The 57,671-nt window shown below is 48.3% G+C and carries 42 protein-coding genes, 1 tRNA gene and 6 pseudogenes (1 of these 49 running past the window's edge); 37 read left to right on the top strand and 12 right to left on the bottom strand.

The window, feature by feature from the left end; genetic code table 11:
* The 12 genes and pseudogenes from DW830_RS06500 to DW830_RS06445 form a co-directional block, all read left to right on the top strand.
* Window positions 1-115, top strand: partial view of a glycoside hydrolase family 43 protein gene (locus DW830_RS06500; protein WP_119249332.1) — the final stretch only. The gene continues 1,004 nt to the left of window position 1, outside the view; only the last 115 of its 1,119 coding nucleotides appear in the window; the start codon falls outside the window, past its left edge; its stop codon occupies window positions 113-115.
* A 120-nt stretch (window positions 116-235) separates the two neighbouring features.
* On the top strand, window positions 236-1,513 hold the full coding sequence (locus DW830_RS06495; RefSeq protein WP_119249331.1) for a DUF2264 domain-containing protein: 1,278 nt from the start codon (window positions 236-238) through the stop codon (window positions 1,511-1,513).
* A gap of 78 nt (window positions 1,514-1,591) precedes the next feature.
* Window positions 1,592-2,802, top strand: a pseudogene (locus DW830_RS06490) (glycoside hydrolase family 88 protein).
* Window positions 2,803-2,807: 5 nt separating this feature from the next.
* A pseudogene (locus DW830_RS17305) lies at window positions 2,808-6,043 on the top strand (glycoside hydrolase family 2 TIM barrel-domain containing protein).
* Window positions 6,044-6,217: 174 nt separating this feature from the next.
* Window positions 6,218-8,158 (top strand): alpha-L-arabinofuranosidase C-terminal domain-containing protein, encoded by a 1,941-nt coding sequence (locus DW830_RS06480; protein ID WP_119249330.1) that lies wholly within the window; start codon window positions 6,218-6,220, stop codon window positions 8,156-8,158.
* A 393-nt stretch (window positions 8,159-8,551) separates the two neighbouring features.
* A pseudogene (locus DW830_RS06475) lies at window positions 8,552-10,137 on the top strand (ATP-binding protein).
* Window positions 10,138-11,106: 969 nt separating this feature from the next.
* A complete protein-coding gene (locus DW830_RS06470) occupies window positions 11,107-13,140 on the top strand; it encodes a histidine kinase (RefSeq protein WP_119249329.1) in 2,034 nt (677 codons plus the stop codon).
* A 42-nt stretch (window positions 13,141-13,182) separates the two neighbouring features.
* Entirely contained in the window at window positions 13,183-13,992 is an 810-nt protein-coding gene (locus tag DW830_RS06465; RefSeq protein ID WP_119249328.1) for a LytR/AlgR family response regulator transcription factor, read from the top strand.
* A gap of 14 nt (window positions 13,993-14,006) precedes the next feature.
* Window positions 14,007-14,246, top strand: a complete 240-nt coding sequence (locus DW830_RS06460) for a hypothetical protein (RefSeq protein ID WP_119249327.1) — start codon at window positions 14,007-14,009, stop codon at window positions 14,244-14,246.
* Window positions 14,243-15,238 carry a toxin-antitoxin system YwqK family antitoxin gene (locus DW830_RS06455; protein WP_119249326.1) on the top strand — a complete coding sequence of 332 codons (996 nt, stop codon included), beginning with the start codon at window positions 14,243-14,245 and terminating at the stop codon, window positions 15,236-15,238. Before DW830_RS06460 ends, DW830_RS06455 begins: the two co-directional genes overlap by 4 nt.
* Before the next feature lie 43 nt (window positions 15,239-15,281).
* Window positions 15,282-16,085 carry a hypothetical protein gene (locus DW830_RS06450; protein ID WP_233544412.1) on the top strand — a complete coding sequence of 268 codons (804 nt, stop codon included), beginning with the start codon at window positions 15,282-15,284 and terminating at the stop codon, window positions 16,083-16,085.
* Between the two features lie 110 nt (window positions 16,086-16,195).
* Window positions 16,196-18,385 (top strand): glutamine synthetase III, encoded by a 2,190-nt coding sequence (locus DW830_RS06445; RefSeq protein ID WP_119249325.1) that lies wholly within the window; start codon window positions 16,196-16,198, stop codon window positions 18,383-18,385.
* Between the two features lie 239 nt (window positions 18,386-18,624).
* Here DW830_RS06445 and DW830_RS15815 read toward each other — a convergent pair whose 3' ends face one another.
* From DW830_RS15815 to DW830_RS06435, 5 genes and pseudogenes are all read right to left on the bottom strand, one after another.
* Window positions 18,625-18,720 (bottom strand): smalltalk protein, encoded by a 96-nt coding sequence (locus tag DW830_RS15815; protein WP_158573452.1) that lies wholly within the window; start codon window positions 18,718-18,720, stop codon window positions 18,625-18,627.
* 19 nt (window positions 18,721-18,739) lie between these two features.
* Entirely contained in the window at window positions 18,740-19,120 is a 381-nt protein-coding gene (locus DW830_RS06440; RefSeq protein ID WP_233544411.1) for a hypothetical protein, read from the bottom strand.
* A complete protein-coding gene (locus DW830_RS16405; protein ID WP_233544410.1) occupies window positions 19,120-19,302 on the bottom strand; it encodes a hypothetical protein in 183 nt (60 codons plus the stop codon). The genes DW830_RS06440 and DW830_RS16405 overlap by 1 nt, the downstream gene beginning before the upstream one ends.
* Before the next feature lie 596 nt (window positions 19,303-19,898).
* Window positions 19,899-20,099, bottom strand: a complete 201-nt coding sequence (locus DW830_RS16085) for a hypothetical protein (protein WP_199656074.1) — start codon at window positions 20,097-20,099, stop codon at window positions 19,899-19,901.
* Window positions 20,050-20,609 (bottom strand): annotated as a pseudogene (locus tag DW830_RS06435) (DNA-methyltransferase); the annotation flags it as partial. The pseudogene DW830_RS06435 and the gene DW830_RS16085, both read right to left, overlap by 50 nt.
* 227 nt (window positions 20,610-20,836) lie before the next feature.
* Here DW830_RS06435 and DW830_RS06430 point away from each other — a divergent pair.
* From DW830_RS06430 to DW830_RS06400, 8 genes are all read left to right on the top strand, one after another.
* Window positions 20,837-21,469, top strand: a complete 633-nt coding sequence (locus tag DW830_RS06430) for a hypothetical protein (protein ID WP_233544409.1) — start codon at window positions 20,837-20,839, stop codon at window positions 21,467-21,469.
* The gene (locus DW830_RS16400; RefSeq protein ID WP_233544408.1) at window positions 21,436-21,591 is read left to right on the top strand and encodes a hypothetical protein; all 156 of its coding nucleotides are present in this window, start codon (window positions 21,436-21,438) and stop codon (window positions 21,589-21,591) included. The genes DW830_RS06430 and DW830_RS16400 overlap by 34 nt, the downstream gene beginning before the upstream one ends.
* 247 nt (window positions 21,592-21,838) lie before the next feature.
* A complete protein-coding gene (locus DW830_RS06425) occupies window positions 21,839-23,314 on the top strand; it encodes an RNA-binding domain-containing protein (RefSeq protein ID WP_119249324.1) in 1,476 nt (491 codons plus the stop codon).
* A gap of 113 nt (window positions 23,315-23,427) precedes the next feature.
* Window positions 23,428-24,381 carry an Rpn family recombination-promoting nuclease/putative transposase gene (locus DW830_RS06420; RefSeq protein ID WP_119249323.1) on the top strand — a complete coding sequence of 318 codons (954 nt, stop codon included), beginning with the start codon at window positions 23,428-23,430 and terminating at the stop codon, window positions 24,379-24,381.
* Between the two features lie 130 nt (window positions 24,382-24,511).
* A complete protein-coding gene (locus DW830_RS06415) occupies window positions 24,512-25,192 on the top strand; it encodes a hypothetical protein (RefSeq protein ID WP_119249322.1) in 681 nt (226 codons plus the stop codon).
* Between the two features lie 317 nt (window positions 25,193-25,509).
* Complete coding sequence (locus DW830_RS06410; protein WP_119249321.1) at window positions 25,510-25,944, top strand: hypothetical protein; 435 nt, start codon at window positions 25,510-25,512, stop codon at window positions 25,942-25,944.
* A complete protein-coding gene (locus DW830_RS06405; protein ID WP_233544407.1) occupies window positions 25,926-28,415 on the top strand; it encodes a hypothetical protein in 2,490 nt (829 codons plus the stop codon). Before DW830_RS06410 ends, DW830_RS06405 begins: the two co-directional genes overlap by 19 nt.
* 52 nt (window positions 28,416-28,467) lie before the next feature.
* Window positions 28,468-29,028 (top strand): DUF5675 family protein, encoded by a 561-nt coding sequence (locus DW830_RS06400; RefSeq protein WP_119249338.1) that lies wholly within the window; start codon window positions 28,468-28,470, stop codon window positions 29,026-29,028.
* 98 nt (window positions 29,029-29,126) lie between these two features.
* On the opposite strand, the gene DW830_RS06395 is transcribed toward DW830_RS06400, so the two are convergent.
* Both DW830_RS06395 and DW830_RS06390 read right to left on the bottom strand, forming a co-directional pair.
* Window positions 29,127-29,954 carry a zinc ribbon domain-containing protein gene (locus DW830_RS06395; protein ID WP_119249320.1) on the bottom strand — a complete coding sequence of 276 codons (828 nt, stop codon included), beginning with the start codon at window positions 29,952-29,954 and terminating at the stop codon, window positions 29,127-29,129.
* Between the two features lie 119 nt (window positions 29,955-30,073).
* Window positions 30,074-30,931 (bottom strand): Nif3-like dinuclear metal center hexameric protein, encoded by an 858-nt coding sequence (locus DW830_RS06390; protein WP_119249319.1) that lies wholly within the window; start codon window positions 30,929-30,931, stop codon window positions 30,074-30,076.
* A gap of 154 nt (window positions 30,932-31,085) precedes the next feature.
* On the opposite strand from DW830_RS06390, the gene DW830_RS06385 reads away from it, so the two are divergent.
* The 3 genes from DW830_RS06385 (at window position 31,086) to DW830_RS06375 (ending at window position 34,993) form a co-directional block, all read left to right on the top strand.
* Window positions 31,086-32,192, top strand: a complete 1,107-nt coding sequence (locus DW830_RS06385) for an agmatine deiminase family protein (RefSeq protein ID WP_119249318.1) — start codon at window positions 31,086-31,088, stop codon at window positions 32,190-32,192.
* Between the two features lie 25 nt (window positions 32,193-32,217).
* A complete protein-coding gene (locus DW830_RS06380; protein ID WP_119249317.1) occupies window positions 32,218-33,093 on the top strand; it encodes a carbon-nitrogen hydrolase in 876 nt (291 codons plus the stop codon).
* 118 nt (window positions 33,094-33,211) lie between these two features.
* Window positions 33,212-34,993: a hypothetical protein gene (locus DW830_RS06375; protein ID WP_147487231.1), complete on the top strand. Its 1,782-nt coding sequence runs from the start codon at window positions 33,212-33,214 to the stop codon at window positions 34,991-34,993.
* Between the two features lie 470 nt (window positions 34,994-35,463).
* On the opposite strand, the gene asnA is transcribed toward DW830_RS06375, so the two are convergent.
* Window positions 35,464-36,501, bottom strand: coding sequence for an aspartate--ammonia ligase (gene asnA, locus DW830_RS06370; protein WP_119249315.1), 1,038 nt, complete (start codon window positions 36,499-36,501; stop codon window positions 35,464-35,466).
* Between the two features lie 298 nt (window positions 36,502-36,799).
* Here asnA and DW830_RS06365 point away from each other — a divergent pair.
* The 3 genes and pseudogenes from DW830_RS06365 (at window position 36,800) to DW830_RS06355 (ending at window position 40,476) form a co-directional block, all read left to right on the top strand.
* Window positions 36,800-36,873 (top strand) — tRNA-Arg (locus tag DW830_RS06365).
* 28 nt (window positions 36,874-36,901) lie between these two features.
* Window positions 36,902-38,122, top strand: a pseudogene (gene pepT / locus DW830_RS06360) (peptidase T).
* A 92-nt stretch (window positions 38,123-38,214) separates the two neighbouring features.
* Window positions 38,215-40,476, top strand: a complete 2,262-nt coding sequence (locus DW830_RS06355) for a cation:proton antiporter (protein WP_119249314.1) — start codon at window positions 38,215-38,217, stop codon at window positions 40,474-40,476.
* Window positions 40,477-40,832: 356 nt separating this feature from the next.
* On the opposite strand, the gene DW830_RS06350 is transcribed toward DW830_RS06355, so the two are convergent.
* Window positions 40,833-41,672, bottom strand: a complete 840-nt coding sequence (locus DW830_RS06350) for a DUF5715 family protein (RefSeq protein WP_199656072.1) — start codon at window positions 41,670-41,672, stop codon at window positions 40,833-40,835.
* 135 nt (window positions 41,673-41,807) lie between these two features.
* On the opposite strand from DW830_RS06350, the gene DW830_RS06345 reads away from it, so the two are divergent.
* The 11 genes and pseudogenes from DW830_RS06345 (at window position 41,808) to miaA (ending at window position 52,928) form a co-directional block, all read left to right on the top strand.
* Complete coding sequence (locus DW830_RS06345) at window positions 41,808-42,779, top strand: PhoH family protein (RefSeq protein WP_089543527.1); 972 nt, start codon at window positions 41,808-41,810, stop codon at window positions 42,777-42,779.
* Between the two features lie 16 nt (window positions 42,780-42,795).
* Complete coding sequence (locus DW830_RS06340) at window positions 42,796-43,746, top strand: phosphoribosylaminoimidazolesuccinocarboxamide synthase (RefSeq protein ID WP_119249312.1); 951 nt, start codon at window positions 42,796-42,798, stop codon at window positions 43,744-43,746.
* Window positions 43,747-43,793: 47 nt separating this feature from the next.
* On the top strand, window positions 43,794-44,528 hold the full coding sequence (ubiE, locus tag DW830_RS06335) for a bifunctional demethylmenaquinone methyltransferase/2-methoxy-6-polyprenyl-1,4-benzoquinol methylase UbiE (protein WP_119249311.1): 735 nt from the start codon (window positions 43,794-43,796) through the stop codon (window positions 44,526-44,528).
* 12 nt (window positions 44,529-44,540) lie between these two features.
* Complete coding sequence (locus DW830_RS06330) at window positions 44,541-45,287, top strand: shikimate dehydrogenase family protein (RefSeq protein ID WP_119249310.1); 747 nt, start codon at window positions 44,541-44,543, stop codon at window positions 45,285-45,287.
* Between the two features lie 134 nt (window positions 45,288-45,421).
* Window positions 45,422-46,570, top strand: coding sequence for an AIR synthase-related protein (locus DW830_RS06325; protein WP_119249337.1), 1,149 nt, complete (start codon window positions 45,422-45,424; stop codon window positions 46,568-46,570).
* An 18-nt stretch (window positions 46,571-46,588) separates the two neighbouring features.
* Complete coding sequence (gene prfA, locus DW830_RS06320; RefSeq protein ID WP_119249309.1) at window positions 46,589-47,698, top strand: peptide chain release factor 1; 1,110 nt, start codon at window positions 46,589-46,591, stop codon at window positions 47,696-47,698.
* Between the two features lie 55 nt (window positions 47,699-47,753).
* Complete coding sequence (gene pyrF / locus DW830_RS06315) at window positions 47,754-48,596, top strand: orotidine-5'-phosphate decarboxylase (protein WP_119249308.1); 843 nt, start codon at window positions 47,754-47,756, stop codon at window positions 48,594-48,596.
* A gap of 212 nt (window positions 48,597-48,808) precedes the next feature.
* Window positions 48,809-49,843, top strand: coding sequence for a UDP-3-O-(3-hydroxymyristoyl)glucosamine N-acyltransferase (lpxD, locus tag DW830_RS06310; RefSeq protein WP_119249307.1), 1,035 nt, complete (start codon window positions 48,809-48,811; stop codon window positions 49,841-49,843).
* A 12-nt stretch (window positions 49,844-49,855) separates the two neighbouring features.
* Window positions 49,856-51,237: pseudogene (locus DW830_RS06305) on the top strand (bifunctional UDP-3-O-[3-hydroxymyristoyl] N-acetylglucosamine deacetylase/3-hydroxyacyl-ACP dehydratase).
* A 15-nt stretch (window positions 51,238-51,252) separates the two neighbouring features.
* Window positions 51,253-52,023 carry an acyl-ACP--UDP-N-acetylglucosamine O-acyltransferase gene (gene lpxA, locus DW830_RS06300; protein ID WP_119249306.1) on the top strand — a complete coding sequence of 257 codons (771 nt, stop codon included), beginning with the start codon at window positions 51,253-51,255 and terminating at the stop codon, window positions 52,021-52,023.
* Window positions 52,023-52,928, top strand: coding sequence for a tRNA (adenosine(37)-N6)-dimethylallyltransferase MiaA (gene miaA, locus DW830_RS06295; protein WP_119249305.1), 906 nt, complete (start codon window positions 52,023-52,025; stop codon window positions 52,926-52,928). The genes lpxA and miaA overlap by 1 nt, the downstream gene beginning before the upstream one ends.
* Window positions 52,929-53,014: 86 nt before the next feature.
* Here miaA and DW830_RS06290 read toward each other — a convergent pair whose 3' ends face one another.
* The 3 genes from DW830_RS06290 to DW830_RS06280 form a co-directional block, all read right to left on the bottom strand.
* On the bottom strand, window positions 53,015-53,689 hold the full coding sequence (locus tag DW830_RS06290) for an ABC transporter ATP-binding protein (RefSeq protein WP_119249304.1): 675 nt from the start codon (window positions 53,687-53,689) through the stop codon (window positions 53,015-53,017).
* Window positions 53,690-53,746: 57 nt separating this feature from the next.
* On the bottom strand, window positions 53,747-56,143 hold the full coding sequence (locus DW830_RS06285; protein ID WP_119249303.1) for an ABC transporter permease: 2,397 nt from the start codon (window positions 56,141-56,143) through the stop codon (window positions 53,747-53,749).
* 91 nt (window positions 56,144-56,234) lie between these two features.
* Window positions 56,235-57,485, bottom strand: coding sequence for an efflux RND transporter periplasmic adaptor subunit (locus DW830_RS06280; protein ID WP_119249302.1), 1,251 nt, complete (start codon window positions 57,483-57,485; stop codon window positions 56,235-56,237).
* Between the last annotated feature and the right edge of the window lie 186 nt (window positions 57,486-57,671).

The raw sequence follows: 57,671 nt of genomic DNA, 5'->3' as shown, positions 1-57,671 counted from the left end.
TGGCGCCGACTATGTATTTATGGCAGATATGTGGAATCCGAAACATTTGCGCGACAGTCGTCATCTCTGGGTGCCTATTTCCTGGGAAAATGGTGCTCCAGTGTTGAAAAAATGATAAAAAACACGGTCGCTCTGCTCGTTTCTAAATTATTTTAATTACATTTGCAGCATGAAATGATAATACTGCAATCATCGTTTAACAGAATTCAACAAACTCATAAAATTGCAACTATCTATGATTCATATATATAAGAATATCATGATCACCCTTCTTCTGGCTTTGGTTCCGTTCGTGGGAATCAGCGCAGCAAAGAAGAAGGCACAGCAGCAGAGCGACCGCCAATATTGGTGCTCGCTTGCCTATAAGATGGCTCAGCCCGTGCTGGAGAATATGGCAAAGGGCGAGCTGCAGAAGAATATGTTGACGGAGTTCAGTCCAAGCTTCGACAACCGCAACAGAAAAGTGCTCTATATGGAGTGCTTCGGCAGATTGATGGCTGGCGTGGCTCCCTGGCTGACTCTCCCTGATGATGCTACTGCCGAAGGCAAGCAGCGCAAGCAGCTGCGTGAGTGGGCTTTGGCTTCCTACAGGAATGCCGTAGATCCTCAGAGTCCTGACTATCTCTGCTGGGGCATCGGCGGTCAGAACCTGGTAGATGCTGCCTATATCGCCGAGAGTTTCCTCCGAGCTTACGATACACTCTGGATGCCTTTGGATGAGGTGACCAAGCAGCGATACCTGAAGGAGTTTGCCAAGCTCCGCCACATCGATCCTCCTTATACCAACTGGCTTCTCTTCTCTTCTACCATCGAGAGCTTCATGGCAAAGGCGGGTGGCGATTTCGATGAATACCGTGTGAATTCGGCTTGCCGCAAGGTAGAGGAGTGGTATGTGGGTGATGGCTGGTATGCGGATGGTCCTTCGTTCGCATTCGATTACTACAGCAGCTATGTGTTCCATCCGATGTATCTGGAAACACTCCAGGCGATGGTGGATGCCAAGGTGAATTCCCGCCTCGACTATCAGAAGTACTACGACCGGGAGTTGAAGCGCTGCCAGAAGTACAGCATCATCCTCGAGAGATTCATCTCTCCGGAAGGAACCTTCCCGGCTTTCGGCAGAAGCATTCCTTACCGTATGGCAACCATGCAGCCGCTTGCCTTGATGGCATGGTATCAGAAGTTGCCTAAGGATTTGAGCAACGGACAGGTGCGTGCAGCCCTGACCAAGGTGCTCCATCGCATGTTCGACCAGGAGAACAACTTCAATGAGAAGGGGTATCTCTCTATCGGTTTCTGCGGAAATACCCAGAAGAACGTAGCCGACTGGTACACCAACAACGGTTCGCTCTATATGACCACCCTTGCCTTCATGCCTCTCGGCCTGCCTGCCGATCATCCGTTCTGGACCGATGCAGCACAACCTTGGACCCAGGTGAAGGCTTGGAACAATCAGCAGTTCCCTAAGGATCATCACTGGACGGACGAGATTGTCACCAAGGACAAGTGGTAATTTTCAGTTAAGAGTTTACTGTTTAGAGTTTACAATTAACAGTTTTGAGTTTACAGTTTATAGTTTAGAGTTAATATAATGCGCAAGATATTGATGATGTTGGTAGCAGCTGCAGCCCTGGCTTTGCCTTTGAGCGCAGCGCAGCCTGCCAAGAAGACCGCCAAGGTCAGGAAACAGAATAAGAAGGAGGTGAAGGCTTCCAGAAAGTGGGACCACGAGCAGGTGGTAGCACTCATCACGAAGGTAAACAATTACTGGCAGGCTAACAACAAGCCTGAGGTGCGTGCCTTCTGGGACAACGCCGCTTATCATACCGGCAACATGGAGGTATATAAGATGTTGAAAGACCAGAAGATGCTGGATTACACCATCCGCTGGGCTGAGCATAACGACTGGACCGGTGCCACTGAGGCCAATCCAGCCAAGTGGAAGTATAAGCATACGGCGAGGGTAAGGATCACGTACTCTTCGGCGACTGGCAGATCTGCTTCCAGACCTACATCGACCTCTACAACATCGAAGCAGTCAAGGGCAATGCCGCAGCCTCGGAATTCATGGTGAAGCGTGCCAAGGAGGTGATGCACTACGAGGCTTACTCAGAGCCGACAGACTATTGGTGGTGGAGTGATGCTCTCTACATGGTGATGCCTGTGATGACCAAGATGTACAAGCTTACCGGCGATGTGAAGTATCTCGACAAGCTCTACGATAACCTCCTCACCACCGACGAGATTATGCTCGATAAGGAGACCAACCTCTACTTCCGCGATGGAAAGTACATCTATCCGAAGCACAAGAGTGCCAACGGAAAGAAGGATTTCTGGGCTCGCGGCGATGGCTGGGTTCTTGCCGGTCTGGCAAAGGTGCTCCAGGATATGCCAAAGGACTACAAGCACTATCAGTTCTTCGTAGATAAGTTCCAGAAGCTGGCTAAGGCTGTGGCAGAATGCCAGCAGCCGGAAGGTTACTGGACTCGCTCGATGATGGATCCTGAGCATGCTCCGGGACCCGAGACCAGCGGTACCGCCTTCTTCACCTACGGAATGCTCTGGGGAGTAAACAATGGTTATCTCAACAGAAAAGAATATAAGAAGGTGATAGACAGCGCCTGGACTTACCTCACGGAAACAGCCGTTCAGGAAGACGGCAAGGTGGGCTATGTTCAGCCAATCGGCGAAAGAGCCATCCCAGGACAGACCGTAGATGCCAATTCCCAGGCAAACTTCGGGGTGGGAGCGATGCTTCTCGCCGCTTGTGAATATGATAAATATCTTAATACAAAACTATAATAGTAATGAATAAAAGACTGTTCGTAACATTGAGTATGGCAGGATTGGCAATGGTGGCCTTTGGTGCAAGAAAACCGAAGGCTGCCATTAAGTCGTCTGTAAAGACGGTAGCCATCCAGCAGCCAACTTTCACAGAGTGGCACGACCTCCAAGTGAATGAAATCAATCGTTTGCCTCTGCACACAATGCACTTCGCTTACGATCCTAACGACTTCCCTGGAACAGGTGCTGAGTATCTTGACAAGAAGAAGAGTATGAACTACCTGTCGCTCGAGGGCACATGGAAGTTCAACTGGGTAGCCAATGCAGATCAGCGTCCTACTGACTTCTACAAGACTGACCTTGATGACTCTAAATGGAACAACATCCAGATGCCAGGCAACTGGGAGATGTTGGGCTATGGCCAGCCAGAGTATGTAAACGTGGGCTTCGGATGGCGTGGCCACTTCGACCAGCAGCCACCAGCTGTTCCTACCAAGGACAACCACGTAGGTTCCTATCGCCGTGAAATCAATATCCCAGCCAACTGGAATGGCAAGCGCGTCATCGCTCACTTCGGTAGTGTAACCTCCAACATCTATCTCTATGTAAACGGAAAGTTTGCCGGTTATGCAGAGGATAGCAAGGTTGCCGCTGAGTTTGATATCACTCCATTCCTGAAGAAGGGCAAGAACCTCATCGCCTTCCAGACATTCCGCTGGTGTGATGGTTCATGGTGTGAGGATCAGGACTTCTGGCGTCTGAGCGGTCCGGCACGTGAGAACTATCTCTATGCCCGTTCTAAGGATCATCGCCTGCTCGATGTCCGTGTAGAGACAGAGTTGAAGAACAACTATAAGGATGGTTACCTCAACATCACAGCCAAGGTGCAGGGCAATACCCTGGCATACTTCGGTCTTTACGACCCAGATGGCAAGGAGGTAATCGTTACAGGTACCGATAATGTAAGGAATGGTGTGGCTAAGTATCAGCTCCGCGTGAAGAATGTTCGCAAGTGGAGTGCTGAGACTCCTAACCTCTATACCCTCGTAGTTTCTCCTATCCAGAATGGCGGTATGTACTTGCCATACGAGATTGTACAGGTAAAGGTAGGTTTCCGCAAGGTGGAGATCAAGAACAAGCAGTTCCTGGTCAATGGCCAGCCTGTTCTCCTGAAGGGTGCCAACCGTCATGAGATTGATCCTGATGAGGGCTACAACTTAAGTGAGCAGCGCATGATTCAGGACATCATGATGATGAAGCGCATGAACATCAATGCCGTTCGTACCTGCCACTATCCAGACGATCCTCGCTGGTATGATCTCTGCGACAAGTACGGATTGTATGTTGTGGCTGAGGCTAACCAGGAGAGCCATGGTTTCCAGTATGGCGACGATGCGGCTGCCAAGAAGCCTGAGTTTGCCAAGCAGATCATGGAGCGCAACCAGCACAATGTGTCTATGTTCTACAACCATCCTTCCATCGTAACATGGAGCATGGGTAACGAGACCGTGATGGGCGACAACTTCCTGCAGGCTTACAAGTGGATCAAGAGCCAGGACAAGACCCGCCCTGTTCAGTACGAGCAGGCTCGCCGTGGCGAGGGTACAGATATCTTCTGCCCTATGTACTATCCTGTAGCAGCTTCCGAGAAGTATGCCAAGGATCCAAACAGTCCGATGCCACTCATCCAGTGTGAGTACAACCACACCATGGGTAACTCTGGCGGTAACCTGAGCGATTACTGGAATCTGATCCGCAAGTATCCTATCCTCCAGGGTGGTTTCGACTGGGATTTCGTAGATCAGGCATTGCACCGCAATATCGTGAAGCCTATGAGCATCCTGCCTTACAAGATGAACAATGAGGAGCTTCGCAAGATAGAATATTGCTATGGTGGTGATTACAACAAGTATGATCCTAGCGACAATAACTTCAACTGTAATGGTATCATCGGTCCAAACCGTCAGATGAACCTCATGCTTACGAGGTGGCTTATCAGTACCAGAACATCTGGGCCAAGATGGTGAATGCCGAGACTGGCGAGGTAAGCGTACATAATGAGAACTTCTTCCGCGACCTGAGCAACTATGCCCTGGCATGGAGCCTGGAAGAGGATGGCGTAGAGACTCAGAATGGTACCATCGCCGACCTCGATGTTCCTGCACAGCAGACCAAGAACTTCACCATCCCTTACGACAAGAGCAAGATCAAGGGCAAGGAGGTATTCCTCAACATCGACTTCCGTCTGAAGGAGGCTGAACCATTGCTCACAGCCGGTCAGGTGATGGCTTATGCCCAGCTGCCGGTAGTTACCAAGCAGGCTTGCTCTGGCGACTGCAGCAAGATGCTGGCTCAGGGACATGGCAAGAAGAAGATGAAGCTTGCTGCCAAGAAGAACAATGTGGTAGCTGTTACCACACCTAACCTCACCTTCAAGATCGACCGTTCTACCGGTCTTATCTCTGAGTATGCTTACAATGGCAAGTCATTGCTCGGCGAGGGTGGTACCCTGAAGCCAAACTTCTGGCGTGCTCCTACCGACAACGATATGGGTGCAGGCCTTCAGAAGAAGTTCAAGGCTTGGAAGAACCCTCAGATGAACCTGAAGAACATCGACGTGAAGAAGGATAAGAAGACCAACTCTGTAACGATCCTCACATCATTCGATATGCCGGAGGTTCAGGGTCAGATGGATATCACCTACGTAGTATTCGCCAATACGGGTGCCGTGAAGGTAACAGAAGACTTCAAGGCTACAGAGGGTGCTAAGGTAAGCGATATGTTCCGATTCGGTATGTTGATGCAGATGCCATACACCATGGAGAAGAGCAACTACTACGGTCGTGGTCCTATCGAGAACTACTCCGACCGCAAGGACTGCATGCGCATCGGTGTTTATACAGATGATGCCGACAACCAGTACTTCCCATACATCCGTCCACAGGAGAGTGGTACCAAGAGCGATATCCGCTGGTGGAAGCAGACCGATGCTACCGGTATGGGCTTGCAGGTGAAGAGCTGCACTCCATTCTATGCCAGCGCTATCCACTTCGATACCGAGGAGCTCGACGATGGCGACGACAAGGAGCAGCGTCACAGCTTCGACCTGAAGAAGTCTAAGTTCACCAACCTCTTCCTCGATTCTGCCCACATGGGTGTAGGCGGCGAGAACTCTTGGGGTGCTTGGCCTTTGGAGAAGTATCGTGTACATTATGGCAACAAGACCTTCACATTTACTCTTATTCCACAGGGTAAATAGTAGAAAAACAGAGATTTGAGCAAAAATCCAATATATTATATCAGAAAATCCACCTCATTTGGGGTGGATTTTTTGTATCTTTGCACCGGTATAAAAATACGCATGTGGGGAAGTTGGAAGTAATTCCCTCACAGAAATATAAACAAACCTACAAAACAACAATAACAAAGCAATATGAGAAAAGCTAAAATTTTCGCAGCAATGCTGATGGCGATGTCTTCGCTCGGAGCTTTCGCACAGCATCAGTTTATGGTTCAGGCAAACAAGCCTGGAGTAGAAATCCAGCCTACCATGTATGGTATCTTCTTCGAGGATATCAACTTCGGTGCCGATGGCGGTCTTTATGCTGAGATGGTGGAAAACCGTTCTTTCGAGTTCCCACAGCGCCTGATGGGATGGAATACATTCGGCAACGTAACCCTCAATGACGTGAAGCCAGCCTTCGACCGCAACCCTCATTATGTAACTCTCGAGAGTGCCGGTGCGCGTGAGAAGCAGACCGGTTTGGAGAACCGCGGTTTCTTCGGTATGGGCTTGAAGAAGGATATGAAGTACGATTTCACCGTATATGGCCGTCTTCATCTCATCGATGGCAAGCAGGGCAAGATCCGTGTGGAGCTGGTCAATTCCAAGAATGATGTCATTGCCAAGCAGGTCATCAATATCACCAACAACAAGTGGCAGAAGCTTACAGCTACCCTGACCTCTCCTCAGACTGATGCCAAGGGTTTGATGCGCATATATCTGGAGAAAGGTTCTGAGAGCGTAGATCTCGACCACATCTCTCTCTTCCCAGAAGATAACTGGAATGGTCTCCGTGCCGACCTCGTACAGGATCTCGCCGACCTGAAGCCAGGCATCTTCCGTTTCCCTGGCGGATGTATCGTAGAGGGAACCGACCTCGATACCCGTTATGAGTGGAAGAACTCTGTGGGTGCTCCAGAGAACCGCCCACTGAACGAGAACCGCTGGAGAGATACCTTCCCACATCGCCTTTTCCCTAACTACTATCAGTCTTTGGGCTTGGGCTTCTACGAGTACTTCCTCCTTTCAGAGAAGATTGGTGCTGAGCCATTGCCAATTCTCTCAGTAGGTCTGGCTTGCCAGTATCAGAACGATGATAAGGATCCTAATGCGCATGTAGCTGTCAAGGATCTCCAGAGCTATATCGATGATGCACTCGACCTCATCGAGTTTGCCAATGGTCCTGTCACCTCCAAGTGGGGTAAGCTCCGTGCCGATATGGGCCATCCTGCTCCATTCAACCTGAAGCAGATAGGTATCGGTAACGAGCAGTGGGGACCTATGTACCCTGAGCGTCTGCAGAAGTTTATGGAGCAGATCCATGCCAAGTATCCTAAGATCAAGATCTGCGGTTCATCAGGTCCATCTGCCGACGGCAAGGATTTCGACTATGGTTGGGAGCAGATGCGCAAGTTGGGCGTAGATATGGTAGATGAGCACTACTACAAGAGCCCTGAGTGGTTCCGCAGCAATGCCAGCCGTTACGACAAGTACGACCGCAAGGGTCCTAAGGTATTTGCCGGCGAGTATGCAGCTCATGCCGAGCACGACCCTAACTCTTGGGAGGCTGCGCTTTCAGAGGCTGCCTTCATGACCGGCTTGGAGCGCAATGCCGATGTGGTTTATCAGGCTACCTATGCTCCTCTCTTCGCTCACGTTGAGGGATGGCAGTGGCGTCCGGACCTCATCTGGTTTGATAATCTCAGCTCTGTGCGTTCTGCCAACTACTATGTTCAGCAGCTCTACGGCGAGAACAAGGGTACCAACGTATTGAAGCTTACCGAGAACGGCAAGGCTGTAGCTGGCGAGAATGGTCTCTATGCCACCGCTTGTTTCGACAAGGCTACCAAGAGCTACATCGTGAAGATTGCCAATACCTCTAACGAGGCAAAGGAAATCAACGTTACCTTCAATGGCATCAAGAAGTTGAACCCTGGCAAGATGACTGTTCTTCATGCTGATGATATTCAGGCAGAGAACAAAATTGACAACAAGAATGTGGTTGTTCCTGTTGTATCAGATGCTCAGGCTAACGGCAACGTCTTGAATGTGAAGATGAAGGCGAACAGTTTTGTAGTATATAGATTTTAAGTTTTAGTTTTAAAGTTTATGTAGTGTATAACCATTTAAGGTAGAAAAATGGCGAATCCCTTGCAGCAGCAATGTTGCAAGGGATTTTTTTGGAGCACCAGCATAATCCTGTGTCTATAGAAAGCTACTTTCAAATACCTGTATGGTAGAAGTTTTTCTTGAAAAGTTTTGGAGATTAGGAGATAAAGTATTATCTTTGCCCTCAGATAGTGTGTCCTGAGACAGAAGGTGAAGGGATTTGTACCCTATCCACGTCTAGGTTAATAAAGAATATAAACTAATAAACAAAAGAGTTAAGTACGAAGAGCCGTGTGATGGGAGACTGTCAAGCACGGTTCCGAGAGAAGGGAGGGTGAAATTCCCTCTACTTACTCGACATAAAATGGCAGCAATATGAAATATCCTATAGGAATACAGGACTTCGAACAAATCATAGAAGATGATTATGTTTATCTCGATAAGACGGCATTGGTCTATGACTTAGTGACTAAAGGTAAAATATACTTTCTGAGTCGTCCACGACGATTTGGAAAGTCATTGCTCGTTTCTACCTTGAAGTGTTATTTTGAAGGCAAGAAGGAGTTGTTCAAGGGGCTTGCCATCGACAAGCAGGAGAAGGAGTGGAAGCAATATCCAGTGTTCCACCTCGACTTTAATGGTAATAACTTTACTAATCCTGGTGTGTTGGAACAAACACTGATGTCTTTTGTGGAAAGACAAGAAGCAATTTATGGAAAGGATGAGTATAGTGTAACTTTGGGGGATAGATTTGTAAGTGTATTGAAGGAGGCTCATCGGAAGACTGGTCTCCGTGCTGTTGTGCTGATAGATGAATACGACAAGCCATTGCTGGATGTGCTTGATACGAATATTAAGACAACGATTGATGGTCAGGAGCGATTGCTCGAGGACTGGCATCGTGAAATCTTGAAAGGTTTCTATAGTGTCTTTAAGGCTGCCGATGCTTATTTACAGTTTGTCTTGCTCACTGGTGTCACCAAGTTTTCGCAGGTGAGCGTGTTTAGTGGTTTCAACCAGCCTAACGACATCAGTATGGATGAGCATTATGAGGCACTTTGTGGCATTACGGAAGAGGAGTTGTATTCTACTTTCGAGGAACAGATTAAAGCAATGGCTGTGAGATATAAGACCACAGAGGAAGGAATGAAGCACAAGCTGAAGAGGAAGTTTGATGGTTACCACTTCAGTCCCAATATGCTTGATATCTACAATCCTTTCAGCATCTTGAATGCCTTTGGCAAGAATAGGCTGGATGATTATTGGTTCCGCACAGGTTCGCCAACTTATCTGGTTCGTTTGTTGACGCATTTCGACGAAAATATCAACGAAATCGTCAATAAGTATTATCCTGTAAGCAGCTTTATTGACTATAAGGCAGACAAAGAGGCACCTCTGCCAATGATTTATCAGAGCGGTTATCTTACCATCAAGGATTGGGAAATGGATACTAATTCCTATCTTCTGGATTTTCCGAATGATGAGGTAAAACATGGTTTTTTGACCATGTTGGCAACAAGTTATTTGAAACCTTCAGAATCTACGGATGCATGGGTTGTCCAGGTTGTAAAAGTAATGAAAGAAGGCGATTGCAAGGAATTGGAGAATCTCTTGACTTCTTTCTTTGCCAGCATTCCATACACGCAGCGTCGCAAGGATGATGAAAGAGAGAAGGAACGTTATTTCCAATACACATTCTATCTCGTATTGAGAATGATTAGCTGTTTCACGGTCTTTATCGAAAAGCAGCAAAGCGAAGGTAGGGTAGATTGCGTGGTAGAGACACAGAATTATATCTACATCTTCGAGTTCAAGCGTGATGGTTCGGCAGAGGAAGCCCTGAAGCAGATAGAGGAAATGGCTACGCCAGGGAATATGCTGCAGATGGAAGAAAGATTTATCAGATAGGCTGCAACTTCTCATCGAAGACGGGAACCATTGATGGGTGGAAAATGAAGTAGGTGATTTGCAAAACGGATGCTTGATGAGTAATCTCAAGCATCCGTTATATCCAATAACTCATCGCCCACCAGTTGATATCCGCTTGCACAACAGGTGGTGGGCGAGCGCATATCAGCTGTTATGCAAGCGCACAACAGCTGTTGTGCGGCTGAAGATATAGGTTTTCCCGGCTTATAGTATTAATTCTTCCGATAACAAGTAAAGGTTACTCCGAAGACTTTTTACGTGAAACCGATGCAACAATGATAGTACTTACAAGCAACAGCGATAGTACTTACAAGGCGCAAAGACGTTACAGAGAGGTTGCCATGATAGTACTGATGAGGCGACCTGCACGGTTGAAATTACCCAATACGCCCTGAAAGGGCAGAAGCTCCTAGCCCAGGGCATCGCCCTGGGTAATTATGGACGCAAACCCGTCGCCCTGTAAGGGCAAAAGCTTTAAAGAACCAAGCAATAAACAAAGCTTTTGCCCTTACAGGGCGTCTTATTGATTGCTATTATACCCAGGCGATGCCCTGGGCTAAGAGCTTTTGGGCTTTCAGCCCGTTTTAACCGTATAGTTTGTTTTTTTTATTGTCGAATAAGCCCGAAAAAACGACGTTTAAACGCATTTGATAACAAACAGGCACGATGACCCGAAAAGGGAGGTTGCGAATATACATTTTTTTATATATCTTTGCAATCAATAAGATTCTATTTGTTCAATCAATAAGATTCTATTTGTTCAATCAATAAGATTCTATTTTTGTATTAACTGATAAACATGTAAGGCTTATGAGACGGAAATTTCACAGCTTAACTTTTGTGTTCATGGCATTGTTGATGATGTTGATGACTTTAAGAAGAAAAAAATATTCAAAAAGCTTGCTCGTCTGCGTTAATTTGCCTATATTTGCAAGGTAAATTCGTAGAAAACTTAACTTTCGCAGTCCAGCACTGCGAAAGTTCTGTAGAAAATAATAGAAATGATGAAAAATGATAAGTTTTGCCTCTGGCAGGTTCTCCTGCCTCTCTTGCCTCTGCTGATGATCCTGGCTTCCTGCCGGAAATCGGCAGAGGAAACTGCTGATAACCTGCGTATCGAAAAACTGCATCAGCTCGATGAACTCCTCAATGCGCAGTCGTCGCAGGCTAAGACGGAAATAGAAAAAGGTATGAAGCTGGCGAAAGACAGCCTCACGTTTTATGAGTATTATGCCAGGAAGGGAAGATGGTTCTGCCAGTCGGCAACGCCCGATTCTACGGTAGGTTATGTGGACCGCACCCTGCGCTTCGCCCTCCGTCAGCCCGATACTCCGCGCCGCAACGGACTTCTTGCCTATACCTACAACTGCCAGGGCATCAACTATCATAATTTTCATCGCAAGGCAGACGAGGTGGTTTCGCTCTACCAGTCTGCCTATGCCTATTCCATGCGTAGCGATGTGCAGCATCAGGCGCCTAGTATCTGTGCCAACCTGGGTGATGCCTATCTCTTCAAGAATCAGTTGTCGCAGGCTGCCTCCTGGTATCGCCGTGCGCTCTTTCTGGTAGATTCCCTCCAGTTGCCTAAGGAGGAGAATGTCTCCCTCTATGTGGGTCTGGCCACCATCTACCTGAAACTCAATGATTTTGATGCATCGCTCCAGTGCTATCAGCAGACGGAAGACCATCTCCCGCAGATGTCGCTGGCTATGCAGGCGTATTACCTGAACAATTACGGCAACTACTACTATTATAAGAAAGACTATGCCCAGTCGCTCCGCAAATTCCTGCAGCTGAAGCAGTTGCTGGAGAAGCACAAGAAGGGCGACTGCTTCGACATGTATCTCTGCAAGCTGAATATGGCAGATGTGTATCTCAATCTGGACAGCATAGCCCAGTCGGAGAAATATCTTGCCGAGAGCGAGCCTTTCATGGTGGCCAACCACGATAGAGAGGCGGTATATTATTGTAATACGATTCATATCGGTCAGGAGGTGAAGAAGGGAGATATGGCGGCCGTTACCCGCATTCTGGACAGCGAGAGACAGCAGTTCGGAGAGGATCTCAGCAATCTCGTAGCCTTCAACCTGCGCCAGATCCGCAATCAGTATCTGCAGCGATATTACCTCGCCAAGGGCGATTACCGCATGGCATTCGAGAATCTGCGCAGGGATATGCTGAAGAATGATTCGCTGGAGCACAACAGAATCAAGATGAGAGCTTCTGAAATCATGGACCGCTTTACCCAGGATACGCTGAAACTGCACCACGACCTGGTGCTTGAGCACAAGACGGCACAGTTGAACCAGACCCGATCTATCGCCCTGGCTGTAGTGCTGCTGATTCTGCTGCTGTGCATGTTCTTCGTCATCAAGAGCATGCGCTCCGGCAAGCGGCTCGAAGAGAGCAGGCATCGCGTACTGCAGTTGAAGCTGGAAGGAGCGAGAAATCGAATCTCCCCTCATTTCGTGTTCAATGTCCTCAACAACAAGATTCTGCATGCCGGTACGGCGGAAGCCGACGAGCTGATGGGGCTTGCCCGGTTGATACGCAGCAACCTGGATCTGTCCTGCCAGTCGAAGGTATCTCTTGCCGCAGAGATCGGTTTCGTGAAGCAGTATCTGGCGGTGGAAACTCCGCTGATGGGCGATGATTTCGATTTCTCGTTGCAGATAGATCCCGAAGTGGATGTGGAGAATACGTATATCCCGTCGATGTTTGTCCAGATTCTTGTAGAGAATGCCCTGGTTCACGGACTGAGAGGCTGGGAGGGAAGGAAGAGCTTGCAGGTAAAGGTAGGCAGAAAGCAGCCGGGCTATACCGTGGTTTCCGTGCTGGATAACGGCAGGGGATTCGATATCCGCCAGAAGGGAAAGAAGCGTACCGGACTGGGTATCATCACCCAGACCCTGGCAGTGGTGAACGAGCATAATCGCCACAAGATGACCTTCTCGCTGCAGAACAGGAAGGCAGAAGACGGCAGCGTGGCAGGATGCCTGGCGCAGGTATGCATACCCGATGGCTTCGTGATGTAGCTGGACTTGCGAAATTTGAATATAAACAATATAATAAGGTGTATGAAAGTTGTAATCATAGACGACGATAAATCTTCAGGCAAGGCTTTGGCTGATTTATTGGAAACGAAATACGATATGGAGGTGCTGGGATGCGCGCTCTGTGGGCTTGACGGTCTGGCGATGGTAAACAGGTACCAGCCCGATGTGCTCTTCCTGGATGTCCAGCTGCCCGATGTGAATGGCTTGGATTTCCTGGATAAACTGTCGGGATTCGTGCACCGCCGCTGCCAGGTGGTGATGTACACGGCATACGATGAATATATCCTGACAGCCTTCCGCAAGCAGGCATTCGATGTGCTGCTCAAGCCTATCAATCCCCAGGAGCTGGATACCATCGTCAGACGACTGGAGAAAGAAGCAGAGAAAGAGGCAGAAAAAGAGCTTGAGGCTGGAAAAGAGGCAGAAAAAGAGGCAGAAAAAGAGGCTGAGAGAGTGGTAGGGGCTGGCGTGAAGAATGCACCCGTTGCTAACGGCAAGCTGCTCTTCTATACCAACTCCGTGGATTTCAGGCTGGTGGATAAGGAGAATGTCTGCCTCTTCCAGTATAATCACGAAGTGAGATGCTGGGAGGTGGTGGTGGCTGATAACAGAAAGCCTATCAGGCTGAAACGCAGCGTGAAGAGCACCGACCTGCTTGCGCTCGCCCCTCATTTCATGCAGGTAAACCAGAAGTTCATCGTCAACATCAATTACCTCATCGAGGTGGTTGACAATGTATGCCATTTCTATCCCCCTTTCGATGAAATCGACTATGTAAAGGTGGGCAGACTCTATAGAAAGAAACTGATAGATAGATTCTTAAGTATTTAAAAACATAAATAATTATGATGAAAAATAAGTATTCGGTCATCATCATGATGATTGCCCTCTTCGGAGGACAGACAGCCCTGGCGCAGGAGAAAATCGTGCCAGAAACTCCTCCCGTTCCGCAAGACCGGCTGGACACCCTCTATTACAACAAGAGCTGGAAGGTAACCCCTAACAAGCTTTCGCCAACTATTATCGCCTGGCGCTCTATCCTGCTGATTCTACTGCAGCCAAGGAGTTCCGCACCTACTATATGAGTGGCGAACTGCAGGGCGAAGGCAGCTTTGTGGTCCTCGACAAGAAGGATGATGCCAAGAGCCAGTTTGCCGGTACCTTTACCACCTATTTCAAGGATGGACAGGTAGAGCAGAAGAAGACCTATCAGGCAGGACTGCTCTCGGGCGAATATACCTCTTATTATAATAACGGCAACGTGAAGGAGCATTTCTTCATGAACCAGGGCAAGAAGATGGGGGTAGGAGCCTCTTTCACGGAGAACGGCAGGGTATGCACCCTTACTCCCTACAAGAATGATATCCCTGAAGGATTTTATGTAGTGGTGGATGCCGACGGCAACTATTCCAAGTATTCGCTCACCGACCACCAGCCTATCCTGGAAACCCCTTCGCCTGATGAAATCCTCACCGAGTATAAGAACGGTGTGGCATGGCCTTACTACAACAAGAACGGACTCATCGTGGGCGTGAGCAATTCGATGGTGGATGAGAACATCGGCGATTACCGCGAAATCGGCGTCTTCATCGTCAACAAGAGTATGATCAATGTGGATATCGACCCTTCTCAGATTGAAATCTACGATATGAAGGGCGGCAAGCGAAAGGATTTCGAACTGGTGGGCGCTGATGAGTATGACAAGAAAATCTTCAAGTTCAAGAAGAAGGTGGCTAAGCGTGCGGTAAAGAACAAGGCGATTGTGCAGACCGAACGCGAGAACAACGTGAATGCCAACCTGGGCGCACAGGTGTTTGATGCCGGAACCTCCAATACGCTGAAGGATTTCCAGACCCGTATCTGCCGGATGCAGCAGCTGGAAGACGGCAACCGCATGAAGTATTCCGACAAGATGCCTGAGGACCTGGGCTATCTGGAGCGCACCACCATCCATCCGGGCGAAGTGGTTTCGGGCTATCTCTATACCACCGACCGCAAGGCTGCCGATCTCTTCGTCAAGGTAAAGATCAAGGGCATCGACTATCTCTTCGAGTGGAAGGTAAGCAAGAAGAAATAACGTGTGTGAGATGTGAATGCTAACTATTAAAAAAATAATGGAAATGATGAAAAAGATTTTGATGATGGCCATCTTGTGCCTCGTATTTACAACAAGTGGTTTTGCACAGTTCAAGAGAACTGCATTCAATCATGTGGGGCTGAATGCAGGCGTGGGTACCGAAGGTATCAGCATAGGTGTGGCGGCTCCTATCTCCAATTTCGTGGAGCTGGAGGCAGGCGTGGATATTCTGCCTAAGATGCTCAAGATATCTGACAAGATGAACCTGACGGCAGATGCCACTATCAATGTTCAGGGACAGACCGTAAGGATTCCAGATTCAGAGGTGGATGTGGATGCAGATTTCTCCCGCACAGCCTTTCATGCCAAGGCGAATATCTATCCTTTCGGCGGCAACAGTAAGTTCTTCGTGGCTGCCGGCTTCGCTTTCGGCGGTGCCAAGCTTGCCAAGTTGAGCGGTCATAGCGAGGATCTGGCGCAGTTTATCAGAAAATATCCTGAATATGAGGATGAGATTCTGAACCACGTAGGTGCGGAACTCTCGGATTACAATATCAAGTTCGACAAGAATGGTGATATCAAGGCTGACCTGCGCTGCAATTCCTTCCGTCCTTATCTCGGTCTGGGATTCGGAAGAGTGGTTCCCAAGAACCGCCTGGGCTTCCGCTGGGAGATCGGCTGCCAGTATATGGGCAAGCTGAAAATCTATCAGAACGGCTCGGAGGTAGATGTCAGGAAAGCTCTCAATGATTCGATGGGTGAAGATGGCGGTGACATCGCCGATATCGTGGATAAAATCCAGTTCTATCCTGTGCTCAAGTTGCAGATTGTGGGCAGAATCTTGTAATCAAAATAAGAAAAGTTTGAATTATACATAAAAAAACGGGCAGAATGGTAGCAGTTAGCCAATTATTTCGTAACTTTGCACCCGCAAACTTATAAAATAATAAAAGAAGAATGGCTAATTTGAGATTTGAGGTTGTAGCCGAGGCCTTTAAAAAGAGACCTGTTGAGGTGGAAGCTCCTAAGGTGCGCCCTTCGGAGTACTTCGCCAAGTATGTATTCAACCGCCAGAAGATGTACAAGTATCTGCCATCCGATGTGTACGAGAAACTCATCGATGTGATAGACAACGGTAATCGTCTGGACCGTTCCATCGCGGATGCCGTGGCTGCCGGCATGAAGCTCTGGGCTGAAGAAAACGGGGTAACACATTATACTCACTGGTTCCAGCCATTGACAGAAGGTACTGCCGAGAAGCACGATGCCTTCGTGGAGCACGATGGTAAGGGTGGTATGATTGAGGAATTCTCCGGCAAGCTGCTTGTGCAGCAGGAACCGGATGCCAGCTCTTTCCCTAACGGTGGTATCCGTAACACCTTCGAGGCTCGCGGCTATTCTGCATGGGATCCTACATCGCCTGTGTTCATCATCGACGATACCCTCTGTATCCCTACCATCTTTATATCTTATACAGGTGAGGCGCTGGACTATAAGGCTCCATTGCTCCGCTCGCTCCATACCCTGAGCGAGGCGGCTACCGAGGTGTGCCACTATTTCTACCCACAGGTAAAGAAGGTGCAGACCAATCTCGGATGGGAGCAGGAGTACTTCCTGGTGGATGAGAGCCTCTATTCGGCTCGTCCCGACCTGATGCTCACCGGACGCACCCTGATGGGTCACGATTCGGCTAAGAACCAGCAGATGGACGACCATTATTTCGGAACCATCCCTGAGCGTGTGCAGGCTTTCATGAAGGATCTGGAAATCCAGGCTCTCGAGCTCGGTATCCCTTGCAAGACCCGCCATAACGAGGTGGCTCCTAACCAGTTTGAGCTGGCTCCTATCTTCGAGGAGTGCAATCTTGCAGTAGATCACAACATGCTCCTGATGAGTCTGATGAAGCGTGTGGCACATAAGCACGGTTTCCGTGTGCTGCTTCACGAGAAGCCATTCGCTGGCGTCAACGGTTCGGGTAAGCACAACAACTGGAGTCTCTGCACCGATACCGGTGTGCTGCTCCATGCAGCCGGCAAGACTCCTGAGGATAACCTCCGCTTCGTAGTCTTCATCGTAGAGACCCTGATGGGTGTATATAAGCACAACGGACTGCTGAAGGCATCCATCATGAGTGCTACCAATGCCCATCGTCTGGGAGCCAACGAGGCACCTCCAGCCATCATCTCCTCATTCCTGGGCAAGCAGCTCACCGATCTGCTCGACCATATCGAGAAGGCGGATAAGGAGGAACTCTTCGCCCTGGCTGGCAAGAAGGGAATGGAGCTGGATATCCCTGAGATTCCGGAGCTGATGATTGACAACACCGACCGCAACCGTACCTCACCATTCGCCTTCACCGGCAACCGCTTCGAGTTCCGTGCCGTAGGTTCAGAGGCCAACTGTGCGTCATCTCTCATCGTGCTGAATGCTGCCGTAGCTGAGGCGCTCGAGAACTTCAAGGCTCGCGTGGATGCCTTGATAGCAAAGGGTGAGGACCAGACATCGGCTATTATAGATATTGTACGCGAGGACATCAAGACCTGCAAGCCTATCCGCTTCGACGGCAACGGCTATTCTGACGAGTGGAAGGAAGAGGCTCAGAAGCGTGGCTTGGACTGCGAGGCATCCTGCCCGGTAGTCTTCGACCGTTACCTGGACAAGGAGAGCATCGAGATGTTTGCCAAGACCAACGTGATGAGCGAGAGTGAGTTGAAGGCGCGCAACGAGGTGAAGTGGGAGACCTATACCAAGAAGATTCAGATTGAGGCTCGTGTGATGGGCGACCTGACCATGAACCACATCATCCCTGTGGCTACCCACTATCAGAGCCGTCTGGCAAAGAATGTAGAGGGTATGATTCACATCTTCGGAGGCGAGGAAGGCAAGAAACTGACCGCCCGCAACGTGAAGATTATCCGTGAGATTGCCGAGCGCACCGAGTCGATAGAGCGTGGTGTAGAGGCATTGGTGGATGCCCGCAAGGTGGCAAACAAGATAGAGAGTGAGCGCGAGAAGGCTGTAGCCTATCATGATACGGTAGCTCCGAAGATGGAGGAAATCCGTTATCAGATAGACAAGCTCGAGCTTCTCGTAGCCGATGAACTCTGGACCCTGCCGAAGTATCGAGAGCTGCTGTTCATCCGCTAGGCTGATAGGCGTAATAGCATCCGGAAGGCATATTGCTACGGCGCTAGCCAATGGCCGCAAGGCCAGATTCCGTATAAAATCCGTGCGTAATCCGTACACCAGGAATGCTCTTCCGATAACTCCGCGTAATCCGATGAATAAAAATAATGAATAAATAAAAAAAGAGGATGTGTCATGAATTTATGGCACACCCTCTTTTTTTGAGTAATTAATAAAATTCTAAGATTCTTTGAGCAGTTCTACGGCATGCAGCTCGTCACGCCCAGAGAGGCGGCAATAGCGGTCAAGATAGATATAACTATCTGAAATACAGTTTTCCAAGTTTCTTTCTTCATAAGCAGTTTTTTTAGTGATTTACATATTTACGTTGTCGCCGCCTTCATCGCCGCCATCGGTTCCGCCGCCAGTACCCTGGCTAGTGCCTCCGCCCTGCGATGTTCCTCCGCCCTGGCTAGTATCACCTCCGCCCGGAGTATTCTCCGTACCACCGCCGTCATCGGCTCCCGATGTATAATCATCGTATGCCACGATCTTGGTGAGCTTCTTCAGCTCGGCGTTGCTCCACGATTTCGTGTTTCTCACAATAAGATGCACGCCCTGCACGCTAGCCGCCGTCACCTTCTCCTTGCTCACCTCGCCACGCGAAGTCATGCCGATGGAGAACAGTCCGAGGTCAGAGAAACGAACGCTCTTGCCGTCCAGAATCAGATGCTTCAGGCAGTCGAGGGTATCCATCAGCACACCGTGATAGTGCCTCGGCTGTATGGAGAGTTGTGCTCAGAGATATGAGTCACGAAGTCCTCGAAACTCATCTCACGGTCGCTCACGGCTGTAGCATACCAGAGCTTCTTACCTGCGTTCTCACCCGTCTGAGGGGTACGTGTAATCTTACGATACTTACTAGTTCCTTGTCCCATAATCAATCAGTTTTTAAAGGGTTAATAATTCAATTTTTAATGGTTACTAATTCAGTTTTTTGTCACTCATCCGATTGGCGCCTTATCTCTGAATGACAGTGCAAAGATACGGCTTTTTTTTGGAACCACCAAATTTCAAGGTGTGATAAGGGCCGATTTTCAGCAGCTTTCAATTTGAAACTACGTTAATAATCCTAACTCATAAGATAGAGAAGAAAGAAGCATTGAGTTGCGTTCCTCGAAATATAGTTTTTTGTCCTAAAGTTCTTCCAGTAAGAAGTTTAAGAAGGATATCCATCAGCTGCCAAAAGTGACTCAGTGACTCAGTGACTCAGTGACTCAGTTTATTTCAGCCCGTATGTTCTACCCTCTTTATAGTAGATATATTATATATATAAATATATATATATATATAATATATAATCTATATACTTACAATCTATAAGCAGAAAACAACCCCAATAGGGGGTCGGAAATAAACTGAGTCACTGAGTCACTGAGTCACTGAGTCACTTTTTTGGGGTATAAAGCCCATTCATCATCCTTATCTCCAGTTTTGAGGAAGCACATGCCAGTGTCAAAAAAAACACATTTCCTCAGAAAGGCAAGTCGTAGCCCGGCATATCTTCCCCTAGAATGAAGCCGGGAAGCATACCTTCCTGCTGCTCCATCTTCTCCATTACCTCGATATCCTTGATGCGATGCCGGTAATCTTGGAGAATCGTCTGCGAGTCCAGCTCCTCTCTTCTTGCCCTGCGATTTCTCCCATCTTGCGATGGCAGGCAGTCGCCATACATCCGTCATCTGCTTGTCATCATTCAGCCTTTTCATCAGCTGATAGTTGTAATAATGCGGCACCTTCTTCTCTTTCCTTGCCCAGATAACGAACTCGGTTGAGTAGGTGAAGTATCGGCACGAGATATTGGGCGGCGGGTTAGTCTTAGCCACGTAATGACATTCAGGATTTTGAATCCCAGTTGTGTCAGCTTGTTTGCCACGGAGAAGATATTGTGATAGGTTCCCGATACCCAGATGGTTCCATTCTCCTTCAGATGTTCCCGGCAAGACGAAATCCACTCCTCGTTGAATTGGTCGATATGTTCCGGTGAACCGCCCTTATCCCATTCCCCCTTGTCCACGCACACCACTTTTCCGCTCTGCACGCTGATTCCGCCGTTGGAGAGGAAGTAAGGAGGATCGGCGAAGATCATGTCGAACTTGAAATCAAATTCGCCCATCAGCCTGATACAGTCTCCTTGGAGGAGAGTGAAGTCGTCAGTCCTATGATATATCGCCTTTTTGTTCATCATACCGGGTGCAAAGGTAATGCAAATATCTGATAAATAAACGATTAGATCATTCTTTAACTTTCGTGATCAAAAAAGATCAATTAGGTTGGATGAAATGAAAAATGGATTAAAATGAATAAGAACAGAAAGTTTTTCACATATTATTTTGTTCTTTCTGAATATTGATGTAAATTTGCAAGGTGATTTTAATTTTTGGTTTTGAAAGAAATAAAACTTAGCGAGATATGAAACAATACGAAGCTGTAATAGAGACCTTGAAGAGGTTGGGTGGATGTGCTACATTCGGCCAACTGAATCAGGAGGTGTTCAAGATAGAGGATTGCATATGGAATACCAAGACTCCATTTGCATCCATACGTCGTATTGTACAAGACCGCAAGGAAATCTTTCGCATTCGTCCAGGATTGTGGGCTTTGGAGGAATATAGAAGTCTCCTGGCGGATAGAGGTATCGTGGCACAAGATGTGACGAATTCGGATTCTGAGCAGGTGCAGGAATTCAATCATTCTTATTATCAGGGACTTCTGTTATATATCGGCAATATGAAGAAGCTCGCCACCTACGTTCCGGCTCAGGATAAGAACCGGGAATGCATCAATGTGAAATTGGGGGAAATATCCACATTGGATAAGGTTCCGCCTTTCTCTTATCAGGAATTTGTGGATAGGAGCAGCACGATAGATGTCATGTGGTTCCAGTCTAATTCTTTGGGCAGCGATGTGATGATGCCCAATAGCTTCTTTGAGGTGGAGCATTCTACGGATATTCAGAATTCTCTCTGTAAGTTTTCTGACCTCAGAGTTTTAATGCCCGTATGTATATCGTGGCAGATGCCAGGCGCCATGATGAGTTTATAGCCAGGTTGAGCCATGACTATTTCAAGCCTATCTCGGATAGGGTGAAATTTGTAAGTTATGATAAGCTTGATAGATATTACGAGGGTTTGATGACGCAGCAGAAGAGTTCGCTTGTTCTCTGATAATAAGATTGGATTGTTATTTTTTTCGATAAATAGAAGAGGTATTACAAAAAATCCATTAAACTGCTTGCAGATTTTAGAATGTTTCATTAAATACGAATGATATATTGAATATTTTTTGTATCTTTGCATCCATCAGGAAGATATGTGCAGGCAGAGATAAACGTACTGATACATAACCTGCTGGACAATTTCACAAATATCCAGCAGGCATTTCTAAGTGGAACAAGCATTAAAGAATTGCATTATGACAGAAGATATTTTTAAAGACCTGTGTCTTTGTGGCGAGACTACGAAAGTACAGTTTAAGGAATCGTTTACTTCGCAGAAGGAAATAGCAAAGGAGATGATAGCCTTTGCCAATACCAAAGGTGGAGTAATCCTCTTTGGTGTGGAAGACAAATGTGGCAAGCTTGTAGGTCTGTCATACGACGAGATTCAGGTAATCAGTCGTGAACTTGGCAATGCGGCCAATGAACAAGTGCGGCCAACCATCTACATTGAAACGGAGGTTGTGCGCGTGGAAGAAAAGCATTTCCTGATATGTTCTGTCGAGGAAGGCAAAAACAAACCTTACAAGAATCTCAATGGGGAAATATGGGTGAAACAAGGAGCCGATAAACGCCGCATTACAGAAAACTCGGAGATTCTTGCCCTGTTTCAAGATTCAGGCAGCTATCAGCCAGATGCTGCAGGTGTGAACGGTACGACATTTGATGATCTTGACCGCTACGCCATTGACGATTACCTTCAGAAGGTTTATGCCACGACATTAGACGGATTTAGAGGTAAGGCAGAGCAGGTGTTAAAGAATATACATATTCTTAACCATCATAGCGTACCGACACTTGCCGGCTATCTGTTTTTCGGTAAACACCCAGAGTACAATTGTCCAACTTGCATGGTAAAAGCCGTATCATTCTTCGGAAATGACCTCGCAGGCACACAATACCGTGACTCTAAGGAAATATTGGGCAATATGCCACAGCTTTATAATAAGAGTATGGCTTTTCTTAAAGCTAATCTGCACAATGTACAGGAAGAGGGTGCTTCATTCAATACGTTAGGCAAGCTGGAGATAGCGGAAGAAGTTCTGGAAGAAGTTATTCAAAATGCACTGGTGCATCGTGATTTGCTTCGTCCTGCTCCCATCCGCCTTTTCGTCTTTGACAACAGAGTGGAGGTTATCAATCCTGGAGCTTTGGCTGGTGGACTAACAGAAGAGGATATACGCAATGGTAAAACATATCAACGTAATCCATATATGGCCACCTTTGCCACCAATGCCTTATATTATAAAGGTATTGGTTCCGGTATTGTGCGTATTCTTGCCGAATATCCGGAGATACAGCTAGAGAATGATGCCAGTGCTAAAGAGTTTAAGGTGATTATTAAGAGAATTATCCAAAAGAGAGAAGTTGCTACCCAAAAGAGAGAAGCTGCTACCCAAAAGAGAGAAACTGCTACCCAAAAGGGGCAATTTGAGGATATCGATACTACCCAAAAGAAAGAAATCGCTACCCAAAAGAATTTGGATACTAACCAAAAGAAAGTATTGGAGTACTTTAAAGACAATCCTAAGGCAACCAGAGTAGATGCAGCAAATGCACTAGGTAATATTACGGAGGATGGAGTAAAATTCATTATAGCAAAATTGCAGAAGAAAGGCTTGCTGAAACGTGTTGGTGGAAGAAAATACGGAGAGTGGCTGGTATTCATTTAAAGCAAGAAAGAAGAAATGCTGTTTTGGTGATATTTTACTTAAAAATATTTGGAGATTTAAGATTTTTGTTATACCTTTGCTTCATCAAAAGAAACATTAATAACTTAGGGATTATGAAGCAGGTAGAAGAAAGATATATCAGTTTGTTGACCGATTTCGGTTTCAAGCGAATTTTCGGATCAGCTCCCAACAAGGATCTGCTGATCTGTTTCCTTAACAGCTTGTTCAACGGAAGACAGGTTGTTAAGGACGTGAAGTATCTGAATCCGGAGAACGTGGGCGATATCTATACCGACCGCAAGGCCATCTTCGACGTATATTGTGAAGGAGAAAACAGCGAGAAGTTTATCGTGGAAATGCAGAATGCATACCAGACCTACTTCAAGGACCGTGCCCTGTTCTATTCCACCTTCCCTATCCGTGAGCAGGCTCCTAAGGGTAGTGAATGGGACTTTAAGCTCAACCATGTTTACACAATTGCTCTGCTCAACTTCAACATGAACGAGGATGCCTTCAATAAGGAGGAAATCCGCCATCATGTACAGCTATGCGATACAGCTACGCACAAGATTTTCTACGATAAGCTGGAGTTTATCTACGTGGAAATCGCCAAGTTCAACAAGTCGCTTGACGAGTTGGAAACGCTCTACGACAAGTGGCTCTATGCTCTGAAGAATCTCTACAAGCTCACCCAGCGTCCTAAGGCGTTATGCGACAAGGTCTTCGACCGCCTCTTCGAAGAAGCCGAGATTGCAAGATTCACTCCGCAGGAGCAGCGGGAGTATGAAGCCAGCAAAATGGCATATCGCGACATCAAGAATTCGATTGATACCGCCAAGAGAGAAGGTAAAGAAGAAGGACTTGCTGAAGGAATGGAGAAGGGCTTGGCTGAAGGAATGGAGAAAGGCTTGGCTGAAGGAATGGAGAAAGGCTTGGCTGAAGGAATGGAGAGGGGTATGACCCAGCGTAGCCTTGAAATAGCCAGGAAGATGCTGGCAAATGGTATGGATGCTGCTACTGTAATGGAGATAACCGGGCTGTCGGCTGAGCAGCTGAAGTTAAAATAGTAGAATGATAATATAAATAGTCTTTCCCGAAAGAGTAACAACATAACAATAAAGAACGCAAGCCCCGCCTAGCAGAGTAAAACGCTCTCGCTAGGCGGGGCTTTTGCATATACTTAAAAACCATAATAATATGAATGAAGAAGACCAACTATCAAACAGCAGCCAGTCTGCTCCTGATGAAGAGAGTGCAAAGAACTTTGTCAACCAGCCAGGCTATCAAAAAGGAGCCATGGGTATGATTAACCTGATCGTTGATGTAATGAATGATACCCATGAATACAAAGAGGCGATTTTCTGCAAACATTTACTGATGGAATGCAGCCGCAAGCATCATCTTGATTTAGAAGAGCAGATAGAACGTGTGGTGGCACATGCTCAGGATATTGATGAGTTCGGTAAGTATATGAAAGCCAAGAAAGGCGAATTGACCCCCAAGCGTATATCTGAGCAGAAGTTTGCTTATGCCATCGACCAGCTGATGGAGTCTGTAGATGAATCTGGCAAGTACATATTCAAGATTCAGCGCCACTGGATTGCCGTGTTCAGAGTAGCCGTAGATTTGCATTTAATAGGAGAGAATGACTATAAGGGCTTCTGCAAATGGATAGATACGATTCACCCTGGAGCTTTCAGAGTGAAGCTGACGCAGGGTGATTTAAAGCAGATCAGCAACTCGGATTGTTATATGAAACCATTCGATAAATGGGGATATGCTCCGATGGGAAATGTGAAGAAAGAACCTTATTTAGCGATGACCCATGTGGTGGTTTGCTTCAGAAATCTGTTGGGAATCGACGAAAAAATTGCTTGAAAACGGCTCAGAAATAACCCTCGTTATAACTTTATAACCCTCGAAATAACCGCAGGGTTATTTTCTTGGTCAGTATCGGATTTCGCCGTACCTTTGCCTCGCAATCAGATGATAAAGTCTGGTTGCGGGGCTTTTCTGTATATGGAAAACCGGTACCATTTCCTGGTGCAGAATTTAGCGGATGGTCGCAGTCCCAACTTGATAATACATATAAAAAATGGTTAAGAACAATGTGAAACCGTATGTTTTCAAGCATCCGGAGTATGAATGGAGAGTATTTCTAATTAACAACATATCTTTCTAAAACTTCAATATATATGAGCAAGAAAAGTTTTTCTGCAGCTGCTGAGGCTGCTGTACAGGCGCTTTTGAACGCCCAGAAGGTAGATGCCAGTGTGATTACTGACGAGTGTGGTAACGTAGCTATCCGCAAGGCTCCATGGAACGATACGGAGACCATTGCTGAGGAGCCTAAGGTGATTCCGGGCAGAATGGTATGCAGCGGTGGCGAATGCGGCGACAAGCTCGACTTCAAGCCTTACGCACAGTCGGGCGCGAAGTTATATACGGAGATTATCCATACCTCGCATGGTGCCCTCCGTACTTCGCCGCAGCGTGTGTTCGTCTCCTTCTCTTTCCCGAAGGAAATGCACAAGTCGGATATTCTGAAATATCTCTACAAAGAGGTGATGGAGATGAAGGGCAAGGCTAAGCATTTCAAGGAGGATATAGCATGGGAACAGTACAAGTAATGGCTCTGAATCCGGCACGCAAGGGCAATATGGGAAGATTGAATTCTTCCCAGCCCCTGTATGTCTATGACACCCTGATAGCACAGCCGTGGCTGAAGGGTGTGATTGCGCAGATACGTGGGGAGAAGGCAATCCCCGGCGTAGATGCTGGTGATGAAAAGGCGGTGAAGAAGGCGCGCGAGGGGCTGAAAAGACAGCTGCCTATCCGTGCAATTCATTATTCCAGATTCAGGAATAATCACCGATCCAGTGAGGATGCGGACCCTGAAAGCTTCCTCTTCCAGACTACCATCGATGTGGATGATGTGGATTATGTGGATGCTGCACTGGAGAAGGCTCGTGAGCTGAACTGCAGCAACACGATTTGGAAGGGGAAGCTGCTGCATCTGGAGTATTCGGCTAGAAAGAAGCTGCATATCGATATCCGCATGCCGATGGGCATGACGATAGAGGAGACGCAGAAGGCGTATTGCGAGGCGGCTGGGATTCCCTACGATAAAAGTTGCATCACGCCGGAGCGAATCATCTTTATCACGGATAAGGACTCCGAGATTTACCGTTCGAAGGAGTGGTATGGGGTGTTGCCGGCTGAGGAGATTCAAGCCCGCAGAGAGGCTTTCCTGAAGCGTGGGCTTACGATTGATGGTAAGGGGACTCCTTCTGGCGCTGCTATTCAGCCTGCCCAACCTGGTAATAGCCATCGTGCTGATGATGATTATATCAGCCATACTGGAGGTTCTCAGAATGCTGATGCCAAGAATCTCATAGCCTTCGACCTCTTCCAGGATTCCGCAGGACTGAAGGGGATGAATATCGACACCGTGGGATCCAGACATTCCTCCCTGCTCGCCATTATGAGTGCTGGCGCTTCTCGTGTGATGAGTGAGGAGGAACTGATGAAGGTGGTGGCGAAGAGAATGCCGAGCTATTATCAGGAGAATGATTGCTATCAGCTGATTCACGATTTCTATGCGAAATATGGAGATAGCTCCAAGCCGTTTTCTAGGGATGTGATTCGCGTGAACGCTTTGGCGGAACAGGCGGCTAAGTGCTTGGGGGCCGGGGAATGCAAATCCCCGGAACACCTGACGGGAGACTTTCAGGGGCACATGACAGGCAATGCTAATCATACAGTTCAAAGCTCAAAGTTCAAAGTTCAAAGTGAAGACGAGGATTATCCTGCTCCGCCTCCGATGCCCAAGAAGCTGCCGAAGCTGGTGGAGCTGCTCATCTCAAAGACTCCGGAAATCTATCAGCCGGCTGTGGCTTGCGCCATTTTCCCTCCGCTGGCTACCCATCTCTGGAGAACCAGATTCAGATATATTGATAACGTGGAGCACGAAGCTACCCTGATGACCTGTCTGCTTGCAGGCACAGGTGCAGGTAAAAGTTGTGTACAGAAACCTATCGATTTCATCATGGAGGATATCCGTAAACGCGACCAGGAAAACCTGAAGCGTGAGAAGGAATGGAAAGAGGAGATGATGCGTAAGGGTGCCAACAAGGATAAGCGCAAACGACCAGAGAATCTGATTATACAGGAGATTGATGCCGATATGACCAACCCTGCCTTCGTGATGCGTACCGCTGAAGCCAAGGAACATTTCCTTTATACTTCGCTGAACGAAATCGACCAGTTTGATGCACTCAAGGGTATCGGCAATCAGCAATTCCGCATTATATGCCTCGCTTTTGACCCAGGTAACTTATACGGACAGACACGAGTGGGAACACAAAGTGTCACCGAGCGTGTCACCATCCGTTTCAACTGGAATGCCTCTACCACCATCCATAAAGGCATCAGGTATTTCAAGCGAGTGCTGACCGACGGTCCGGTTTCCCGTATCAACTTCTGCACCATTCCAGAAAGAGATATTGGTGAGGACATTCCCGTCTATGGAACCTATGATGAGGAATTCAGAAATTCTCTGAAACCTTACATTGATAATCTCTGTATGGCTTCGGGTCTGGTGGAGTGCAAGGAGGCTTTTCATCTTGCCGAGGTGCTGAAGGATGAGAATGCGGAATTCTCCCGTCTGTCGCAGGACAGAGTCTATGAGAATCTGAGCTTCCGTGCCAACGTAATCGGCTATCTGAAGGCATGTGTGCTCTATGTGGCGAACGGTTACCAGTGGGAGCCGGAGATTGAGGATTTCATCCGCTGGAGCGAGCGTTACGACCTCTACTGCAAGATGCGTTTCTTCGGCGATGCCATCAAGAAGGCGGAGCGTGACGGAGATCAGGAAAGCAAGAAGGGACCTGCGAGCATCCTGGCATTCCTGCCCGAAAAGTTCAGCTATCAGCAGGTGGAAAGTCTGCGTTTGAAAAACGATATGAATGCCAAGGGTACTGCCAAAATGCTGAGAAACTGGCTACATCGTGGGTATATCGAGAAAGAAGAAAGTGACTCAGTGACTCAGAAACTCAGTGACTCAGTTTATTTCAAGACCCATTCCAAGAGTGGAGAATGAATCTCATCAGGAAAATATTCCTGAAAATAATGAATGGAAAAATCTATTGTATATGGAAATTGTTTTAGAGCGTATAGCGAAGAAGAATACTTATACCATCGGCCGACTGTATCTGTTGGCAGATGGTGATGTGAAACGCAAGGCGCTGTCCGGCAAGACTGCCGGCGACAAGCGCAGTTTCGAACATACTTTCGACTTGAAGAAGTTGTCTAAGGACAGCTACTTCTGTGATACCCTGGAGCCTACGTGGCGCAACCTGAACGGGATAGCGCTGAAGCCCGAGGAAGTGAATGCCAAGTACAGCCGTCAGAGCGGCAAGGTGGCAAGAAAGATTCCGGGTCATACTGCCATCCCCGAGGGCTCGTATCGTGTACTCATCACCAAGTCGCCCCGATTCAAGGAGTGGCTGCCGTATGTGCAGGGTGTACCCGGTTTCGAGGGTATCCGTATCCATGCCGGCAACTATCCTGACGATACCCAGGGCTGCATCCTGGTGGGCGAGAACAAGGTGAAGGGCATGGTGGTGAACTCCCGCATCTGGCTCCATCGTCTGATGAAGCGCATCCAGGCGGCTGAGAATCAGGAAGAAGGCATCTGGATTACCATCATCTGATATTGCATAACCGTATGAAAAAAGCGGCAGCCGTATCTTCGGTTGCCGCTTCTTCTACGTTTATCGCTTTTTTACAAGCTTTGTCTCTTTTCCAATCCTTATTCAGCATCCTCAGCCTTCTTGCGGCGGGAAATGCGCTTGCGCTTTGGCTTCTCCTCAGCATTCTGAGTCTCGATCTTCACACCTGCCAACTCTGGGTCGATGAGGATACGGCCGCAGTACTCACAAGGGATGATCTTCTTGTGCATCTTGATATCCAACTGGCGCTGAGGTGGAATCTTGTTGAAGCAACCACCACATGCATCACGCTGCACGTAAACGATGCCCAGACCGTTGCGGGCACCCTTGCGGATACGCTTGAAGCTGGCGAGCAGACGTGGCTCAATCTTCTTCTCAAGCTCGAGAGCCTTCTCCTTCAGGCGCTCCTCCTCCTCGTGAGTCTCCTCCAGGATGTCTTCCAGCTCAGCACGCTTCTCTACCAGTCCGTGCTCCAGGTCAGCCTTCTTCTCCTCAGCCTTGTGAAGGTCGAACTCGCGCTCGCGCATCTTAGCCATGCCCTCGCGGATCTTCTTGTTGCAAAGCTCGATTTCCAACTCCTGGAACTCGATCTCCTTGCTCAAGGTATCATACTCGCGGTTGTTGCTCACGGTATCGAGCTGCGCATGATAGCGCTCCAGGCTAGCCTGTGCATCAGCAATCTCGTTCTGCTTCTGGTAAACAGCATGGTCGAACTGCTCGATTTCGCGCTGGATGTTCTCGATACGAGTGGTGAGACCGGCGATATCATCTTCCAAGTCCTGAACTTCGAGAGGAAGCTCACCACGCAACTCGCGGTTCTCGTCGATGCCCGACAAGGTTACCTGAAGCTGGTAAAGAGCCTTCAACTTCTCTTCAACTGTCAAATCTGTAGGATCTTTCTTTGCCATAATTTCTTTATTTTATCTTTAAACCTTTATTGTTCTTTTTAAAGCTTTTGCCCTTACAGGGCGCATGGGGACATCAACCATTATGGGGGATATCACCCATTATGGGGCTATCATCTCTCTTATAGATAGATGATGGGATTGGTATTGATCTCCGAGATGCAGCACTTGGCATCTGGGAAATGAGAGAGGATGATGCTGCGGAAGATTTCGCTGGTGAACTGCTCACTCTGATAGTGGCCGATGACGCAGATCTGAATCTCCTGCTCATGACCGAAATACTCGTGGTAGCTCATCTCGCCCGTGATGAAGGCATCGGCTCCTGCCGCAATGGCATCGCCCAGCAGGAACGAACCCGAACCGCCGCAGAGCGCCACCTTGCGGATAGGGCGACGCAAGAGCTGGTTGCACTGCACGCACTCCACACCAAAACGCTCCCTGATCAGCAATACCAGGTCGTCGGCAGCGATACCCTCGGCGAAATGCTCCTTCACCTCATCCGAAAGCCTGCCAGCCTGGGCAGCCTTCAGGATATCCTCGTCAGAGATCTCTCCTATTACGCCGCTGCCGCCCTTCACGCCATCCACTTCCTTCTCGCCACCGAAAAACTGCACGTTCTTCAGGCCCAGCTTCTCGGCAATCTTGAAGTTCACTCCGCCTGCCGCTGCATCCATGTTGGTATGCATGGAGACGATGGTAATATCATTCTTGATCGCCTTGCGAACGGTGCGCTGCACATAGTTCTCATCCGATATCCTGGAAAGCTTTCTGAAGATGAGCGGATGATGGCTTACGATGAGATTGCAGCCCTTCCGGACCGCCTCATCCACCACCGCCTCAGTGACGTCAAGACACAACAATGCCCCTGACATTTCTACCGCCTCTGTCAATCCAACTTGCAGGCCGGCATTATCATATCCTTCCTGCAAGGGCAGAGGCGCGTAATGTTCAAGGGCATCAATTACTTCTCTTATTTTCACGCTCCTAATATGTCTTATTTTATAATTTAGGCTGCAAAGTTACGCATTTCTCACGAAATTAGCAAGCGTTTCACTAAAAATTTTCAAAAAATTATGTAAGTTGCCGATTTTTTAGTATATTTGCACGCATAAAACATTAAAAATACAAAAGCTTATGCATCACTCAATATTACCTTGCGATTTCGCACTTCCCGCAGAATGGGAACCACAGAGCGCCATCATGCTCACGTGGCCACACGGCGGAACGGACTGGAAGCCGTATCTGAGACAGATAACCAACACGTATCTGCAGCTCGCAGACATCATCACCCGCTACGAAGACCTGCTGGTGGTGACACCTATCCTGGAAAGCACCCAGAGAATGCTCGCCGAAAAGCTGTCGGAGGGACAGATGAGCCGCATTCACCTCTACGAGATGGATACCAACGATACCTGGGCGCGCGACCACGGACCTATCAGCATGGTTTCGCGCGGCAGACACAATTCGCACATCATCCCTATCCATCTGCTCGACTTCAAGTTCAACGGATGGGGCGAGAAATTCGACTGGAAAAAGGACAATGCCATCAATCTGCAGCTCTACTATCAGGGAGCCTTCAATGCGGCGCTGGAAAACCACCAGGGCTTCGTGCTCGAAGGCGGAAGCATAGAGAGCGACGGCAGGGGTACGCTCTTCACCACATCGCAGTGCCTGCTGGCGCCTCACCGCAACCAGCCTTTCACCCGCGAGAACATCGACTGCCAGCTCAGGAATTTCTTCCATGTAAGAAATGTGGTATGGCTCGACCATGGTAATCTGGTGGGTGATGATACCGACGGACATATCGACACCATCGTGAGAGTGGCTCCGCACGACACCTTATTATATGTAGGGTGTGATGATGCGGAAGATGAGCAGTATGAGGACTTCCAGGCGCTGGAGAAGCAGCTGCAGAAGCTCTTCACCTACGAGGGATACCCTTACCGACTGCTGAAGCTGCCGATGCCGGATGCCATCTATGACGAGGGCGACAGACTGACTACAGACAGGAACAGCAAGGGAGACAGACTGCCTGCCACCTATGCCAACTTCCTGATTCTGAACGGTGCCGTGATTTATCCTACTTACAACCAGCCTGAGAAGGACGAGGAGGCGAAGCGACAGATTCAGCTTGCCTTCCCAGACAGAGACGTGATAGGAGTAGATTCGCTCACCATCATCCGACAGCACGGAAGCATCCACTGTCTCACCATGCAGCTGCCGGAGGGGGCTATCAAATAAAGTATTAGAAAAGACACAGACATAAATGAAACTCGGATTATTACAACTTCACATTACGGCGGACATCGCCGATAACAAGACCCGACTCGCCGAGGGCATCATCGACCTGGCGAAGCGTGGCGCAGAACTCATTGTATTGCAGGAACTTCACAACACGCTCTACTTCTGCCAGGTAGAAGACGTAGAGAATTTCGACCTTGCCGAACCGATTCCCGGTCCATCTACCGAATTCTACGGCAAGCTTGCCAAGGATCTGGGCGTGGTGATCGTTACTTCGCTCTTCGAGCGCCGTGCTCCGGGGCTGTACCACAATACGGCTGTGGTGATAGAGAAGGACGGAAGCATAGCCGGAAAGTATCGCAAGATGCATATTCCGGATGACCCTGCCTACTACGAGAAGTTCTACTTCACCCCTGGCGACCTCGGCTTCAAGCCGATACAGACTTCTGTGGGCAAGCTCGGCGTACTGGTATGCTGGGACCAGTGGTATCCGGAGGCTGCCCGACTGATGGCGCTGCAGGGCGCAGACATCCTGCTCTACCCTACTGCCATCGGCTATGCCACCTATGATACCGAGGAGGAGCAGCAGCGCCAGCGTGAGGCGTGGACTACCGTGATGAGAGGCCATGCCGTGGCAAACGGTTTGCCGGTAGTGGCTGTAAACCGAGTGGGATTCGAAGCTGACCCAAGCGGTCAGACCGGCGGAATCCAGTTCTGGGGCAGCAGTTTCGTGGCAGGTCCTCAGGGCGAGCTTCACTATCGTGCGAGCGATGACGAGGAAGAGAGTCTGGTGGTGGATATCGACCTGAAGCACAGCGAGGATGTACGCCGCTGGTGGCCATTCCTGCGCGACCGCCGCATCGAGAACTATGGAGATATCACGAGAAGATTCATAGATTAAGGGAAGTTAGAGAGAAATTAAGGAAAAGTTAAGATTGGATTTTCAGGATAATGGAGAATTTGGAAGTGATAGTGGTTCTGTTCATCTGAATGCTACAACTTAACATTAAAAAGAAAGTATGAGAAAAAATAAAATGATAAAAACCAGCCGACTCCTGCTGCTCGCCATGGCGCTCGGAGGCTTTACTAATCCTACACTGGCGGCACCGATAGAACACATCGGCGACCGCTACATCATGCACGTATCAGAAATGGAACTCACAGGCGAGGAATCGCTTCTCGATGTGCTGATGATGTGCCCCGAAGTCATTACGATGGACGGCAACAACATCATCGGCGGTGATCCTTTCGCCCATCTCTACGGCAAGTTCGTCATCCGCATCGACAACCAGGAATATGGTCTCGACTACGCTACCCTGCTCCATCATTTCAAGGCGAGGGAGATAGAGAGCATCAAGGTTTGCCAGAACTCTGAGGTGATGAAGGGATGCAGCAGTCTGAAAAAGGTGATTGACATCACCCTGCGCAAGGGTGAGAACGGAGTGAGCGGAAGAGTAGGTCTCTTCGGCGACACCTATGGCGGCGGAAAGGGCATCGTGAGCGTATTGAGCCAGCAGGACAAGCTGCGCATCCTGACCCACGTAGAGGGCAACATGCAGCGCACATCCAACAGTCTGGGCGATAATCCAGACGAAGGCTCAAGCCTCATCAATCACTATTCGCACGAGGGAGCCAAGATGAACATCCTCTGGACTCCTACCGAAAAGGACATGCTGGAAGTGGATGCGATGCAGACCTACACCCGAAACCATTTTACCGGTACGCCAACCGACTATGTACGCGCCTACCATCTCCAGGCAGACTATACCCGCCTGCTGGGCGAGAAGGGAGCGAGCATCCTCTTTACCCTGGGTGCCGAGAACATCAGCGACAACGGCGGAAATGCGGCAGATGCCAGTGCGGCACCTTACCGCAACCACGCCACCTATCCGTTTATGGTAGTGGAATATGCTACTCCGGTGATTTCCGAGAATCTCTGGCTTACAGCCGGTTTCGAGGGCGGACTGTCTATCGAGAAGAACTGTGTGGCTGATTACATCAACCACTCCAACTATCAGGACCTGTATGCTCAGCTGGATTATACCATCGGCAAATGGGGCTTCATGGTGGGCGACCGATTCCGCACCATCAATTTCCGTCCGAAGCAGATTGCCACAGAAAAGTCCTGGAAGCACAGTACCCACAACCATAGCTACACGGTGAGCGTATATCACAACTTTGCACCGGGCCATACCCTGCAGGGCACATTCTGCCGCCGAATCTTCAATGCCGATTTTGGCGATTTCATTACTGCAGGCGACATGGAGGGGGCTTGGCGTCCATACTACACCAAGGACATCAGCGAGCGCCTCGCCTACGTGGCTGAGCTGAAGCATACCTACAGCAAGCCGAATCTCGTGGTAAGCAGTTCTATCAAGAATATCCATCAGGATCTTCCGGGTGTAGATCGCGACAACACACTGGACATCGGAACTACAGCCTTCTGGCATAAGGGAATGCTGAGGATTACCGCCGGAGTGAATTACTTCTGGGAAAAGGCTGAGATTTTCGGAGGCGAAGAAGGTATGAACTCTAAAACCAGCAAATACAGCAATTTTGCGATATTCAAGCTGGCTCCGCAGTTGTCATTGCCTGCTGGCTGGCGCCTGACATCCAATATGATCTGGTGCACCCGTCGCCACACGCTTACGCCAGCCTATACGCCAGCCAATCTCTATGCCGAGGTGGGCGTGTATAAGAACATAGGCAAGCATCTTACTCTGGAAGGCAGGTTCCACGATATTGCCGGTCAGCATTTCGGCAACCGTGCAGCCACCATAGGTTTCACCTATTACTTCTAGTTCTTTTCGGAAATAATTCGGAAACAATTCGAGAACAATTCGGAAACAATTCGAGAACAATTCGGAAACAATTCGAGAACAATTCGAGAACAATTCGGAAACAATTCGAGAACAATTCGGAAACAATTCGGAAAATCTCAGAAAAGAACAATCATAAAATGATGATCCCGACTCTCCAAGAAAAAGGAGGGTCGGGATTCTCTTTTTATATAATATTTATGAACCTATAACCGTATGTTGATCCTGGAAATATTTTATGTTGACAATCTCTCTTTACTAAATCTTATGATCTTATGTTGATCTCTCTCTCAACTATATCTTATGCTGATAACTCTCTTTATAGAGAATCTCTCTGATATTCATTAAAAAACTATGTTGATATGACCTGGATTCCAACTAACAATCTGTTCTTATCATTCTTACATTTCTTATCTTTCTTATATTTATTATATTTATTATCTTTCTTATCATTAGATGAGCGGCATCCCAGCCTTCTCACATTCTTTTCTCATATCTTCCGGCCAGATACTAGCCTGAATCTCGCCGATGTGCGCCTTGTGGAGCAGCACCATACAGAGACGGCTCTGACCGATACCACCACCGATACTCAATGGCAACTTGTCGTTGAGGAGCTGCTGGTGGAAATAGAGTTTCTCTCTATCTTCCTTGCCTTCCAGCTTCAACTGGCGAAGCAGGCTCTCCTTATCAACACGGATACCCATGGAACTCAGCTCAAAGCTTCTGCCCAATACAGGATACCAGATCAGAATATCACCATTCAATCCCTCCTTGCCATTCTCGGCTACAGTGCTCCAGTCGTCGTAGTCAGGAGCACGTCCATCATGCTTCTTTCCATCGCTCAACTTTCCGCCGATACCCTCGATAAACACAGCGCCGTATTTCTTGCAGATAGCATCCTCACGCTCCTTAGGAGTCTTGTCTGGATACATATCGAGCAAATCCTGCGCATGGATAAAATGAATCTCCCTTGGCAGGAAAGGCTTCAGCTGCGGATAGTGCTCGCAAGCCAGGAACTCGGTGCGGAGAATGGCTGCATAGATGCGGCGAACCACATCTTCGAGGTATGCGATGGTGCGATCATCCTTCGTAATCACAGCCTCCCAGTCCCACTGGTCCACATAGAGCGAATGAAGATTATCAAGTTCCTCATCGGCACGAATGGCATTCATATCAGTATAGACACCATAGTCTGGCTCTATCTCATATTCTGCCAAGGTCAAGCGCTTCCATTTAGCCAGAGAGTGAACCACCTCAGCCTTTGCATCACCCAAATCCTTGATAGGGAAAGTTACAGGGCGCTCCACTCCATTCAGGTCGTCATTGATACCCAAACCCTTCAGTACGAAGAGAGGGGCGGTGACACGGCGCAAGCGCAACTCTGTGGACAGGTTCTGCTGGAAGAACTCTTTTATCATTTTGATACCCATTTCGGTCTGGCGCATATCCAGCAGCGCCTTATACCCTTCGGGTTTTATCAGATTACTCATTTTATCTATTATATATCGTTTATAGTTTCTTATTTTACTGTTTATCTTACTTTCACGCTGCAAAGATACAAATTTATTATTAATCTGCAAGCGTTTTTCGGAAATATTTCGCAAAATGATAGCATTTTTTCTATTTTCAGTATCATTTTGCTGATTTTCTCACGCCTTTTTCGCCCTATACATTATATATATAGAAAAAAAACGTGCCAAATATTTGGTTATTCGAAATAAAAAACGTACTTTTGCAGTCAGTTACTCCTAAAGGGTAGGCGGTGTTTGCCGACAAATCACCATTTCTGGTCTCGTAGCTTAGTTGAATAGAGCGTCAGATTCCGGTTCTGAAGGTCGTGGGTTTGAGTCCCACCGAGATCACTACTACATTAAAATTTAATTTAAGAACATGGATTTAGTAGAACGTTTCATAAACTATACAAAATTCGACACACAGTCGAGTGAAGACTCTGAAAGTGTGCCAAGCACGGCAAAACAGTTGGAATTTGCCAAGTACCTGAAGCACGAACTGGAGGAAGAAGGTCTGAGCGACGTAGAGATGGACGATATGCTACATCTACGCCACCCTGAAGGGCAATACCAAGAAAAAGACTCCTACCATCGGCTTCATCTCTCACATGGACACCAGTCCTGATGCCAGCGGAAAAGACATCAAGGCCCGCGTCATCGAGAATTACGACGGCGAGGATATCGAACTCAGTCCGGGCATCATCTCCAGCGTAGAAAAATTCCCTGAACTCAAGGCGCACAAGGGCGAGGACATCATCGTAACAGATGGAACTACCCTGCTCGGTGCAGACGACAAGGCGGGCATCGCTGAAATCGTACAGGCAATGTGCTACCTCCGCGACCATAAGGAAATCAAGCACGGAGACATCCGCGTGGGCTTCAATCCAGACGAGGAAATCGGCATGGGCGCCCATCACTTCGACGTAGAAAAATTCGGCTGCGACTGGGCTTACACCATCGACGGCGGCGACCTGGGCGACCTGGAATATGAGAACTTCAATGCTGCTGCTGCCAAGATACACATCAAGGGCGTGAGCGTGCATACAGCTATGCCAAGGGAAAGATGATCAACGCAAGCCGACTGGCTGTGGAATTCCAGAACATGATTCCTGAGGCAGAAACACCTGAGCAGACCGACGGATACCAGGGCTTCTATCACCTGCTCGGCATCGAAAGCCGCTGCGAGGAGGCTAAGCTCAGCTATATCATCCGCGACCACGACCGCCAGAAATTTGAAGCTCGCAAGGATTTCATCGAAGACTGCGTCAAGAAGATGAACGAGAAGTACGGCGAGGGAACTGTTACGGCAGAAATCTACGACCAGTACTACAACATGAAGGAGAAGATTGATCCAAACATGCATGTCATCGACATCGTGCTCCGTGCCATGCAGGAGAGTGGTGTTCCACCTCGCGTAGAGCCTATCCGTGGCGGTACAGATGGTGCGCAGCTCAGCTTCAAGGGTCTTCCTTGTCCAAACATCTTTGCCGGTGGCGTCAACTTCCATGGTCCTCACGAATTCGTGAGCGTACAGGTGATGCAAAAGGTAGTGGATACCATCGTGAAGATTGCGGAAATCACAGAAGAGTATAACGACTAATATATATGGGGAATTTAGGAGAAATCTAAATTCCCCATTTTCATAAACTGACTATTTTTTAGAGAGATTATCATTTTCATAAACAGAAAAATATGGCAGAAATTCCCTATTTAGTAAAAGACCTCGCCCTCATCCTGATGGTGGCTGGCATTGTTACCCTCATCTTCAAGCGGCTCAAGCAGCCCCTGGTGCTGGGTTACATCGTGGCGGGCTTCCTCGTGTCGCCCCACATGCCCTACACCATGTCGGTGATGGACGAGACGGATATCCAGACCTGGGCAGACATCGGTGTCATCTTCACCCTCTTCTCGCTCGGTCTCGATTTCTCCTTCAAGAAAATCGTGAAGATGGGAGCCTCGCCCATCATCGCCTGCATCGTCATCGTCTTTTCCATGATGATGCTGGGCATCAGCGTGGGTCACAGCTTCGGCTGGGGCAGGATGGACTGCATCTTCCTGGGTGGTATGCTCGCCATGAGTTCCACCACCATTATATATAAGGCTTTCGACGATATGGGACTGCGGCAGCAGAAGTTTGCCTCCATGGTGATGAGCGTGCTCATCCTGGAAGACATCCTTGCCATCGTGATGATGGTGATGCTTTCCGCCATCGCCGGAGGCAACAATCCGGATGGCGAACAGATGTTTACATCGGTACTGAGGATTGGCTTCTTCCTGGTATTATGGTTTATCGTGGGCATCTTTGCCATTCCGCTCTTCCTGCGTTCGGTCAGGAAGTTCATCAATGGTGAAACCCTGCTCATCGTTTCCCTGGGACTGTGCTGCGGCATGGCGGTATTATCTACCAAGGTAGGTTTTTCAAGCGCTTTCGGAGCCTTCGTCATGGGTAGCATCCTGGCAGAAACCATTGAGGCTGAGAAGATTATCAAGCTGGTAGAACCGGTAAAGAATCTTTTCGGAGCCATTTTCTTCGTATCGGTAGGTATGCTGGTAGATCCCAACATTCTGGTAGAATATGCCGTTCCTATCCTCGCGCTCGTGGCAGCCATCCTGATAGGACAAGCTACATTGGGAACCTTCGGATTCATGCTGGGCGGCGAATCATTGAAGTCGGCAATGCGCTGCGGATTCTCGATGGCGCAGATTGGAGAGTTCTCCTTCATCATCGCCTCGCTGGGCTTGTCGCTGGGAGTTATCAGCAACTTCCTCTATCCGGTAGTGGTGGCTGTTTCTGTCATCACCACCTTCCTCACCCCTTACATGATTCGCCTGGCGCTACCTTCCTATCAGCTGATGGAGAAGCATCTGCCTAGCAAATTCATCAATATCCTGAACCATTTTGCGATGAGCCGCCCCTCTACCCAACAGCAGAGTAAGTGGAAATCGCTGATCCGACAGATGACCATCAATACCGTGGCATACTCCATTCTTTCGGCTGCGGCGATAGCGATGATGTTCACCTTCGTCTTGCCTCTGATGCGCAACATGCTGCCAGGCAGGAATCTCCACTGGTACGCCAACGTCATCACGGGTCTGCTCACCATCGTGCTCATCTCGCCTTTCCTGCGAGCCATCGTGATGAAGAAGAATCACAGCCCGGAATGGAAGCGACTGTGGGTGGAGAGCAGCATCAACCGCATTCCGCTACTCTTCACGGTATTCGTGAGATACGTCATCGCCCTGGGCTTCATCTTCTACATCATCAACTATCTGTCCCGATTCACCAATGCGCTGATGGTATGCATCGGAGCCGTGATTGTACTGCTGATGTTGGGGTCGCGCCACATCAAGAAACGGAGCATCGTGATGGAGCGCCTCTTCCTGCACAACCTGCGTTCGCGCGATATTGCCGCACAGGTGAACGGCGAAAAGCGCCCGCTCTACGAGGGTCATCTGCTGGATAGAGATATCCATATCAGTGAAATCGAGGTACCGGAAGACAGCATCTGGTGTGGCAAATCACTGAAGGAACTGCACCTTCGCCAGCGTTTCGGCATTGATATGAGCAGCATCCGAAGGGGTTCGCAGCGCCTGAACATCCCGAATGGCGACACCGTGATATTCCCTGGCGACAAGCTTCAGATTATCGGTAACGACGACCAGGTGCACAAGTTTGCCCAGGCGCTCACCACCGAGCTAGCCCCGGAAGACCTGGAGATAGAGAAACGGGAGATGAAGCTCCGCCAGCTCATCATCAGCGGCGGCAGCGAATTTCTGGGCAAGACGCTGGAAGAGAGCGGCATCCGCAACAAGTACAACTGTATGGTTGTTGGCTTGGAAGAAGGTCAGGAGAACCTCACCCACATCCTCCCTTCCCGCGTTTTCGAAAAGGGCGACATCATCTGGCTGGTAGGCGAAGAAGCCGACCTGCAGAAGATTCAGGAAAAGAGCTAAAATTAACCTGCTGAAAATTTTGTCTAAACTCAGAAAAGAGGGTGTGTCAAAAGTCCAAGACACACCCTCTTTTCTGTTGCTTCATCGTTTTTCTTCATCGGATTACGCTGAGTTAACGGAACATTCTTGCTTCACGGATTACGCACGGAATTTAAACGGATTTGGCCTTACGGCCATTGGGCTAGCGCATTCGCATTCCAGCTTTAGGAGGTATCGCCACGACCGCCAGGTCGAGTTTCCGTTTAAAATCTGTGAGTAATCCGAGGAAGGCGGTTAAGGTTCCGTTTATTCCGCATAATCCGATGAATAATGACACACCCTCTTATCCTTTAAGACATATTGATAACATTTATAATTTATCTTACGGTGATATGGAAGCAACCCTGTTTTACTTCATATTTGATATAACAGCGGTTCTTCTCACGGAAATCTCTCAACACCTCACTGAAAACCCACTTCAGGGTATCATTCTGCACCTGACGGCGAGGCTGCTTCTCCGTCTGAATCTGCTTGTATCGATTGTAGCAGACATCAAAGGTTGTACCATAGAGATGGCACGAATTCTCGGTAGCATTGCCGTTTCGGGTTCTCAGTTTCGACACATCATCCTTTGTACGCAAGATACTGGTAACGATGATCTTATGCAAAGGAATGCCCTTGATCTGCAGCGAATCAAAATACGCCCTACCGATATCCTGCAACAATACCGAAGCCCTAGGCACCAGATAAGGAATACTGTTGTTCAACTTATCCACATAAAAGAAAGGATTGCTGCCCACATACACCAGTTTACCCTTGCTATGCTCAGCCTCCTCACGGTTCTGAACCGGAGCCACGCCATGCTTGCTGGCAGCTACAATCTGTACATCCTGCTGATCAGGGAAGGTATTTCCGAAATGAGGCACCGAGAAAATGCGATGCTTCACCTCCTTGCCATTCTTATCGAAAAATATCGAAAATCTGCCATCAGCGGCCGTATCAGGAGTTACCGACAATTCATCCTGAGCACCAGCCGAAGCCATCAGGTCAGAAGCATCAGAATCTCCTCTTAATGAATCGATTGCCGTACTGTCTTTTCCATCAGAATGAGCCGTCAATCTAGGCTCAGCCATACTCGGAAAAATAACACGAACCAGTGCCAGCAACAGCACGACAACCAAAAAACCTTGCAAATATCTATTCTTACTAATCTTCATAACTAAAAATTTCCTGCAAAGGTAACAAAAAGTATTGAAATATTTGCTCAATTCACAGAAAAGTAGTAATTTTGCAGCGTTATATAACATTATTTAGAACATTAAGGTTGCAAACCAATAAGAAATATAAATATTTTGATAGAGAAACATATTATACTCGAAGATATAGATCCAGTGATGTTCTATGGCGTAGGAAATGGTAACCTACAGATGATCAAGTCACTGTATCCTAAGTTGCGTATCGTTGCACGCGACAACGTGATTCGTGTGCTCGGCGACGAAGAGGAAATGGCGAAAGCAGAAGAAGACATTGAGCTGATGCGCAAGCACTTAGCTAAATACAATATGCTCAATGAAGAGGATATCCTTGATATTGTGAAAGGCAAACAGACCAAAGCAGACTCCGTGAAAGGCGTGCTGGTATATAGCATCAGCGGCCGACCTATCAAGAGCCGCAGCGAGAACCAGCAGCAGCTCATCGAGGCTTACGAGAAGAACGATATGATATTTGCTGTGGGTCCTGCCGGAACTGGTAAGACCTACCTCAGCATCGCCCTTGCCGTGAAAGCCCTCAAGGAGAAGGCAATCAAGAAGATCATCCTCTCAAGACCTGCAGTAGAAGCAGGCGAAAAGCTCGGATTCCTGCCGGGCGACATGAAAGATAAAATCGATCCTTACCTGCAACCGCTCTATGACGCGTTGGAAGATATGATTCCTGCCGTCAAGTTGCAAGATATGATGGAAAAGCACATTATCCAGATTGCGCCACTCGCCTTCATGCGTGGACGCACCCTCAGCGACGCCGTCGTCATCCTCGACGAGGCGCAGAATACAACCTCACAGCAGATCAGAATGTTCCTCACCCGTATGGGTATGAACACCAAGATGATCATCACCGGCGACCTGACACAGATAGACTTGCCTCGCGAACAGCGAAGCGGACTGAAAGAGGCGCTCAAGATCCTGGAAGGAGTAGAAGGAATCGGAGTCGTAAAACTGGGGCAGAAGGATATTGTGCGACACAAGCTCGTAACCCGCATCGTCAACGCATACGATAAGTATGACAAGGAGAGAGCGGAAGCACGGGAAGCTCAAAAAACAAATTAATTATAAATTAAATAAAATGAAAGCATTAACAAAAACAGATTTCCATTTCGATGGACAGAAGAGTGTTTACCACGGTAAAGTACGTGATGTGTATGACATTAACGATGACATCCTCGTGATGGTCGCTACCGACAGAATCTCAGCATTCGATGTTGTTCTGCCAAAGGGTATTCCATTCAAGGGTCAGGTGCTCAATCAGATTGCAGCTAAGTTCCTGGACACAACTACAGATATCTGTCCAAACTGGAAGTTGGCTACTCCAGACCCAATGGTTACAGTAGGTTTGAAGTGCGAAGGTTTCCGCGTGGAGATGATCATCCGTTCTATCCTCACCGGTAGTGCATGGCGTGACTATCAGAAGGGCTGCCGCGAGATCTGCGGTGTGAAGCTGCCTGACGGAATGCGCGAGAACGAGCGTTTCCCTGAGCCAATCATCACCCCTACTACAAAGGCTGATGAGGGTCACGATATGAACATCTCTAAGGAAGAGATTATCGCCCAGGGTATTGTTAGTGCAGAGGATTACGCTGTAATGGAAGACTATACACGCCGCATCTTCGCCCGTGGTCAGGAAATCGCTGCCAAGCAGGGATTGATTCTCGTTGATACCAAGTATGAGTTCGGCAAGCGCGACGGTAAGGTTTATCTCATCGACGAGATTCACACTCCAGACTCTAGCCGCTACTTCTACGCAGACGGCTACGAGGAGAAGTTCGAGAAGGGTGAGCCACAGCGCCAGCTTTCTAAGGAGTTCGTTCGCCAGTGGCTCATCGAGCACAACTTCATGAACGAGCCAGGTCAGACTATGCCAGAGATTACCGACGAGTATGCAGAGAGCGTATCCGACCGCTACATCGAGCTGTACGAGCACATCACAGGCGAGAAGTTCGACAAGGCTGCTGAGGAAGGCGACATCGCTGCACGCATCGAGAAGAACGTAAGCGAGTGGCTTGCTGCACACAAGTAATATATAATAAGGTATATTGCTCGACAAAAGTAAGTAATATATAAATAATGTATAAACAAGAACAGATTAAGCCCTACGAGGGTACAGGAGATAAGGGAAAGTTGGTAGAGGAGATGTTTGATAACATCGCCCCTACCTACGATACCCTGAACCACCGACTCTCGTGGGATATCGATAAGGGATGGCGCAAGAAGGCAATCAAGCGGCTTGCGCCCTTCTCTCCAAAGAAAATGCTCGACATCGCCACAGGCACCGGCGACTTCGCCATCCTTGCCGCACAGATGCTGCATCCCGACAAGCTCGTGGGAGCAGATATCTCGCAGGGAATGATGGAGATAGGAAGACAGAAGGTGAAACGACTGGGACTCGACCAGGTAATCCGCTTCGACAAGGAAGACTGCCTCAACCTATCATACGAAGACAACACCTTTGATGCGGTAACAGCCGCCTTCGGCATCCGCAACTTCCAGAACCTGGACCGGGGACTGCGCGAAATGTGCAGAGTACTGAAGAAGGGAGGACATCTCTGCATCGTGGAACTCACCACTCCGGTCAGCTTCCCGATGAAGCAGCTGTTCCACATCTATTCGCATACCGTATTGCCTATCTACGGCAAGCTGATATCGAAAGACCAGAGTGCCTACAGCTATCTCACCAAGACCATCGAGGCATTCCCACAGGGAGAAACGATGATGGAGGTATTCAAGAAGGCTGGATTCGAAAAGGCTGAGTTCAAGAGACTCACCTTCGGTATCTGCACCCTTTATTTCGCAACAAAATAAAACAAAGATATTATGGACAAGTATGGACTCATAGGTTATCCCCTAGGACATTCGTTCTCAAAAGGCTACTTCAACGAGAAGTTTGAGAACGAGGGCATCGATGCCCAATATATCAACTTCGAGATTCCATCCATCGAGGATCTCACCGAGATTCTCGACTCTAATCCGGAGTTAAAAGGCCTCAATGTAACCATCCCTTACAAGGAGAAGGTAATCAGTTATCTTGATCAGGTTAGCCCCGAGGCAAATGCCATCGGAGCTGTCAACGTGGTAAAAGTGGAGCATAAAGGCGACGAGACTATCCTCAAGGGATACAACAGTGATGTCATCGGTTTCACCCAGAGCATCGAACCTTTCATCGAGTCTTGCCACAAGAAGGCATTGATTCTCGGTACTGGCGGTGCTTCAAAAGCGATTAACTACGGCTTGAAATCGCTCGGACTGGAGACTGTCTTCGTGAGTCGATACGAACGTCCTGGTACTATCCAGTACGATAAAATCACCCCTGAGGTCATCAAGGAATACAATGTCATCGTGAATTGTACTCCTGTAGGTATGTATCCTCATGTAGATGAGTGCCCTCCACTGCCTTACGAGGCGATGGATACCCACACTCTACTCTACGACCTCATCTACAATCCCGATGAAACCCTCTTCATGAAGAAGGGAAAAGAGCACGGAGCCACAGTAAAGAATGGTTTGGAGATGCTGCTCCTCCAGGCATTCGCCAGCTGGGATTTCTGGCATGAAGAGAAATAAATACTTTATAAACGTAGATATTTACAAGAACAAATTCAGCATAGAAAACTTGAACATCTACATTTATAAGAACGATAAGGAAATAATAAGAATCATAATTGGAGATCAATTTAGATATGAGTAACAATAGATACATGATGCGCGGTGTAAGCGCAGCAAAGGAAGATGTTCACAACGCTATCAAGAACATCGACAAGGGTATCTTCCCACAGGCTTTCTGCAAGATTATACCTGATATCTTGGGCGGTGACCCAGAGTACTGCAACATTATGCATGCCGACGGTGCAGGTACCAAGTCTAGCTTGGCATATATGTACTGGAAGGAGACTGGCGACCTCTCTGTATGGAAGGGTATCGCTCAGGATGCTATCGTGATGAATACCGACGACCTGCTCTGCGTGGGCGCAGTAGATAACATCCTCGTTAGCTCTACCATCGGCCGTAACAAGATGCTCATCCCTGGCGAGGTGATCTCGGCTATCATCAACGGTACCGACGATCTGCTCCACGAGATGCGCGAGATGGGTATCGGCATCTATCCTACTGGCGGTGAGACTGCCGATGTTGGCGACCTGGTTCGTACCATCATCGTTGACTCTACCGTAACCTGCCGCATGAAGCGCAGTGACGTCATCGACAATGCCAACATCCGTCCGGGTGATGTTATCGTAGGTCTTTCTTCTACTGGTCAGGCTACTTACGAGAAGAAGTACAACGGCGGTATGGGTAGCAACGGTTTAACTTCTGCCCGCCACGATGTATTCGCCAAGTATCTCGCAGAGAACTATCCTGAAAGCTACGACCACGCCGTTCCTAACGAGTTGGTTTACAGTGGTAAGTATAAGTTGACCGACGAGGTTGAGGGTTCACCTATCAATGCCGGTGAGTTGGTACTCTCTCCTACCCGTACCTATGCCCCTGTAATCAAGAAGATTCTGGATGAGCTTCGCCCAGAGGTTCACGGTATGGTTCACTGCACAGGTGGTGCCCAGACCAAGGTTCTGCACTTCGTAGGCGAGAACTGCAAGGTAGTGAAGGACAACATGTTCCCAGTACCTCCACTCTTCAAGGCAATCCACGACTGCTCAGAGACCGACTGGAAGGAGATGTATCAGGTATTCAACATGGGTCACCGCATGGAGATCTACGTTCGTCCAGAGGTAGCCGAGAAGGTTATCGCCATCAGCAAGAGCTTCAACATCGATGCCCAGATTGTGGGTCACATCGAGGAAGGCAAGCGCAGCCTGACCATCAAGAGCGAATTCGGAACATTCGAATACTAAAAATAGAATTTAAAATTAATGGATAATAACAACATATTACAGAAGCTAGAAGGCTTAGAGAGCCGATACGAGGAAGTAAGTACCCTCATTACCGACCCTGATGTCATCGCCGACCAGCCACGCTACGTGAAGCTCACCAAGGAGTGGAAAGACCTTGGCGACATCATGGACGCACGCAAGCGATACATCAACTGTCTGAACAGCATCAAGGAGGCAAAGGATATCCTCGCCAACGAAAGCGACCCTGAAATGAAGGAGATGGCTCGCGAGGAACTCAACGAGAACGAGGCTCTGCAGCCTAAGCTCGAAGAAGAAATCAAGATTGCCCTGGTTCCTAAGGATCCAGAGGATGCCAAGAATGTACAGATGGAGATCCGTGGCGGTGCCGGTGGCGACGAGGCTGCCCTATTCGCCGGTGACCTCTTCTCTATGTATAAGAAATATTGTGAGTCTAAGGGATGGTCTGTCAGCGTGACTTCTGTCTCTGAGGGTGCTGTGGGTGGATACAAGGAAATCGACTTCGCCGTAAGCGGAACAGATGTTTACGGTACATTGAAGTATGAGTCTGGTGTTCACCGTGTTCAGCGTGTGCCAGCTACTGAGACTCAGGGCCGTATGCATACCTCGGCTGCTACCGTGGCTGTATTGCCAGAGGCAGACAAGTTCGAGGTGAACATCAACGAGGGCGATATCAAGTGGGATACCTTCCGAAGCTCAGGTGCCGGTGGTCAGAACGTGAACAAGGTAGAGTCTGGAGTTCGCCTCCGCTATCCTTGGAAGAACCCTAACACAGGCGAGGTAGAGGAAATCCTCATCGAGTGTACCGAGACCCGTGACCAGCCAAAGAACAAGGAGCGTGCCTTGAGCCGCCTCTATACATTCATCCACGACCGTGAGCATCAGAAGTATGTTGACGATATCGCCAGCCGCCGTAAGAGCCTCGTCTCTACCGGTGACCGTAGTGCGAAGATTCGTACCTACAACTTCCCACAGGGTCGTGTTACCGACCACCGTATCGGTTACACCACCCACGACCTCAATGGTTTCCTGGCTGGTAACATCCAGGATATGATTGATGCCCTGACTGTGGCTGAGAATGCAGAGAAGCTGAAAGAAACAGAATTATAAACCCTTATTCATCGTTCCGATAATCGGAGCGATGAATCATCGTAAATACCATATTATGAACAGAAAAGAACTTGTAGAGCAGATTTTCGCCAAGAAGAGCTTCTTGTGCGTAGGTCTTGATACAGATATCAATAAGTTGCCTAAGTGCATCACAGAGGGTGAAGAAATCCAGGGTGCTGAAGCCGAGATGATGTTTAAGTTCAACCAGGCTATCATCGACGCTACCGCTCCTTACTGCGTGGCTTACAAGCCAAACTTGGCTTTCTACGAGAGCCGTGGCATCGACGGTATGATTGCCTTCGAGAATACCATCAAGTATCTCAAGAGCCACTATCCAAACCACTTCATCATCGCTGATGCCAAGCGTGGCGACATCGGTAATACTTCAAAGATGTATGCCCAGACTTTCTTCGAGGAGTACAACCTCGATTCAGTAACCGTAGCTCCTTACATGGGCGAGGATTCTGTAAAGCCATTCCTCGAGTACGATGGCAAGTGGGTTATCCTCCTGGCTTTGACCAGCAACAAGGGTAGCCACGACTTCCAGCTCACAGAGGATAAGGAAGGCGAGCGCCTCTTCGAGAAGGTTCTGAAGAAGAGCCAGGAATGGGGCAACGATGAGAACATGATGTACGTAGTAGGTGCTACCCAGGGCCAGATGTTCGAGGACATCCGCAAGGTGGCTCCTAACCACTTCCTCCTTGTTCCAGGCGTAGGTGCCCAGGGTGGCAGCCTCCAGGAGGTTTGCAAGTATGGCATCATCAAGGATTGCGGTCTGCTCGTTAATTCATCTCGCGGCATCATCTACGCTAGCAATGGCGATGACTTCGCAGAGGTAGCAGGTCAGAAGGCAAAGGAATTGCAAGAGGAAATGGCAGCAGAGCTTGCCAAGCTGTAATCCCCCTTCATAAAGCATCATTTAGGCGCAAAGTATCTTGAAAAAGACGCTTTGCGCCTTAAAAATACCTATTTATAGGCGAAAAAAGCAAAATATTACGAAAGAATGACAAGTATTTAAATCTTTTTTGTTATTTTTGCAAACAGAATGTGTTTCTTAAAGAGAATCTTACCAGGAGACTCTAAGTAAAACAAACTAGAAGATTGATAAATATGGAATTTACCGCATCGCAAATAGCCCAGTTCGTTCAGGGCCGTGTGGAAGGTGATGAGAACGCAAAAGTCAACACCTTCGCCAAAATTGAAGAAGGTAAGGAAGGCGCAATCTCGTTCCTTTCAAACCCTAAATACACTCACTTCGTGTACGACACGAAGTCTAGCATCGTGCTCATCGATGAGACCGTGGAACTGGAACACCCAGTCAGCGCTACCCTCATCCGTGTGAAAAACGCCTACGAATGTGTGGCTAAGTTGCTTCAGATGTACGAGTCTATGAAACCAAAGAAGACTGGCATCGACCCATTGGCCTTTGTTTCTCCAAAGGCTAAGGTGGCAGAAAACGTCTATATTGGTGCTTTCGCCTATATCAGCGATGGCGCAGAGGTAGGCGAAGGTAGCCAGATTTATCCTCACGCCTACATCGGCGAGGGTGTGAAAGTGGGCAAGAATGCCCTCATCTACCCTAACGTAACCGTTTATCACGGCTGTAAACTCGGCGATAACGTGACTCTTCATGCAGGTTGTGTCATCGGTGCTGATGGCTTCGGCTTCGCTCCGGGTCCTGATGGATACGACAAGATTCCTCAGATTGGTATCGTTACTATCGAGGATGATGTGGAGATTGGTGCCAACACTTGCGTTGACCGTTCTACCATGGGTTCTACCTACGTTCGCAAGGGCGTGAAGCTCGACAACCTGGTTCAGATTGCCCACAACACCGACATCGGTGCCAACACCGTGATGTCTTCGCAGGTGGGTGTAGCCGGCAGTACCAAGGTAGGCGAATGGTGTATGTTTGGCGGTCAGGTGGGTCTCGCCGGTCACATCACCATCGGCGACAAGGTGTTCCTCGGAGCACAGAGCGGTGTGCCAGGCAGCCTCAAGAGCGGTCAGCAGCTCATCGGTACTCCTCCTATGGAGCAGCGTGCTTACTTCAAGTCACAGGCAATCTTCCGTCGCCTGCCTGATATGTACAAGGAACTCAACGACCTGAAGAAGCAGATTGAAGAACTGAAGAAAAACAAATAAAACTATATAATTATGTCAAAACAGAAGACACTGAAAGGTAGCTTCTCTCTTTGCGGCAAGGGATTGCACACAGGCTTGAGCCTCACCGTGACTTTCAATCCTGCACCAGAGAACACCGGTTATAAGATACAGCGCATCGACCTCGAAGGCGAGCCAATCATCCAGGCTGTGGCTGAGAACGTCGTTGAAACCCAGCGTGGCACCGTACTCGGCAAGGGCGATGTTCGCGTCTCTACCATCGAGCACGGTATGTCAGCTCTCTATGCTCTCGGCATCGACAACTGCCTGATTCAGGTTAACGGTCCAGAGTTCCCTATCCTCGACGGCTCTGCATCCATGTATGTAGAGAAGATTCAGAGCGTAGGCATCCAGGAGCAGAACGCTGAGAAGGACTATTATATCATCCGTCATAAGATTGAGGTGAAGGACGACAACGGTTCTGTCATCACCATTCTTCCAGATGAAGAGTTCAGCATCACGGCGATGTGTTCTTTCGAGAGTAAGTTCATCAACAGCCAGTTTGCTACCCTCGACAAGATGGAGACCTATGTTGACGAGATTGCTTCTGCACGTACCTTCGTTTTCGTTCGCGATATCATGCCATTGCTCCAGGCTAACCTCATCAAGGGTGGCGACTTGGACAATGCCATCGTTATCTACGAGCGCCAGGTAGAGCAGGCTCAGCTCGATCAGCTCGCCGACCATCTCAAGGTGCCTCACATGGATGCCAGCAAGTTGGGTTACATCCAGCACCGCCCTTTGCTGTGGGAGAATGAATGTACACGCCATAAGCTGCTCGACATCATCGGCGATATGGCACTCATCGGCAAACCTATCAAGGTCGCATCATCGCTACCCGTCCTGGTCATACCGTAAACAATAAGTTCGCCCGTCTCATGCGCAAGGAGATTCGCAAGCACGAAATCCAGGCTCCTATCTACGATCCAAACGAGGAGCCAATCATGGATAATATCCGCATCCGTCAGCTCCTGCCTCATCGCTACCCTATGCAGTTGGTAGATAAGGTTATCGCTATGGGTCCAACCAGCATCGTGGGCGTCAAGAACGTAACCAGCAACGAGCCATTCTTCACCGGTCACTTCCCAGAGGAACCGGTAATGCCAGGCGTTCTCCAGGTAGAGGCGATGGCACAGTGTGGCGGTCTGCTCGTATTGAACCAGCTGGAAGAGCCTGAGCGCTGGAGCACTTACTTCATGAAGCTTGACGATGTGAAGTTCCGCAAGAAGGTGGTTCCAGGCGATACCCTCCTCTTCCGTGTGGAGTTGCTCGCACCGGTGCGCCATGGCATCAGTTCTATGAAGGGCTACATGTTCGTAGGCGACCAGGTGGTGGCAGAGGCTACTTTCACTGCACAGATTGTTAAGAACAAGTAATAATAAGATAGAAATATGAATCAGATTAGTCCATTAGCGTTTGTTCATCCAGAGGCAAAACTCGGTGACAACAACATTATCGGTCCTTTCTGCTATATCGACAAGGACACCGTTTTGGGCGATAACAACGTATTGCAGAACAGCGTTACCATCCACGTGGGCGCTAGTATCGGCAATAATAATGAATTCTTCCCAGGCGCCAGCATCTCTACCAAGCCTCAGGACCTGAAGTTCAAGGGCGAGCAGACAACCTGCGAGGTGGGCGACAACAACAGCATCCGTGAGAACGTTACTATCTCTCGTGGTACAGCCTCTAAGGGCAAAACCGTAGTAGGCAGCAACAACCTCCTGATGGAGACTGTTCACGTGGCTCACGACTGTGAGCTGGGCAACGGCCTGATTATCGGCAACTCAACCAAGTTTGCCGGCGAGGTGGTTGTAGATGACAACGCCATCGTCAGCGCCAACGTTCTCGTTCATCAGTTCTGCCACATCGCAGGCTACGTGATGATTCAGGGCGGTTGCCGTTTCTCTCAGGATATTCCTCCTTATATCATTGCCGGCAAGGAGCCAACCCGCTATTGCAGCATCAACCTCATCGGTTTGCGTCGCCGTGGTTTCAGCAACGAAACCATCCAGAACATCCACGAGGCTTATCGCCTGCTCTACAGCAAGGGCATCCTGAAGGAAGGTATCGAGGAAATCAAGAAGAACCTTGAGGTGACTAAGGAAATCCAGTACATCATCGACTTCGTAGAGAGTTCTCAGCGAGGCATCATCCGATAATGAAAACTTTAATTGTAGTGCTCGGTCCTACCGGTGTAGGTAAGACCGAGCTCTGTCTTTCTCTGGCAGAGCATCTCTCTATACCTATTATCAATGCCGACTCCCGCCAGATCTTCGCAGAACTCCCTATCGGTACAGCAGCGCCTACTGCCGAACAGCAACAGCGGGTGAAGCATTATTTCGTAGGAAACCACCACATCGAAGATTATTACAGCGCTGCCCAATACGAGGCCGACGTGATGAATCTCTTGGAAGAAGATGTCTTCAAGAACCACGATGTGGCGCTTCTTACAGGCGGCAGCATGATGTATATCGATGCCGTATGCAAGGGTATCGACGATATTCCTACCGTGCGGGATGACATCCGTACCTGGATGAAACAGCGCCTGGAAGACGAAGGCTTGGAGGCGCTGGTAGAAGAACTCCACAAGATGGACCCGGAGCATTGGGCGATAGTAGATAAGAAGAATCCCCGCCGCGTGGTGCATGCCTTGGAAATCTGTCACCAGACTGGCAAGACCTACACGTCTTTCCGAGTAGCCGAAAAGAAGCAGCGACCTTTCCGCATCATCAAGATAGGCTTGAACCGCGACCGTTCCGAACTCTACAATCGCATCAACCAGCGTGTACTGATGATGATGGAGGAAGGTCTGGAGACAGAAGCCCGCAGCGTATATCCACACAAAGGTCTCACCGCCTTGAGAACCGTGGGCTACAAGGAAATGTTTGCCTATTTCGATGGCGAGATAGACAAGGATGAAGCCATCCGCCAGATACAGTCGCATAGCCGTGAATACATGCGCAAGCAGCTCACCTGGTTTAAGCGAGATGCCGAAATCCACTGGTATCATCCCGACCAGCAGGATGAAATCATCCGATTTATTGATGAAACAATAGGGAAATAAATGTATATACCCATACGCCCTGAAAGGGCAAAAGCTTTAAAAACAATATGCTTTTGTTCCTTCAGGGCGATTTTGATTTTTTATTCCTACATCTCCACCTGATTCACAATCTCACCATCAAACATATTGATGATTCTATCAGCATAATTGGCATCATGCAGCGAGTGAGTTACCATTACGATGGTGGTACCTTCCTTGTGCAACTCAGAAAGTAGTTCCATCACCTCCTTGCCATTCTTGGAATCCAGGTTTCCCGTAGGCTCATCGGCAAGAATCAGCTTAGGATGCGGCAGGATGGCACGGGCGATTGCGGTGCGCTGCTGCTGACCGCCCGAAAGCTGCGATGGGAAATGCTTGGCACGATGGGATATCGCCACTCGCTCCATCACATCCTCTGCACGCTTACGGCGCTCCTTGCCCGATACTCCCATATACAGAAGCGGCAACTCGATATTCTCCACCACATTCAACTCATCAATCAGGTTGAAACTCTGGAACACAAAACCTATCATTCCTCTTCTTATCAAGGTGCGCTCACTCTCCTTCAGCGTGCTCACATCCTTACCGTCGAGCAGATAGCTGCCGCTTGTAGGATTATTCAGCAAACCTATTATATTAAGTAATGTGGATTTGCCACATCCCGAAGGTCCCATGATGGCAACAAACTCGCCTTCCTTCACCTCCAAACTGATATTACGCAAAGCCCAGGTCTCCACTTCCTCTGTCTGAAATACTTTCTTGATATTATTTAATTGAATCATAATCTTTATCGTTTCTTTAAATTCGTATTATACTTTTATACTTTCAAATTACACATTTTATTCCTTAGCCAGAATCTCCGAAGGATCCACCTTCATGATTTTACGTACCTGACAGGCGATGATAGCAGCAATGAAGCCTATCACTATCACTATACTCAGGATGATAGGGAAGGCAGGATTGATTTCTACCATTTCGAAGGTCTGACTCAGAACGATATGGAACAGCAACATGGCTACCACCGCAAATACCATGGCGATGAGCGAAATCACCAGATAGGTTCTTCCGAAGAGTTTGGTAATATCCTTTGTCAGGGCCCCATTCACCTTGCGGATAGCCACTTCCTTCTTGCGGGTCTGCGTATCCAGCATCACCGTACTGAAGATGCTTATCAGGCAGATAGCCAGACTCACGATAGCCAGGATCCACGCAATATTTTGCAGTATTTCCAACACTAACATTTCTATCACCATATAGTCACGCAGATTGGATGCCATCGGTTTTACCACAGCAGGCTCCAATTTCTGTATCATTCTATCTACGGCAACCTGCATCTCCTTATATTCACCCGGCTTTGCCACAAGAATATAATGCGTGGCACCATAAGCCTCTTTGGGGTCAATGACTATGAATGAGTATATATCACTTTTAAAACTCCCCTGATAAGGTATCGACTGGAACGTTCTGGCTATCTGATACGAATCCATCTCATCTACGGTCAATATATCATTAGGAGCAACATGATATTGGCGCATATACTTATACAACTCCTCATTTACCAGGATACATTTCTTCCGGTTTGCCTTCGGCTTCCAATTCACCTTGATCTTGAAGAAATCGAGATAGGAGGTATCTGATGCTGTCTGAATTTTATAATGCGACACATAACTATAGCTAACATAAGTATCACCTTGCCAAACCGCCTTACAGAACTCCTCGTTCTCTGCCAGCTCGTTAACTTTCCAAAATCCCCAGCTATAAGGAATCCATCGTTCTACCTGCGGTAAATGGATGAGCTTGTCTCTAAGGCGCTGACCATTTTCTGCCGCATTTGTCTGCAGAAACAGACTCTGCTTGTATGCACGCTCATCATCAGGTATATGATTGAAATCAGCCATCTTGCCCACCCAGCACAGGAGGCAGAAAGTAACACCCAGGAAGAACATACTGATCATCACCTGCACCCCCAGCATCGTATTGCGGAACCAATGGTTATGGCTTCTTCTCATTCCTGATTCGAGTGCTTGCGTACGCTTACAAATGCGACTCAGCACAATCCAGATGATGGCGAGACATAGCATCATAACCACCAGCCCAATCACCAGACTATAGAGATACAGATGACTGATGGTTCCTAAGTCAGAGGTGATTTCTGCAAACTGAGGCCTTGCCAGATAATCACAAATCCAGGACCCCATCAATACTGCCACCAAATAAGCCACCAGCACAATCACCACCACCTCGGTAGCAAACATGGAGAAGAGTTGGAGGCGTGTGGCACCATTGGTAATACGGAGCGAGATTTCACGTCTGCGCATCCAGAACAGTTGCGTCTGCATTCTCAGGAAACCGATGATGGCAGCCAGCAGAATCAACGAACCAATCAGATAAGTGATGGAACGGGCAATAGCAACGGTTGAATACTCTTCGTTCAATCGATCTTTCAGCTTTTCTGTTCTTACCTTCAACCCCAATGGTTTCAATCTGCTGTTTACCTCTGCTTTCAACTGTTGTGGCGTGCATCCCTCTTTCAACACCACATAGAAAGCCACAGCATAAAATTGATTTAAATCCATATCTTCCAACTCCCATGGCGAGTAAAAGAGAGTAGAACTCCTCATGTCTAGCTCAGTCAATGATAAGTCTTGATAGACATCCACCAATCTCAACTGATAATTTCCATAGTCTTTACTCAAACGAATACTTGCACCCACAGGATTCTTGTCACCAAAGATTTGCTTTGCCTGCTTTTCGTTGATAATGGCATCATGAGGCCCCAGCACCTTAATCTTTTCGCCCGTAATGGCAGAACGGATACCTACAAAGTTGGGATAATGACGATCAAGGGGAACTGCATCCAACGGCATCTTTCTCCTTGTCTTACCGCTTAGGGTAAACTCAGCCCAGCCGCCTGTTAGCATACCATTAGGTGCATAAGGTCCCTGCTCTATGCAACGAGGTCCTCCATTCGCCTTCACCGCCCTTACGATATCACCATTGATATGAATTGATTTTTCCGATTGACGTTTTTGGATGGAATCGAATCGAAGGCTATAAACCCTGTCATAATAAGGTTCATGGTTAATGGAAGCCATGCGGAAATTCTGCAGAAACGAATGCACCGTGGCAAGCGTCACCATACCGATGGCAAGCGACAGGATGCTGCCCAGAGTCTGCACCTTGTACTTGAGAATGTTGCGCAGGGCAACCTTCAGGTTGTGTAATAACATGTTCATATTTTTTAGTCTTTATATAATTTATTTACGTGAAATATTGAATTTTATTATCTATGATGGATGATGATTTTTGATAATCCAAGATAAAAGTCTATCTCAAATCTATCTCTTTTTCACTGGCGATTTGGGTATATCCGTTTACGATAACCTTGTCGCCCGGCTTCAAGCCGGAAGTAATTTCGAATTGCTGCGGATTCTGTCTGCCAACATTGATATTCACCCGCTGCGCCTTCTTGCCATCGTCAGATACCCGGAATATCCAATATCCGTTGGTCGTTTGGAAGAAATCACCATTCGGAATCACCAAGGCTTGTTCCGGCTTGCCCAATTCCAACAGCACCCGATAACTCTTGCCCAAACGGATATTGGCGGGAGTCTTGCCGCTGAAAGTTAATTCGCAGACAAACTGATGGTCTTTCACTTCAGGAATCACCCGCGATACACACAGTGGAAACTGATGACCGTCATACTCAATATGGGCAGGAAGTCCGGCGATAACGCGGTCGATGTAATACTCAGCCAGCGAAATCTGCAATTTAAACTGGCTCATCACCTTGATTTGTCCGATGCTCGCCCCGGACGAAACCTGCTGACCTTGGGTTACCCCCACATAACTCAGTTGTCCGCTTACGGGAGCCCGAACCACCAACTGCTGGGTGCGACCCTTCATTCTCGACAATTTCTTGTTAGCTTCCATCCTATTGGCAGCAATCATCTCGCGCTTCAATCGGGTAGATACGGAATCATGCTTCAGGTTTTGCATCTGCAAGAGCACCTTCTTCCGCTGATATTCGTAATCTTCCTCAGCCACCTCCAGTTCCGCCTTGCTCTTGATGCCCATGCGATATTCCTCCCGGCTCTGCTTGAGTGATTTCTTCAAGCTCGCCATCTGATGCTGGGCATCCAAGGCTTGCTGGCGCAGGTTGATGGTCTTCTGCGTCATCTCAATCTCCTGTTCCTGACAGTTGCGAAGCTTACTGCTCCATGCATCCTGCTCATCATCGATAGAATGATAGAGTTCCGGATTCTGAAGCACCAGGATGGTATCGCCCTGCTGCAGCATGGCACCTTCTTCTGCCACCACCCGCTCCACGAATCCATTCTCCATCGCATTCACCTGGATGGTCTTGTAGGGATGTACCAGTCCTTCTACATCTACATACTCCCAGAAAGGAGCCTTCTTTACTTCGGCTATCACCACGCTATCCATATCCACCCTTCGGGTGCCCGAAGTAACGATCAGGAAAAGGGCATAGACCAGGATGGCAATGCCTGCTGCACCCGACAGGATAGGATAGCGGTAGCGGATATACCACGGTTTCGGTTGTTTCTTTATATCCATATTATTCTGCTGTTATTCATTATTACCTCAGTTCGGGATAAGAAATAGTGCCTAAAAAAGTTGGTAATCTCCGATATTTTTTGTATCTTTGTAGGTGAAATCCAATTAGTTACAAACATAAAAAGATATCATTATGGAGATTACCAAGGACAAAGTTACAGAATTATTTTGTATTATTGATGAATT

The organism is Prevotella sp. AM34-19LB (genome assembly GCF_003468525.1).
GTDB lineage: Bacteria > Bacteroidota > Bacteroidia > Bacteroidales > Bacteroidaceae > Prevotella.
This window is presented reverse-complemented; position numbering and strand designations above follow the sequence as displayed.

Bases quoted from the DNA above. Each gene is read 5' to 3' on its own strand.
- pyrF (WP_119249308.1), top strand. From the start codon at position 47,754: ATGAACAGAAAAGAACTTGTAGAGCAGATTTTCGCCAAGAAGAGCTTC.
- miaA (WP_119249305.1), top strand. From the start codon at position 52,023: ATGAAAACTTTAATTGTAGTGCTCGGTCCTACCGGTGTAGGTAAGACC.
- DW830_RS06350 (WP_199656072.1), bottom strand. From the start codon at position 41,672: ATGAAGATTAGTAAGAATAGATATTTGCAAGGTTTTTTGGTTGTCGTG.
- DW830_RS06400 (WP_119249338.1), top strand. From the start codon at position 28,468: ATGGAAATTGTTTTAGAGCGTATAGCGAAGAAGAATACTTATACCATC.
- DW830_RS06290 (WP_119249304.1), bottom strand. From the start codon at position 53,689: ATGATTCAATTAAATAATATCAAGAAAGTATTTCAGACAGAGGAAGTG.
- DW830_RS06285 (WP_119249303.1), bottom strand. From the start codon at position 56,143: ATGAACATGTTATTACACAACCTGAAGGTTGCCCTGCGCAACATTCTC.
- DW830_RS06460 (WP_119249327.1), top strand. From the start codon at position 14,007: ATGATGAAAAATAAGTATTCGGTCATCATCATGATGATTGCCCTCTTC.
- DW830_RS06495 (WP_119249331.1), top strand. From the start codon at position 236: ATGATTCATATATATAAGAATATCATGATCACCCTTCTTCTGGCTTTG.
- DW830_RS06375 (WP_147487231.1), top strand. From the start codon at position 33,212: ATGAGAAAAAATAAAATGATAAAAACCAGCCGACTCCTGCTGCTCGCC.
- DW830_RS06420 (WP_119249323.1), top strand. From the start codon at position 23,428: ATGAAGCAGGTAGAAGAAAGATATATCAGTTTGTTGACCGATTTCGGT.
- prfA (WP_119249309.1), top strand. From the start codon at position 46,589: ATGGATAATAACAACATATTACAGAAGCTAGAAGGCTTAGAGAGCCGA.
- DW830_RS06455 (WP_119249326.1), top strand. From the start codon at position 14,243: ATGAGTGGCGAACTGCAGGGCGAAGGCAGCTTTGTGGTCCTCGACAAG.
- DW830_RS06470 (WP_119249329.1), top strand. From the start codon at position 11,107: ATGATGAAAAATGATAAGTTTTGCCTCTGGCAGGTTCTCCTGCCTCTC.
- DW830_RS06410 (WP_119249321.1), top strand. From the start codon at position 25,510: ATGAGCAAGAAAAGTTTTTCTGCAGCTGCTGAGGCTGCTGTACAGGCG.
- DW830_RS06330 (WP_119249310.1), top strand. From the start codon at position 44,541: ATGGACAAGTATGGACTCATAGGTTATCCCCTAGGACATTCGTTCTCA.
- DW830_RS06385 (WP_119249318.1), top strand. From the start codon at position 31,086: ATGCATCACTCAATATTACCTTGCGATTTCGCACTTCCCGCAGAATGG.
- DW830_RS06340 (WP_119249312.1), top strand. From the start codon at position 42,796: ATGAAAGCATTAACAAAAACAGATTTCCATTTCGATGGACAGAAGAGT.
- DW830_RS16405 (WP_233544410.1), bottom strand. From the start codon at position 19,302: ATGGGACAAGGAACTAGTAAGTATCGTAAGATTACACGTACCCCTCAG.
- DW830_RS16085 (WP_199656074.1), bottom strand. From the start codon at position 20,099: ATGTATGGCGACTGCCTGCCATCGCAAGATGGGAGAAATCGCAGGGCA.
- DW830_RS06405 (WP_233544407.1), top strand. From the start codon at position 25,926: ATGGGAACAGTACAAGTAATGGCTCTGAATCCGGCACGCAAGGGCAAT.
- DW830_RS06465 (WP_119249328.1), top strand. From the start codon at position 13,183: ATGAAAGTTGTAATCATAGACGACGATAAATCTTCAGGCAAGGCTTTG.
- DW830_RS15815 (WP_158573452.1), bottom strand. From the start codon at position 18,720: ATGAAGAAAGAAACTTGGAAAACTGTATTTCAGATAGTTATATCTATC.
- DW830_RS06380 (WP_119249317.1), top strand. From the start codon at position 32,218: ATGAAACTCGGATTATTACAACTTCACATTACGGCGGACATCGCCGAT.
- DW830_RS06425 (WP_119249324.1), top strand. From the start codon at position 21,839: ATGACAGAAGATATTTTTAAAGACCTGTGTCTTTGTGGCGAGACTACG.
- DW830_RS06480 (WP_119249330.1), top strand. From the start codon at position 6,218: ATGAGAAAAGCTAAAATTTTCGCAGCAATGCTGATGGCGATGTCTTCG.
- DW830_RS06450 (WP_233544412.1), top strand. From the start codon at position 15,282: ATGATGAAAAAGATTTTGATGATGGCCATCTTGTGCCTCGTATTTACA.
- lpxA (WP_119249306.1), top strand. From the start codon at position 51,253: ATGAATCAGATTAGTCCATTAGCGTTTGTTCATCCAGAGGCAAAACTC.
- asnA (WP_119249315.1), bottom strand. From the start codon at position 36,501: ATGAGTAATCTGATAAAACCCGAAGGGTATAAGGCGCTGCTGGATATG.
- lpxD (WP_119249307.1), top strand. From the start codon at position 48,809: ATGGAATTTACCGCATCGCAAATAGCCCAGTTCGTTCAGGGCCGTGTG.
- DW830_RS06355 (WP_119249314.1), top strand. From the start codon at position 38,215: ATGGCAGAAATTCCCTATTTAGTAAAAGACCTCGCCCTCATCCTGATG.
- ubiE (WP_119249311.1), top strand. From the start codon at position 43,794: ATGTATAAACAAGAACAGATTAAGCCCTACGAGGGTACAGGAGATAAG.
- DW830_RS06415 (WP_119249322.1), top strand. From the start codon at position 24,512: ATGAATGAAGAAGACCAACTATCAAACAGCAGCCAGTCTGCTCCTGAT.
- DW830_RS06445 (WP_119249325.1), top strand. From the start codon at position 16,196: ATGGCTAATTTGAGATTTGAGGTTGTAGCCGAGGCCTTTAAAAAGAGA.
- DW830_RS06325 (WP_119249337.1), top strand. From the start codon at position 45,422: ATGATGCGCGGTGTAAGCGCAGCAAAGGAAGATGTTCACAACGCTATC.
- DW830_RS06440 (WP_233544411.1), bottom strand. From the start codon at position 19,120: ATGGATACCCTCGACTGCCTGAAGCATCTGATTCTGGACGGCAAGAGC.
- DW830_RS06395 (WP_119249320.1), bottom strand. From the start codon at position 29,954: ATGGCAAAGAAAGATCCTACAGATTTGACAGTTGAAGAGAAGTTGAAG.
- DW830_RS06280 (WP_119249302.1), bottom strand. From the start codon at position 57,485: ATGGATATAAAGAAACAACCGAAACCGTGGTATATCCGCTACCGCTAT.
- DW830_RS06430 (WP_233544409.1), top strand. From the start codon at position 20,837: ATGAAACAATACGAAGCTGTAATAGAGACCTTGAAGAGGTTGGGTGGA.